The 57,142-nt window shown below is 51.2% G+C and carries 56 protein-coding genes and 1 pseudogene (1 of these 57 cut by a window edge); 25 read left to right on the forward strand and 32 right to left on the reverse strand.

All coding sequences use genetic code 11. The annotated features are described in order from the left end of the window. The 4 genes and pseudogenes from Q4544_RS13125 to Q4544_RS13140 all read right to left on the reverse strand — a co-directional run. Positions 1-1,016 (reverse strand): annotated as a pseudogene (locus Q4544_RS13125) (NAD-binding oxidoreductase); the annotation flags it as partial. A 17-nt stretch (positions 1,017-1,033) separates the two neighbouring features. Beyond that, positions 1,034-2,341 carry a TRAP transporter large permease gene (locus Q4544_RS13130; protein WP_303506953.1) on the reverse strand — a complete coding sequence of 436 codons (1,308 nt, stop codon included), beginning with the start codon at positions 2,339-2,341 and terminating at the stop codon, positions 1,034-1,036. A gap of 2 nt (positions 2,342-2,343) precedes the next feature. Beyond that, on the reverse strand, positions 2,344-2,850 hold the full coding sequence (locus tag Q4544_RS13135; protein ID WP_303506955.1) for a TRAP transporter small permease: 507 nt from the start codon (positions 2,848-2,850) through the stop codon (positions 2,344-2,346). 1 nt (position 2,851) lies between these two features. After that, positions 2,852-3,835, reverse strand: coding sequence for a TRAP transporter substrate-binding protein (locus Q4544_RS13140; RefSeq protein WP_303506957.1), 984 nt, complete (start codon positions 3,833-3,835; stop codon positions 2,852-2,854). A 231-nt stretch (positions 3,836-4,066) separates the two neighbouring features. On the opposite strand from Q4544_RS13140, the gene Q4544_RS13145 reads away from it, so the two are divergent. After that, positions 4,067-4,534, forward strand: a complete 468-nt coding sequence (locus Q4544_RS13145; protein ID WP_303506959.1) for a MarR family winged helix-turn-helix transcriptional regulator — start codon at positions 4,067-4,069, stop codon at positions 4,532-4,534. A 95-nt stretch (positions 4,535-4,629) separates the two neighbouring features. Here the strand turns inward: Q4544_RS13145 and Q4544_RS13150 are convergent, their stop codons facing one another. The 6 genes from Q4544_RS13150 to fliL form a co-directional block, all read right to left on the reverse strand. Beyond that, positions 4,630-6,042 carry an aldehyde dehydrogenase family protein gene (locus tag Q4544_RS13150; RefSeq protein WP_303506961.1) on the reverse strand — a complete coding sequence of 471 codons (1,413 nt, stop codon included), beginning with the start codon at positions 6,040-6,042 and terminating at the stop codon, positions 4,630-4,632. Positions 6,043-6,144: 102 nt separating this feature from the next. Then, the gene (locus Q4544_RS13155) at positions 6,145-7,125 is read right to left on the reverse strand and encodes a helix-turn-helix domain-containing protein (RefSeq protein ID WP_303506962.1); all 981 of its coding nucleotides are present in this window, start codon (positions 7,123-7,125) and stop codon (positions 6,145-6,147) included. A 139-nt stretch (positions 7,126-7,264) separates the two neighbouring features. Further along, on the reverse strand, positions 7,265-7,921 hold the full coding sequence (locus Q4544_RS13160) for a MotE family protein (RefSeq protein ID WP_303506964.1): 657 nt from the start codon (positions 7,919-7,921) through the stop codon (positions 7,265-7,267). Positions 7,922-7,924: 3 nt separating this feature from the next. Then, positions 7,925-8,278, reverse strand: a complete 354-nt coding sequence (locus Q4544_RS13165; RefSeq protein ID WP_303506967.1) for a flagellar motor switch protein — start codon at positions 8,276-8,278, stop codon at positions 7,925-7,927. Then, entirely contained in the window at positions 8,259-9,212 is a 954-nt protein-coding gene (locus Q4544_RS13170) for a flagellar motor switch protein FliM (RefSeq protein ID WP_303506969.1), read from the reverse strand. Before Q4544_RS13170 ends, Q4544_RS13165 begins: the two co-directional genes overlap by 20 nt. A 7-nt stretch (positions 9,213-9,219) precedes the next feature. Next, positions 9,220-9,846: a flagellar basal body-associated protein FliL gene (fliL, locus tag Q4544_RS13175; RefSeq protein WP_303506971.1), complete on the reverse strand. Its 627-nt coding sequence runs from the start codon at positions 9,844-9,846 to the stop codon at positions 9,220-9,222. A gap of 136 nt (positions 9,847-9,982) precedes the next feature. Between fliL and fliF the strand changes: the two genes are divergently transcribed. From fliF to Q4544_RS13200, 5 genes are all read left to right on the forward strand, one after another. After that, the gene (fliF, locus tag Q4544_RS13180; RefSeq protein WP_303506973.1) at positions 9,983-11,743 is read left to right on the forward strand and encodes a flagellar basal-body MS-ring/collar protein FliF; all 1,761 of its coding nucleotides are present in this window, start codon (positions 9,983-9,985) and stop codon (positions 11,741-11,743) included. After that, a complete protein-coding gene (locus Q4544_RS13185) occupies positions 11,740-12,417 on the forward strand; it encodes a FliH/SctL family protein (protein WP_303506974.1) in 678 nt (225 codons plus the stop codon). Before fliF ends, Q4544_RS13185 begins: the two co-directional genes overlap by 4 nt. Positions 12,418-12,420: 3 nt before the next feature. Continuing rightward, a complete protein-coding gene (gene fliN, locus Q4544_RS13190) occupies positions 12,421-12,798 on the forward strand; it encodes a flagellar motor switch protein FliN (protein ID WP_303506975.1) in 378 nt (125 codons plus the stop codon). 92 nt (positions 12,799-12,890) lie between these two features. Beyond that, positions 12,891-13,637, forward strand: coding sequence for a flagellar type III secretion system pore protein FliP (gene fliP / locus Q4544_RS13195; protein WP_303507132.1), 747 nt, complete (start codon positions 12,891-12,893; stop codon positions 13,635-13,637). A 117-nt stretch (positions 13,638-13,754) separates the two neighbouring features. Further along, a complete protein-coding gene (locus Q4544_RS13200; protein WP_303506977.1) occupies positions 13,755-14,777 on the forward strand; it encodes a flagellar motor switch protein FliG in 1,023 nt (340 codons plus the stop codon). On the opposite strand, the gene Q4544_RS13205 is transcribed toward Q4544_RS13200, so the two are convergent. Genes Q4544_RS13205 through Q4544_RS13215 form a run of 3 tightly spaced genes read right to left on the reverse strand, consistent with a single transcriptional unit; the run spans position 14,778 to position 16,426 of the window. After that, a complete protein-coding gene (locus Q4544_RS13205) occupies positions 14,778-15,602 on the reverse strand; it encodes a DUF1217 domain-containing protein (RefSeq protein ID WP_303506979.1) in 825 nt (274 codons plus the stop codon). Positions 15,603-15,604: 2 nt separating this feature from the next. After that, positions 15,605-16,024, reverse strand: a complete 420-nt coding sequence (locus tag Q4544_RS13210; protein WP_303506981.1) for a flagellar biosynthesis repressor FlbT — start codon at positions 16,022-16,024, stop codon at positions 15,605-15,607. A 3-nt stretch (positions 16,025-16,027) separates the two neighbouring features. Beyond that, a complete protein-coding gene (locus Q4544_RS13215; RefSeq protein WP_303506983.1) occupies positions 16,028-16,426 on the reverse strand; it encodes a flagellar biosynthesis regulator FlaF in 399 nt (132 codons plus the stop codon). A gap of 311 nt (positions 16,427-16,737) precedes the next feature. On the opposite strand from Q4544_RS13215, the gene Q4544_RS13220 reads away from it, so the two are divergent. Further along, positions 16,738-17,802: a PleD family two-component system response regulator gene (locus Q4544_RS13220; RefSeq protein WP_303506985.1), complete on the forward strand. Its 1,065-nt coding sequence runs from the start codon at positions 16,738-16,740 to the stop codon at positions 17,800-17,802. A gap of 104 nt (positions 17,803-17,906) precedes the next feature. Here the strand turns inward: Q4544_RS13220 and Q4544_RS13225 are convergent, their stop codons facing one another. The 4 genes from Q4544_RS13225 to Q4544_RS13240 all read right to left on the reverse strand — a co-directional run bounded on the left by Q4544_RS13225 (position 17,907) and on the right by Q4544_RS13240 (position 24,585). Continuing rightward, a complete protein-coding gene (locus Q4544_RS13225; protein WP_303506986.1) occupies positions 17,907-20,120 on the reverse strand; it encodes an NADP-dependent isocitrate dehydrogenase in 2,214 nt (737 codons plus the stop codon). Between the two features lie 241 nt (positions 20,121-20,361). Further along, positions 20,362-22,266 (reverse strand): elongation factor G, encoded by a 1,905-nt coding sequence (locus tag Q4544_RS13230; RefSeq protein WP_303506988.1) that lies wholly within the window; start codon positions 22,264-22,266, stop codon positions 20,362-20,364. Positions 22,267-22,441: 175 nt separating this feature from the next. Next, entirely contained in the window at positions 22,442-23,536 is a 1,095-nt protein-coding gene (locus tag Q4544_RS13235; protein ID WP_303506990.1) for a hypothetical protein, read from the reverse strand. Between the two features lie 47 nt (positions 23,537-23,583). Then, complete coding sequence (locus Q4544_RS13240) at positions 23,584-24,585, reverse strand: LacI family DNA-binding transcriptional regulator (protein ID WP_303506992.1); 1,002 nt, start codon at positions 24,583-24,585, stop codon at positions 23,584-23,586. 177 nt (positions 24,586-24,762) lie between these two features. Between Q4544_RS13240 and gap the strand changes: the two genes are divergently transcribed. Continuing rightward, positions 24,763-25,764 (forward strand): type I glyceraldehyde-3-phosphate dehydrogenase, encoded by a 1,002-nt coding sequence (gene gap, locus Q4544_RS13245; RefSeq protein ID WP_303506994.1) that lies wholly within the window; start codon positions 24,763-24,765, stop codon positions 25,762-25,764. Between the two features lie 126 nt (positions 25,765-25,890). Here the strand turns inward: gap and Q4544_RS13250 are convergent, their stop codons facing one another. Then, positions 25,891-26,070: a hypothetical protein gene (locus Q4544_RS13250; protein ID WP_303506996.1), complete on the reverse strand. Its 180-nt coding sequence runs from the start codon at positions 26,068-26,070 to the stop codon at positions 25,891-25,893. A 171-nt stretch (positions 26,071-26,241) separates the two neighbouring features. Between Q4544_RS13250 and Q4544_RS13255 the strand changes: the two genes are divergently transcribed. Continuing rightward, positions 26,242-26,751, forward strand: coding sequence for a hypothetical protein (locus tag Q4544_RS13255; protein WP_303506997.1), 510 nt, complete (start codon positions 26,242-26,244; stop codon positions 26,749-26,751). On the opposite strand, the gene Q4544_RS13260 is transcribed toward Q4544_RS13255, so the two are convergent. Continuing rightward, positions 26,748-27,383 (reverse strand): ChrR family anti-sigma-E factor, encoded by a 636-nt coding sequence (locus tag Q4544_RS13260; RefSeq protein WP_303506999.1) that lies wholly within the window; start codon positions 27,381-27,383, stop codon positions 26,748-26,750. The genes Q4544_RS13255 and Q4544_RS13260 overlap by 4 nt on opposite strands. Next, positions 27,380-28,030 carry a sigma-70 family RNA polymerase sigma factor gene (locus tag Q4544_RS13265; RefSeq protein ID WP_407063047.1) on the reverse strand — a complete coding sequence of 217 codons (651 nt, stop codon included), beginning with the start codon at positions 28,028-28,030 and terminating at the stop codon, positions 27,380-27,382. The genes Q4544_RS13260 and Q4544_RS13265 overlap by 4 nt, the downstream gene beginning before the upstream one ends. 93 nt (positions 28,031-28,123) lie before the next feature. On the opposite strand from Q4544_RS13265, the gene Q4544_RS13270 reads away from it, so the two are divergent. The 4 genes from Q4544_RS13270 to Q4544_RS13285 are packed head-to-tail and all read left to right on the forward strand — an operon-like array spanning position 28,124 to position 31,809. Then, positions 28,124-29,419 (forward strand): NAD(P)/FAD-dependent oxidoreductase, encoded by a 1,296-nt coding sequence (locus Q4544_RS13270; RefSeq protein WP_303507002.1) that lies wholly within the window; start codon positions 28,124-28,126, stop codon positions 29,417-29,419. Then, entirely contained in the window at positions 29,416-30,162 is a 747-nt protein-coding gene (locus tag Q4544_RS13275; protein ID WP_303507004.1) for a DUF1365 domain-containing protein, read from the forward strand. Before Q4544_RS13270 ends, Q4544_RS13275 begins: the two co-directional genes overlap by 4 nt. After that, entirely contained in the window at positions 30,159-31,316 is a 1,158-nt protein-coding gene (locus Q4544_RS13280; protein WP_303507006.1) for a cyclopropane-fatty-acyl-phospholipid synthase family protein, read from the forward strand. Before Q4544_RS13275 ends, Q4544_RS13280 begins: the two co-directional genes overlap by 4 nt. Beyond that, a complete protein-coding gene (locus tag Q4544_RS13285; protein ID WP_303507008.1) occupies positions 31,309-31,809 on the forward strand; it encodes a DUF3833 domain-containing protein in 501 nt (166 codons plus the stop codon). The genes Q4544_RS13280 and Q4544_RS13285 overlap by 8 nt, the downstream gene beginning before the upstream one ends. 140 nt (positions 31,810-31,949) lie before the next feature. Here Q4544_RS13285 and Q4544_RS13290 read toward each other — a convergent pair whose 3' ends face one another. Beyond that, positions 31,950-33,005, reverse strand: a complete 1,056-nt coding sequence (locus Q4544_RS13290; RefSeq protein ID WP_303507010.1) for a ParB N-terminal domain-containing protein — start codon at positions 33,003-33,005, stop codon at positions 31,950-31,952. Further along, positions 33,005-34,381 carry an AAA family ATPase gene (locus Q4544_RS13295; RefSeq protein ID WP_303507012.1) on the reverse strand — a complete coding sequence of 459 codons (1,377 nt, stop codon included), beginning with the start codon at positions 34,379-34,381 and terminating at the stop codon, positions 33,005-33,007. Before Q4544_RS13295 ends, Q4544_RS13290 begins: the two co-directional genes overlap by 1 nt. A gap of 581 nt (positions 34,382-34,962) precedes the next feature. Between Q4544_RS13295 and Q4544_RS13300 the strand changes: the two genes are divergently transcribed. From Q4544_RS13300 to Q4544_RS13320, 5 genes are all read left to right on the forward strand, one after another. Beyond that, positions 34,963-36,231, forward strand: a complete 1,269-nt coding sequence (locus Q4544_RS13300; RefSeq protein ID WP_303507014.1) for a replication initiation protein — start codon at positions 34,963-34,965, stop codon at positions 36,229-36,231. Positions 36,232-36,679: 448 nt separating this feature from the next. Further along, on the forward strand, positions 36,680-37,639 hold the full coding sequence (locus tag Q4544_RS13305) for a PleD family two-component system response regulator (protein ID WP_303507016.1): 960 nt from the start codon (positions 36,680-36,682) through the stop codon (positions 37,637-37,639). A 251-nt stretch (positions 37,640-37,890) separates the two neighbouring features. Next, a complete protein-coding gene (locus Q4544_RS13310) occupies positions 37,891-38,244 on the forward strand; it encodes an Hpt domain-containing protein (RefSeq protein ID WP_303507018.1) in 354 nt (117 codons plus the stop codon). Further along, on the forward strand, positions 38,234-41,548 hold the full coding sequence (locus Q4544_RS13315) for a PhnD/SsuA/transferrin family substrate-binding protein (protein ID WP_303507020.1): 3,315 nt from the start codon (positions 38,234-38,236) through the stop codon (positions 41,546-41,548). Before Q4544_RS13310 ends, Q4544_RS13315 begins: the two co-directional genes overlap by 11 nt. Positions 41,549-41,574: 26 nt before the next feature. Continuing rightward, positions 41,575-41,970, forward strand: a complete 396-nt coding sequence (locus Q4544_RS13320) for a response regulator (RefSeq protein WP_303507022.1) — start codon at positions 41,575-41,577, stop codon at positions 41,968-41,970. Here the strand turns inward: Q4544_RS13320 and Q4544_RS13325 are convergent. Continuing rightward, entirely contained in the window at positions 41,967-42,401 is a 435-nt protein-coding gene (locus Q4544_RS13325; protein WP_303507024.1) for a hypothetical protein, read from the reverse strand. The two genes, Q4544_RS13320 and Q4544_RS13325, sit on opposite strands and share 4 nt — an antisense overlap. After that, the gene (gene motA / locus Q4544_RS13330; protein ID WP_303507026.1) at positions 42,401-43,267 is read right to left on the reverse strand and encodes a flagellar motor stator protein MotA; all 867 of its coding nucleotides are present in this window, start codon (positions 43,265-43,267) and stop codon (positions 42,401-42,403) included. The genes Q4544_RS13325 and motA overlap by 1 nt, the downstream gene beginning before the upstream one ends. Before the next feature lie 226 nt (positions 43,268-43,493). Here motA and Q4544_RS13335 point away from each other — a divergent pair, with 226 nt between their 5' ends. Beyond that, the gene (locus Q4544_RS13335) at positions 43,494-44,675 is read left to right on the forward strand and encodes a hypothetical protein (protein WP_303507028.1); all 1,182 of its coding nucleotides are present in this window, start codon (positions 43,494-43,496) and stop codon (positions 44,673-44,675) included. 48 nt (positions 44,676-44,723) lie between these two features. On the opposite strand, the gene Q4544_RS13340 is transcribed toward Q4544_RS13335, so the two are convergent. The 3 genes from Q4544_RS13340 to Q4544_RS13350 form a co-directional block, all read right to left on the reverse strand. Continuing rightward, positions 44,724-46,022, reverse strand: a complete 1,299-nt coding sequence (locus Q4544_RS13340; protein ID WP_303507030.1) for a flagellar motor protein MotB — start codon at positions 46,020-46,022, stop codon at positions 44,724-44,726. Between the two features lie 149 nt (positions 46,023-46,171). Next, positions 46,172-46,654 (reverse strand): MucR family transcriptional regulator, encoded by a 483-nt coding sequence (locus Q4544_RS13345; RefSeq protein WP_303507033.1) that lies wholly within the window; start codon positions 46,652-46,654, stop codon positions 46,172-46,174. Between the two features lie 182 nt (positions 46,655-46,836). Further along, positions 46,837-47,109, reverse strand: coding sequence for a hypothetical protein (locus Q4544_RS13350; RefSeq protein WP_303507034.1), 273 nt, complete (start codon positions 47,107-47,109; stop codon positions 46,837-46,839). Positions 47,110-47,393: 284 nt separating this feature from the next. On the opposite strand from Q4544_RS13350, the gene Q4544_RS13355 reads away from it, so the two are divergent. The 5 genes from Q4544_RS13355 to Q4544_RS13375 all read left to right on the forward strand — a co-directional run bounded on the left by Q4544_RS13355 (position 47,394) and on the right by Q4544_RS13375 (position 51,812). Further along, positions 47,394-48,095 (forward strand): winged helix-turn-helix domain-containing protein, encoded by a 702-nt coding sequence (locus Q4544_RS13355; RefSeq protein WP_303507035.1) that lies wholly within the window; start codon positions 47,394-47,396, stop codon positions 48,093-48,095. 336 nt (positions 48,096-48,431) lie between these two features. Next, positions 48,432-48,899: a hypothetical protein gene (locus Q4544_RS13360; protein WP_303507038.1), complete on the forward strand. Its 468-nt coding sequence runs from the start codon at positions 48,432-48,434 to the stop codon at positions 48,897-48,899. Positions 48,900-49,022: 123 nt separating this feature from the next. Beyond that, on the forward strand, positions 49,023-49,706 hold the full coding sequence (locus tag Q4544_RS13365; RefSeq protein ID WP_303507040.1) for a sigma-70 family RNA polymerase sigma factor: 684 nt from the start codon (positions 49,023-49,025) through the stop codon (positions 49,704-49,706). Beyond that, positions 49,706-51,139, forward strand: coding sequence for a flagellar hook-length control protein FliK (locus tag Q4544_RS13370; protein WP_303507041.1), 1,434 nt, complete (start codon positions 49,706-49,708; stop codon positions 51,137-51,139). The genes Q4544_RS13365 and Q4544_RS13370 overlap by 1 nt, the downstream gene beginning before the upstream one ends. 10 nt (positions 51,140-51,149) lie before the next feature. After that, a complete protein-coding gene (locus Q4544_RS13375; protein WP_303507043.1) occupies positions 51,150-51,812 on the forward strand; it encodes a flagellar hook assembly protein FlgD in 663 nt (220 codons plus the stop codon). Here the strand turns inward: Q4544_RS13375 and Q4544_RS13380 are convergent. The 5 genes from Q4544_RS13380 to Q4544_RS13400 are packed head-to-tail and all read right to left on the reverse strand — an operon-like array spanning position 51,809 to position 55,328. Beyond that, positions 51,809-52,285 carry a flagellar biosynthesis protein FlgH gene (locus Q4544_RS13380; RefSeq protein WP_303507045.1) on the reverse strand — a complete coding sequence of 159 codons (477 nt, stop codon included), beginning with the start codon at positions 52,283-52,285 and terminating at the stop codon, positions 51,809-51,811. The two genes, Q4544_RS13375 and Q4544_RS13380, sit on opposite strands and share 4 nt — an antisense overlap. Before the next feature lie 9 nt (positions 52,286-52,294). Next, complete coding sequence (flgH, locus tag Q4544_RS13385) at positions 52,295-53,086, reverse strand: flagellar basal body L-ring protein FlgH (protein ID WP_303507047.1); 792 nt, start codon at positions 53,084-53,086, stop codon at positions 52,295-52,297. Beyond that, the gene (gene flgA, locus Q4544_RS13390) at positions 53,083-53,760 is read right to left on the reverse strand and encodes a flagellar basal body P-ring formation chaperone FlgA (RefSeq protein ID WP_303507049.1); all 678 of its coding nucleotides are present in this window, start codon (positions 53,758-53,760) and stop codon (positions 53,083-53,085) included. The genes flgH and flgA overlap by 4 nt, the downstream gene beginning before the upstream one ends. 6 nt (positions 53,761-53,766) lie before the next feature. After that, positions 53,767-54,552: a flagellar basal-body rod protein FlgG gene (flgG, locus tag Q4544_RS13395; RefSeq protein WP_303507051.1), complete on the reverse strand. Its 786-nt coding sequence runs from the start codon at positions 54,550-54,552 to the stop codon at positions 53,767-53,769. A gap of 35 nt (positions 54,553-54,587) precedes the next feature. Beyond that, positions 54,588-55,328, reverse strand: coding sequence for a flagellar hook-basal body complex protein (locus Q4544_RS13400; RefSeq protein WP_303507053.1), 741 nt, complete (start codon positions 55,326-55,328; stop codon positions 54,588-54,590). A gap of 146 nt (positions 55,329-55,474) precedes the next feature. On the opposite strand from Q4544_RS13400, the gene Q4544_RS13405 reads away from it, so the two are divergent. After that, a protein-coding gene (locus tag Q4544_RS13405) for a hypothetical protein (RefSeq protein ID WP_303507056.1) crosses the window boundary here: on the forward strand, positions 55,475-57,142 show its 5' portion. The gene runs 165 nt beyond the window's last position; the window shows 1,668 of its 1,833 coding nt (coding positions 1-1,668); it begins with the start codon at positions 55,475-55,477; the stop codon falls past the right edge of the window.

Consider the following 57,142-nt stretch of genomic DNA (forward strand, 5'->3'; position numbering starts at 1 on the left):
CCTTTCGCGCCCTCTTGAACGGGTTTACCCATGTCGCCGAACAAGGCGCGGCTAAACATGTCAGTCCTTTTCGGCACGCGAGGTACGCGTGCTTCGTCAATGTATGTCGTTGGATTATCAACGCGCTTCAGTTTTTCAAACGGATGCGCGCCATCTTTGAATTGTCGCTTGGCATACGCAGGCTCATTTTGTTGCTTCGGCAATTTTGCCAATGGCAAATCTGAAGCAAATTCAAAACTTGTTGTTACGGCTGCGACACCATAGCGCGATCCGATAAAAGGAGCTTCAAGCTCACTGCCTTTAACCATTGCAACGCCTGCAGCAACGGCCAACCGATTCAAATCAACATCACTAGAGCTCGCTGTATGCGCCCGTGCGTCATGACCCAACAAGCGAAGGTAGTTCGCAATAACAACTGCCGTTTCGGCGGCCAGCAACGAAGACCGATGCGCAGATGCATCTTTGATCCAGTCCGACCCAGGTTCATCTTTATTGGGCTCGCGGGGGTGCTCATACAAAAAGACAAGAGCGTGTGTATGATTGGAAATGGTTGTGGGTGGTGCTTCCATCGACTCCTTGAGATCGGCCATGATCAGGTCGATCCCAGAAGCAAATGTTTTAGTCTGCCTGGTGCGCAAATCCTCGGCCAGACGATCAATATCTGGATTGCGAATTGGCGTTGGCAAGATTGCATTTGTCGGCAATGCGCAGGCACCGACAATAGAAGCGTCCGCAAAGTACCCAAAGGCCTTTAGGTGATTGGCGCGTTCAACCAATTCAACTGGCGCATCAGCGACGGATTTATTGATCAAGCCATCGCGAATTGCATCCAACATCGCCTGATGGTCTCCCATCGCATTTACGATGGAATCCGGTTGGTTTGGTCGGTGATACGACAAAGGTTCAAAGCTCGGGACTTTATCAAAGTCCACCGTTGCTGCGCGCGACAGTGTTTCCAACGGCAACCGGCCCATGTGAACTGGACGCCTCTTGTTCGAGCGTAATGCGATACCCATTAGAGTGAGTTCCTTAGTTAACTGCCAAACATTGTGTTTGGTAAAAACAGTGCGACGGCAGGGAAGACAAGCAGAATGACAAGTGTCAGGAACATCGCGATCCAAAACGGCCAGATGCCTCTGAAAATTGTCCCGATTGGGACGTCAGGCGCAACACCTTTGACGATAAAGACATTCATTCCAACCGGAGGCGAAATCAATCCCATCTCTAAAGCAATCACAGCAAGGACACCAAAGAGGACCATGTCAACGCCAAGTGGCTCCAAAATTGGCTGAACCAGCGGAATAGTCAAAACCAACATGGCAAAGCCATCCAAGAACATTCCTAGCACGATGAAGAGCAATAGGAAGGCTATGACAACTTGTGAACCTGTTAAGCCAAGGTCAGCGACCCATGTCGACAAAGCATACGTTACACCGGTGAACCCAATGAACGTTTTGAAGACAAATGCGCCAAACAGGATCAGGTATACAGTACCTGTTGCCCGCAGAGTCTGACCAAACACGTCTTGCAGGTTATCTTTGGTTAGTTTGCGCCGATACAGCGTGACCATGAATGCTAAAAACGCGCCAATACCTGCAGCTTCTGTCGCCGAAAATACACCGGTGTAAATGCCACCAATCGTTAAAAAGATAATCCCAAGGATTGTGCTGGACTTCCAGAGCGCCAACCACTTTTCACGGGCTGTCATAACAGTATCATTCATAGGCGCTTTGGACGGATTAATGATGACCGAAATCCAAATCGCAGCGATGAACAATAGGGTTAGCAGTAGGCCTGGCAAAACGCCGGCCAAGAATAGTCGACCGATGCTTTCTTCTGTCAGAATTGCGTATACAACAAAGCCAGCGGATGGCGGGATCAGGATGCCTAATGTACCGCCCGCAGCGATAGCACCTGTCGCCAAACCATCATGGTATCCGAACCGCTTCATTTCTGGCAGCGACACGCGGCCCATCGTCATCGCAGAGGCTAAACTAGACCCTGATAAAGCTGAAAAGCCTGCGCACCCCACAACAGCGGCAGATGCAAGACCACCTCTAAAACGGCCTAGCCATGCATAGGCAGCGCCATAAATCTCTCGGCTCATACCAGAAACACCAGCGAGATTACCCATCAAAACAAACAATGGAATGATGGTCAGCGGGTACGATGTTGCTTCTGCAAAGATTTCGCCGGCAAGTTTAGGCAGAGCCGCATTAGAACGGATGAAATAAATACCCACTGTTCCGACAAGAAGCATGGCCAATCCAACGGGCATGCGCAGATAGAGCAAAATCAGAAGGACAGCGAAACCGATGATCGCGATTGTTGCCAAGTCCATGGTCAGTTCCTTACTGGTTGAAGCGCTGCGATGAACCGCAAGCTGTAGTACACGGCCATCAACGCGCAAGCGCCGGCCAGTATGTAATAAAACGGCTGATGCAGAATCCCGAGGTTCACAGTGATGTGCCCACAGTCAAACCCGCATCTGCCTTTCTTGATTAATGCACGCACGGCAACGACGAGGATGCCGACAGATAGCGCGTGAACGAGCACATCAGCGATGCGAAGCACGCGGTCACCGAAGTGGCGCTCAATCAATTCAATGGTGACGTGGGCTCCATAGATCCCACCATAGAAAATGGCGCAGGCCACAACCACCGAAGCCGTTAGGACAGACACATCCTGCAATCCGAAAAGTGCGTCATTCAGCACATAGCGCCAGAAAACGCCGACGACCGTCAAAAGCATCATAAAGGTTACGCCGAGGCTTCCTATGACACATGCGATTGTTCCAAGCTTACGGATGGTTGATCCTAGTGGAATCGAGGAAAGGTTGTGGCCTGACATATTAACCTCCCTGCAACATGGTGATGACATCACCTACAGTTTTGTCGCCGGCCGGGTTCTTTTTCAGGTCAACCATGACTTCATCGATAACCGCCTGAATTTTGGCACGCTCAGCGTCTGGAAGATCAATGATTTCGAGGCCTGAAGCGGCGGCTTTATCGATGCCTTTTTGGCCGATAGACGCATAGGTCTGTGCCGCTTGCATCGACAAGTTGGAGTCCGCAACCCGGTCAATCGCCGCGCGATCTTCTTCGCTAAGGCTGTCATATGCGTCTTGGTTCATCAAAACAGCAAAGGTCGCTGGGCCACCTGGGAACCAGGTCGTGATATAGTCACCCGGCTCGTCCAGTTTAAAGGATAGGATGCCCGATGGATCGATCATAACACCATCAACAATCCCGTTTGCGAGACTTTGGTTGACCTCTGTCACCGGGAGCGCGATTGCTGAAATCCCCAGCGCTTCGAGGAATGGAATAGCTGTTGGATCAGAAACTCGGATTTTCAGCCCTTGTGCGTCTTCAAGGCTACGCACCGCTTTACCACGCGTGATCAAGACGGGTGGCGAATTAGTCCAGAACCCGATCATTTTGCCTTTGTATTCCGCTTCGATCTCATCACGCGAAGCCCGAATGGCCTCGGTGCATGCTGCTGCGGATTCACAAACGCCTGGAAGGCTTAAAACAGCTGATTTCTGGAACAAGCGATGTGAGAAGCTTGGCAGCATAAAGACAATGTCCGCCACGCCATCAAGCATGATGGAGTATTGATTTGGTGGGCTCGCATTTAAGGCCCCACCTGGAAAGTGTTGAACGGTAACGTTACCACCTGTTTCTGCTTCAATCATCTCACCCATTGGCGTGAGGAACGCTTTGTTCATCGGGTGATTTGGCCCCATGAAGTATGCGAGTGATAGATTTTCAGCGTACGACGCGGATGCGACCAGCATGGCGACTGTCGTTGCAACGCCCTTTGCAAAAGTTTTCATTATTTTGTCTCCCTGTTTGTTGCTCAACTATGGCTAGCGTCTTCTCACTCACCACATGATTAACACTGCTAACTATTTCAATTGCAACTGATTGCGTCAAGAAATTATTTACAAGCGCAACTATAAGCATGTAATGTAAATTCAACTCACCCGTCTTGAGAAAGAAAATTCAATTTATTTCAATGACTTGAAAATAGATTAACGGAAGCAACAGAAACTGGAAAACAGACCATGGCTGAGCTGAAAGAGCCAAAAACCGAATATGATTTACGTTCTCGCTTGGGTTTTCGCCTGAGTCGCTTATCGAAAATCATCCAAGATAGGCTGGAGAAAAAGCTCGCCAAATACGGGCTTTCAAGGCTGCAATGGTGCGTGCTGTCTGGGATTGGGTTGGAAGACATTACAACTCCGTCAGAAATCGCAGATCACGTTGGAATTACGCGGCAAGCAATTTCCCGGTTGCTTTTACAAATGCGCAAAAAGGGATGGATTGAACAGGAGTTCGATCCCAAAGATGGCCGATCTCGGCGCCTCGTCATAACTGAAAGCGGCCGCGCCCTCCTAGAGGCGTGCCACCCAATTGTTAACGAAAATCAAACCTACTTCACCAACAAGCTCAATGCCGAAGAGCTGCGTATGCTCGATATAACATTGTCCAAGTTGGTAGAAGGCGAGTCGACGAGAGTAGATAGCTACTAGCGTCTACCTGTCTGCTGGAAACGTCCTTCCCAGTTCGTTTCAAAGAAAGAAGGGGCGCCAAATGAGCGCCCCTTCTTTCTTTTGCTGACAAACGTTTAGCTCATGATGACTTGAATATCAGTATAAGCCTTTAAGCCTTCGTCGCCGAATTCGACGCCAAGACCCGATTTTTTCACACCGCCAAACGGGGCATTCGGCTGCAAAGCACCATGTTTATTAACCCACGCGGTCCCGCATTCCAGCTGCCCAGCCAGTGCACGTGCCTTTTCAACATCGCTGGACCACACAGAGCCACCTAGACCATTGTCACTGTCATTAGCCATTGCAATGATGTCGTCCTGATCAGTGTATTTCACAACGCCAATCGCCGGACCGAACTGCTCTTCACTGACAAGGGAGTCGTCATTACTCAGACCAGTGATAATTGTTGGAGGAAAAAACAGGCCTTCACCCGGTTCGCCACCAAGTTTCACATCTCCGCGGGATTTTGCATCTGCGACCAAACGGGAAACTTTGTCGAACTGCATCTGGTTTTGAATTGGGCCAAGCACGCTACTTTCGGCTAATCCGTCACCAACTTTGATCGTTTTTGCAAAGGCCACCAAAGCGTCAACCACCTGATCATGCGCGTCTTCATGCACATAAAGCCGTTTAAGCGAACCACAAGTTTGGCCGTTATTGATAAAGATCCCCCAGAACAAACCAGGTGCAATCGCTTCGGCATCAACATCACCCAAAACAATACCAGCATCGTTCCCGCCTAATTCTAGCGTCAGACGTTTCATCGTAGATGCCGCGGACTCCATCACTTTTTCACCGGTGCCACAGGAACCTGTAAATACAATCTTACGAATACCTTCGTGCGCAGACATTGCACCGCCAATGTTCGAACCGCTGCTATCTGAACCTGTCACGCAGTTTACGACGCCTGCCGGAAGCACTTCGGACATCAACTCGATCATTCGCAATGTCGATAGTGGCGTATATGGCGAAGGCTTAATGACCACTGTGTTGCCAGAAAGAATGGCAGGAGCCACATGCCACATTGCGATCAAAAGCGGAAAGTTCCAGGGAGTAATAGACCCAACAACGCCGAGTGGCTTGCGATGCAATTCAACACGTCCTGCCTCATTGTCTTGGATCCCCTCAACAGGCAGCGACAGTTTGGAGGTAAAGCGTGCCCAAGCCACAACTTTCTCTACCTCCCAACGCGAGCCAATACCACCAAGCGGCTTACCCTGCTCTCGTGTCAAAATTTGCGCCAATTCCTCAGCATTCTCTTCAAGCTTATCAGCTATAGCAATGCACGCAGCTTGGCGGTCCTTTTCAGAGGTTACGCTCCAAGCTTTAAACGCCGAATTGGCAGCAGCAACGGCGGCATCCAAATCCTCTGTTGATGCGTCAGGTGCCTGGCCAACGACCGCACCTGTTGACGGGTTAACAACATCAAAAGTTGAATCAACGGCATAAGCCGCGTCACCGATGGTTAATGAAAATGCTTTCGACACGGTTTCTGTCCTCTCAGGAATATCACCGCAAAATGCGGCCTTACATATCCCGGAAAGCTATCTAGCAATTCGCGGTACGGTCTTGGCAAAGCGCGCGCCAATTCATTGCAAATCGCGCAAACTCTGATTCATTGCAGCCGTTGGAGAGAGATTAAACCGCGCTTTAAAGTGGCGGTGAAACGTACTCAAATCACTATATCCATTTGCAAAGGCAATCTGTGCAATTGTGTGGCCGTTCATTTCAGAAGCCATCAACATTGAATGAGCCGCCTCTAATCTGAACTTTTGAAGTGTCGCATGTGGACTTTCGCCATAGGTTGCAAATGCCGCCTGTAATCGCCGTGGTGACGTCCCGATTACTTCGGCAATTTTCTTTGTCGCCAGCTTTCGATCTCGGTAGTGTTGCCGAATAATGCCCATCGCCTGCGAAACCAAAGCTTGGTCGAGGTTTAAGCCACTGGGCGCTTGTGTCCTTCGCTCTGCAAGATGCGCGCCAAACAACGAATAAAACGCATCCCCAAAAGGCGAGTAGTCTGGATCATCAGCCTTTTCGATTTTACGTAGAATAGATCGCATAGCCAGCCCGGTTGAATCCGTTGCTGCGACCTTCAATCCACCGGCTAACATCGGGCCGAACCGTTGCGTCATGCTTTCACGTGGAAGGTGCAGAACGGAATGTTGCGCAGATTTTCCACCATTTTGAATGTCGCAAGGCCTGGCTGCATCTAACAGATATAAATCGCCAGCTACCAAGTTCGTCTCCGTACCGTTGTGTACGACACAGCTGTTACCGGATTTCTGCTCAATTAAAACGAACTGATCCAGACTATCACGCCGAATATCCTTGGGGCGCCGTTGAACCCCAAAAGAGTTATGGCCGATTTGTGCGAATCCAAACCCACCCGATTTACGCTTGCTGATCGCACCGGAAAACCGCGTCCCACTGTCAGCACGCCGCAAATAGAACTCACCACAAATACCCAGAATATCTTCCTGAAATCGGTCAAACATATGGTCCGCAGACACCCCTTGGGTATTGGTTGGTTTGGACGCTGATAAGGATATTGCTCGGGTTGCGTTCATCAAATTTCACAGGTTGCTAGGCACACACATGTAGCAGTTAGTAATATTGATTTCAAATGAAACTAATTTTACTCAAGTGAATTAGGCCACCGCATACGCGATGACCCCCGCAACAATCGGAAATTCTGCCGTCATTTTATTAGTTTAGGCGAATACCATTCAAATCTTGGTCGCCTGGTAACTGGCTGCGCTCAAGAATGATCTTGGAAACAGCGCGTGCGCGCACAGGACTCATCTTCGCCATGATCGGGGCGGCGGTTCGTGGATTCATAGTGCCCAAAACCATAATAGTAACCTCAATATCTAGGTCATCAATGATCCCGGCCGCCTCTGCAGGCTTCATGTTTTTATAGAAGCTGATCAAGCGTTCCAAATCGGCTGTTTGCTGTGCTTCGACTTTTCCCAAAAGAGTTTCGATAGAATCCTTAAGCTCTGTCAAAGCAGCCTTTTCAAGCCCAAGTTTCTCACGTGCCAATGCCAATTCGGATTCACGAACATCCAGCATCTTTCGTTGATCCGCGATCAAGTCGCGCTCCAAGGATAGTGACCGTAAAACTTCTTCTGGCGTTTCACACATCGCAGGCTCGCTACCCAATCCAGCAACCACTGGCGGTGGCAAATCTTCCTCTTCTTCAGGAACTTCTTCTTCGGCGCTCGCTGCAGCCAGAATAATGGCTGTGTCCGGCTGCGGCGCGTCAAATGCATTGGGCAAATCTGGGAAGGAAACGGCTGCCTTTGCAAAAGCAGTGATCACCAAACCACCAATAAGAACCTTGCCGAGAAGAAATTTTGCCATGAATCAGGCCCTTTTTTCCGAACGAGATGTTTCAAAGAAACGCCGCACCAGGTCTTGTTTGTTACGGACTACCTGAACGCCAGGGATCTTATGGCCAGATTGGCGGCGCGTACTGAACATCGGCTCATCATCATCCTCAACCCTTGGTTCGGGCTGTGGAGGATCTTGCAGGTTCAACTTCAACTGGTGCACAGACTCTTCGGATTTATCGACCGCAGAGGAAAACTGCTCGACCAACGGCTCTAGCTGCTGGAGTGCTGCCATTAAGACCTGCACTTTGCGTGAAACATACCAGCCGTAGCCAATGCTTCCTGCGAGTAAGAGAATAATTACAATATCAGTAAGGGTCGCGGCCATTTTCGGTCTCCTCTTCGGCTTCTATCTGCTCGGTAATACGAATGGCAGTATTGCCGTTGTTTCGTTTGCCCATGACGGCTTTGAACATATTTGTTTCAGCACAGACGACATTTGCCTCGTGCTCTTCATCAATCCAAAGATTGATGGTATCGCCGGGCTTCCAATTTATCACAGTTTGAATTGGGATTTCGACAGACGTCAGAACTGCTTCAAGTTCAACAGTTGAACGTTCTATTTGCCCGCTCAGCTGTTCTTTCCAAGGATTGCCATCCTCGGACGGCTCACCAAAGTGAATTTTGCCCAATTTCGGGCGGATAGGTTCCAGTGCATCATATGGGATGACGACATCAATTGAACCGGTACGCCCCCCCAAAACCACGGTTAACCGCATACGCACACATAAATTGGCTGGTTGTGTCACCGACGCGGAATCTGGGTCGGTTTCAACACGATCCAATTCTAAGTCCACGTCGCCAACCATGGCGAGACCACGCTGTAATTCCGTTGCTAGAACATCGCCAAGTCGATGACCAAAGCCCCGTTCAATAGCCGTGAATTCTTCGGACTGGCGCACCATCTCGCCCTTTGCGCTACCGCCGAGCATCAGCTCCATTGCGGTCAAAGCAAAAGTGGCATCCATCGCAATCAGGATTTCACCATCAAGGTTTTGTGCCGCAACTATCCCAAGCATCGCTGGCAGATTCAGCGACTCCGTCGCTTGGGCCATTGGTAGGTAGTCAAGCTGGTTTAGAGACGCTTCGCAAATCACACCAGTAAGCTCAGGCATGATGACAGAGATGGAATCAGCCAACCGTTCGCCAATAATGTCGAGCATAGGCAACCGCTCGAACGAGAAATCTGACATGCGGATGATTTCATCCACCAGATTACCGCTCTGCGCTTCGATCTCTTCTGGGGTCATTACCTTGTTCATGACGGTCCTATTGTACGATCAGATCGCTGATTAGAATTTCTTGTGGAAGGTCGTTGCCTGCAGCGGCGCGTGCTCGCTTCAACAACTCTGCCTTGACGTTCAAAATGCCCGCCATGCCGCGCACGTCAGCTTCAGTCAGACTGCGGGCATAGCCGTTAAACAAATCCCGCATGAACGGCTGGCGCTTTTCCATCATTTCCTTCGCGCCCTCGTCGGGGCGGTAAACCAGAACCACCTCTAGCTTTAGAAAGGCATTCGAAGGCACACCCTGCGCGTTATGGCTGACGATGTTGGTGAGGATCTCATCAAAATCCAACATCCCTTCGTCTTCAGGAGCGACTTCGGCGGTCTCTTCTTCTTTGGCATCCCCTTCGGCATAAGGGTCTGCCTCGCCCTCAGCAGTTTCTTCACCTTCTGCTGGGGCTTCCTCGGATTCTTCAACGTAGTCTGGCTCATATTGCTTGGCGTCATTTTTAAACGCCATTTGCGCAAGAAAGAATCCTCCGCCCAAGGAAATCACAGACAAAACAATCGCAGCCAGCAATAGCTTTTTGCTGGACTTAGGCTTCGCGCCCTCTTCGCCCTCAGCCTCTGCTGCGGGCTCTTGATCCTTGGCTTTAGGCTCTTTTGCCATTGATAAATCCATCTTTATTCAAGAACTATACTCCTATTTATTCATAATGATTGCAAGTATAGACATGGTTATTTACTTGCCGTGCAAAAATAGTTTAGTTTATTTTTAACCACCCAATGAATGCATCGGAGTCATCGTGCAAAATCTGATCAAAAACCTAATGGACCTTGGCCAGAAACGTCTCATGATTCTAGGCGGCGTTGCTGTTGGTTTGATGACGGCCTTGATTCTAGGCATTTCGGCAGTAGCCACCCCAGACTACGCGACGCTTTACAAAAACCTATCACCTGCCACCGCAACGTCGGTAGAGGCTACACTAGCCAACGCAGGTTTTGACGCACGCATGGGCGAGGACGGCACAACTGTCATGGTTCCCGCCAACAACCTAGCTCGTGCCCGCATGGTGCTGGCTGAAACTGGCCTTCCAATCGAAGGCGATCCGGGCTGGGAACTATTCGATGACGCATCGGGCCTAGCAATGAACACCTTTATGCAACGCGTGAACCGCCTGCGCGCGATGGAAGGTGAATTGGCTCGTTCGATCCAGACGCTGGAGGGCGTACAAAGCGCACGCGTTCACCTAGTCCTGCCAGAACGCGAAGCCTTTTCCCGCGAACGACCAAATCCGCGCGCATCTATCATCGTCCGCCCTGTTCCAGGACGAACCATCAACCGCAAACAAGCTTCTGCGATCCGGAATTTGGTTGCATCCTCCGTTGCCGAACTGGACTTAGGCCGCGTGACAGTTCTGTCAGCGAGCGGTGAAGTTATTTTAGCTGAATCTGGTGAAGGTGCGTCGCAAGTCACCATGCAATCCACAAAATCCAGCATCGAAGAGCGGCTGGCCCAAGAAGTGCAAAACATGCTGACCGCGCGCGTTGGTGCAGGTAACGCACGTGTTCGGGTAAACGTAGAACTGACAACCGCCCGCGAAGTGGTCGTTGAACAAAGCTTCAATCCAGATCAGCAAGTCGTCCGGTCCACCGAAAGCCGTAACGAAGAACAAGCCGGCACAGAAGGCGCTGGTGGCGTAGGCGTTGAAAACAACATTCCAGCTGCGCTGCAAGACGCAGGAGGCGGTGCCGCCTCTTCTACCCAATCGAAAACTGGCGAAACTGTTCAATACGAAATCGGCAACACACGCCGTGAAATTGTACGCGAAGCTGGCGAAATCCGGCGCCTCTCTGTCGCCGTGTTGGTCAATGGTATTTACAACGTCGACGAAGGCGAAGTCGTCTACACAGATCGCGATGCCGCAGAAATCGAGCGCCTCACCGAACTGGTGAAATCCTCGGTCGGCTTCACCTCGTCCCGTGGCGATGAAATCTCGGTCGATAGCTTACGCTTTATGGACTATTCGATGGAAGTCGGCGATCCAATCACCATGTCGATGGGTGATCAAATCACGCGCAACATTGTCTCTATCCTACGAGGCCTCTTGGGTCTGATGGTTGTCGCTCTGGTGATGATACTAGGCGTACGCCCTGCCCTGCGCACCCTTCTTGAGAAACCTCAAGCTGCGCTTCCAGCCGCAGATGAATCGGTTTCCCTGATTGGACCAGATGGCGAAGTGTTAAGCGAAACAGCGGAAGGTGAGCCTGCACCTTTGCCAGTAAACGCCTTGCCGGACGGCTCACAACCGAAACCCGCATCAGATAACGGCACCGCATATGGTGGACGGCCAGAACCCCTATCCTTTGATCCCAAAGGCCCGGGTGTAACCAGCCTATTTGATTTAGACGAAGACGATGGCCCACATGAATACATCGAAACACTTGGTGTACGCGGCAACTTGATCAAAGCACGTGTTGAAGCGATCCAAAATATGGCGGAAGAAAAACCAGAAGATGTCTTACGCGTTCTTCGCACCTGGTTGCACTCGGAGGCTGAAGCATGATGGCCCTGAACCTTCGTGACTTCGACGCGGAATGTGATCGGTTTGGCGATGTACACTCCAGCAATTCGCAATCTGCACCACAGGATGTCCCGGTATTTTCCTTTACAGAAGAAGAGCTTGGCAAACTCTTGGCCGATGCAAGGGCGCAAGGCGCAGAGCAGGGCCACGCAGCAGGTCTAACAGCGGGCCGCCTGGAAGCACAGGGCGAGCATCAGGTTTTAGCAACTGCTGCCCTAAATGATTTACGTGACCAAATGTCCGTCTTTATTACCCAGGATGCGCAGCGACGACTTGAGCTGGAAAGTGACCTTGTCGACATGGTTTTGGATATTTGCGAACGAGTTGTTCCAGACCTCCTTAAGAGCTTTTCAACCGAGCAAGTCCAAGCACGCCTAAAAGACGCAATACATATCGGTAAAGGGCAAACCACGCTGTGCATGCGGCTTTCGCCCGCAACCGAGGCAGCTTTGTCCAGCGACCTTATTGCACTCGCGAACGAAGACTCCACGACAAATCTAAACATCGCCGCTGATCCCGATTTGAAAGATGGCGAAGCCCGCATGTCTTGGGACAACGGGTTTATGAAATACAGCCTAAACAATGTCTGCTCAGAAGTTCTGGATGCCCTGCGCCACGCTTCTGAAGAATTGAATCAACACTCTCAAAAGGTCTAACGCATGTCAGAAGACACTCCGACCCCAGACGCCGCCCCAGAAGGTCAAGATGCGCCACAAGAAACCGAGGCGCTTCAAAATGGCATTGATCCTGCGACTCTTGAAGCCATGGCGCAGGGTGGCGACGGTCGAAACATCGACGCACTATACAATGTGAAACTCGACGTTCGCGTGGTCCTTGGCCGTAGCCGGATGTCGATTGCCGATTTGCTAGAACTAACACGCGGCTCAGTCATCGAACTCGACAGAAAGGTCGGCGACCCCATCGACATCATGATCAATGACCGTATGGTGGCCCGCGGCGATTTGGTCAAAGTGAACGGTGATTTCATCGGTGTTGCGTTGCGAGAGATCGTCAAGGATTTCATCCCCGGTAATTGATCGGACTTTCTGTGGCACGCATTCTTGCAGGCAAATATCTATTAACGATTGGTCTAGGGCTGCTTCTGGCCCTTGCCTTCGTCGCGCCCGCTATGGCCCAAGATGCTGATATTGGCAGCCTGATACGCGATCTTTCTACCACGCTCAGCAATACGGATGCAGGTACGGACGACGCGGCCAGCTTATCGGGCCGGATCATCCAGCTTTTTGCGATTGTTACGATCCTGTCCATCGCACCGGGTCTTCTGGTCGTTATGACCAGTTTTACCCGATTTGTGATTGTCTTTTCGATGCTTCGATCCGCGCTTGGTTTAAACCAAACGCCCCCAAACATGGTTCTAAACGCTATGGCGTTGTTCATGACCTATTTTGTGATGGAACCTGTTTTTGATGACGCCTACCAAAGCGGCCTACGTCCTTTGATCCAAAATTCGATCACCGAAGAACAAGCCGTAATGGCAATTTCCGAACCGTTCAAATCGTTCATGTTTGCGAATACGCGCGAAAAGGACATGTCGCTGTTCCGCGACATTGCAGGGAAATCGGACCCAGATGTCGCGGTGACATCGGTCGATGACGTTGAGTGGCGCATCCTGGTACCCAGCTTTATGATCTCCGAATTGCGCCGGGCATTCACCATTGGCTTCTTGCTGTACCTTCCGTTTATCGCGATTGACCTGATCGTCGCATCCGTCCTGATGAGCGCGGGTATGATGATGTTGCCCCCTGTGATCGTCTCACTTCCGTTTAAGGTCATATTCTTTGTTTTGATTGATGGTTGGTACATGCTCGCGGGGTCTCTGATGGAATCCTACCTACCCTACGCAGGCGGCGGATAAACTCGCCTAAAAGACGATTGTCTTTACCCCAATTTAAAGGTTATTGTTGATCAACAAGAATAGATCGGGCTATTCATGGATAACAATCCTTAAAACCCGAATAAACGGGACGGGCCTATGAACCAGTTTGCCAGCTTTCGACGCGCCAAACGCCTGACCGGGCCAGAGAAATCAGCGATTCTGTTTCTGTGCCTAGGTGAAGACCGTGGCGGCGCCCTTATGCAGCAATTGGACACAGCCGAAATTTCGAAAATTACACGTGCGATTTCAGCGATGGGCGAAGTTCAAGCAGAAGTCGTCGAAGAAGTCATGCGTGAGTTTGGCCAAAAAGTTTCTAGTTACGGCGGGATCACGGGTTCCGTCGAAGCGGCGCGAGGCTTACTCAAAGGTTTTCTTCCCGAAGACCGTGTTGCCGAAATCCTAAACGAAATCGAAGGCAGCGGGACTGGTGATCTGTGGAAAGACCTCTCACTCCTCGACGAAAAGATGCTGGCGGATTACTTACGCAAAGAACACAATCAAACGGTTGCCGTCATTCTTTCGCGTATCACACCTGACGCTGTCGCAAAGGTATTGCCTTTGCTGGGGCATGATCGCTCTGTTGATCTGGTTGAACGTATGGTTGGCATGGAAGAACTTCCTTCTGAAGCCATCCACGCAATCGAAGACAGCCTGCGCCGCGAAGTCCTCGCCAAGGCGGGTCACGATGCTGAAGCTGAAGCCGAAAAGAAGCTAGTCAAAGTGTTCAACAAATTGGACGCCAAACTGTTCGAAGGCCTTTCGCGCGATCTAGAGCAAAAGATCCCCGAAAAGCTGCGGGCCATCAAACAAAAGATGTTTGTTTTCGACGATCTTGTGAACCTAAAAGCCAACGCCTTAGCACGTGTTATGCGTGAAGTGTCTGGAAACAGCCTGCCTTTGGCGCTGCGCGGTGCTGAAAAAGAAGTGCGTGAGCACTTCCTAAGCTCCATGCCTGCTCGTTCGCGTGACATGCTAATTGACGAAATGAAAGCAATGGGCCCTGTCAAATCCCGCGAAGTCAAAGAAGCGCAATCTGAAATGGTCGAGATTGCTCTTCAATTGGCAGAAAGCGGTGACATCGAGCTGCCCGAAACTGACGAAGAAGACATGATCGAGTGATCAACGATACAGCGAAGCACTCGCGTATTGGATGCTAGGTATATCAATTGTAATCGGAATAAATTGGCCACTAGCAGAAGAGCTTAGCAACTGAACGGCGATGCTGTTCGTTTGAAATTGCGGCGGATTCAAAACATCAGAAATCGCAAGATAACGTGTTTCCAAACGCGATACTTCTTCCGGATCTGATAACTTTGAAAGGTCGAATTTTTCAGAGAAAATCTCGACCTGCTTATCGACATCCAGCGTCGCCATTTGAGATGGCAATGCCAAGGCTGTTCTGAAAAACTCTGCGATCTCTCTGTCTTTTAAGACGTCAAACCAGCTGTCAATTTCACCGACTTTATCGCGCAATTCCAACACCGTACCAACAGTCGGATTTTGCACATTATTCTCTAGACGGAATACCGTATCAAAATAGCGATCAACAATCTGATCTTGCCAAGCCGTGTCTGCAAAGTCAGGTGTCTGCACTCCTGCCCCGGTCGTAAAGCCCATTGCCTCATGAATCTCGTCGAAATTGGCGTTTACCAACCGGTTCAACAATGACTCATCATCGTCAGGATTACTTTCCAAGATTTTGCGCATCATGCCTTTGCCAAAAATTTGGTCTTCTAAGTCAAAGGCACGCATAACAAAGGAATAAACCTCAAAGTCCTTAACGAACTCTTCAGGAGTAGAGATATTGCTTATGCGCTCCCGAAAGGATTCAGCCGCACGTTGATGCTGCGCTTCATTGCGCAACGTCTCCATTTGACGATCCTTGGTACGATCAATCAAATTCAACGAAAGCTGGCTACCCAATCCGGAAATACTTAAAACCATGGCTACTCTGCCGCCGTAGCGGCCTCCTTGCCTTTAAGCATGTCCAATAAACGGGCTTCGTATTTTATCAACGGCCGCAGCGCGCGCATTGCTTTGTAAAAATCTGCACAAGAAACATGGCTGGCTGCTTCAAAAATATGCCCACCGATTTCTTCGTGAAAGATCGGGACCAACGCCGCCAGATCTTTTTGAATAACTGGAACCAGGTCGTCGCGCACTTTTGGGTTCAGCAAAGCCGTTTGGATAAAGTAGTACACCGTCTTAACTGGCGAACCTGCTTCATCTTCGTCCAATAGATCAACACCGCGAACAATATCCGCATGATTTTCAATCGTCAGCAATTGCCGACGATCGGCGTTGCGAATGACGCAGCCGTTAATAACAATCTTTTCGTTCGGTTTAAGCGTTAGACGAAGTGCCAAATTTTACTCCATCACATGCATTGGATTGCCTTCAAGCCCGCGAATAATACTGCGGTTAACATCCAACAGGGGTTTAATTTTCTTTTCACCCTTCATGACGCCTTGAGTATGAGTTTCAACCCAAAGGGCTAAAGAGATCAAGCCCGCCCGCAAATCGGGGCTCAAAGCGTTTCCGCTTTCGGCCAGATCATTACGCATCGTCATCCAGATACGTTCATTATACCACAGACTGTCGCGTAATCCATTCGCCAGCATAGCCAATTTTTCACCGGGCTTTTGGGCCTGATCAAAGTCTAGTTGCCGGGATTCCAATTCAGCCGTCACACTTGATAGGACGCGCCGCTCGATTTGTCGCGGCGTCTCGGTGTCCGAGATCGTCCGCTTATACGCGGTAATGCTCATTCAGTTTCTTCCGAATTATTTTTTCTGCCTCAAGGACTAAGGTACGCAACTCAAGTTAAAAGCGGATTAATCCTTTGCGGCATTTTCGTGGTTTTTTACAGTTTGTTAGGATTTGTTTCCAAATCGCTACCAATCTGTTGCTCAACTCAAGGGGTATCCGCCCAAATTTGACCACAAATGGCCACCATTCTGCCAACATGCCTAGCTAATTAGGTTTTTCTGGTGCCTTGATACGAACAGGGTTCCCTAGGGTGCAGAAGCAGCCCGACATGCCTCCCGTTTCGGTTGAAGCAAAGATAGTGGAATAGGCGATGCGCATACTTGCTGTCGACGATGATGAAAACATCCGCGAGCTCCTGTCTGCATCCATAGCAGCAGAAACCAGCCATAAGATATATACTGTACCAAGCGCCCACAAAGCGTTGGCCGCAACGCGCTGGGATCAGCAAAAGTTTGATTGTTTTTTGCTGGATATTCAGATGCCTGGCATGGATGGGATCGAATTGTGCCGCCGCTTACGCGAGCAAGAGGCCTATCGAGACACACCTATTCTTATGCTGACAGCGATGGCTCAAAAGAAATTCGTCGACCGCGCATTTCAAGCTGGAGCAACGGACTACATCTCAAAGCCGTTTGAGTTTCTAGAACTCTTTAGCCGCCTGAAAAACGCTGAACGATTGATAGAGGAACAAACCCGTGCGAACCGTCGCCGCGCCGAGGTAACCACCCTTAAAAACGACCTCGCACGCAGCTTTGAGCACAACCTCAGCGAGCCAGTAGAGATACTAGGCGTCGAGCGTATGGTTGGCTATGTCTCCTTTGAAAACTACCTGCTTCAGCTGTCCCGAATGCGCATGATGCTAACCAGCGTTCTTGCGATCAAAATTCTAAACGTTGAGAAAGTTTTTAGAAACACATCCCGCCTCGACTTCCGGAACTTGCTGACAGACATCAGTAAGCTTGCCGTCGATATTTATGGCGAAGAAAGCGATCTTGTGACCTATCGCGGCAATGGCGTCTTTGCCATCGCGACCAGCAGCCGGAAACCATTTTCACAATTTGAACTTGAAAAGATGATCAATCGGCGCATCCGTGACTTGCCCTCCGCTCGTGCAGCTGGCGCAACGATTCAGGTCTGTGCTGGCGAACCGGTATCGCTCATATCTTTGACGCGCGCCGGCAGCTTAACAAGCCTGCAAAATGCTGTCGCTCGGGCAGAAGCACGATCCGATAGTTACCACAACATTCTGCAAATGTCAGCTCGTGTCGCCAGACATGGCGGCATCAGTACGGCTGAAAACGAAGACGACCGCAAAATTTACGAGGCTCTTTTGAAGCAAGAAATGCAGGATCGAAAGGTCGCAGCGAATTCCTAACTCCCTACCACTCAGTAATAACTAAACTCACTTTTTCCACACTCACAAAACAAGAAAGCGCCCGGGTTTCCCCGGGCGCTTTTACATTTAGAATATGATTTAACTTAACCGATGATCGCGTTCAGTGTTGCACTTGGGCGCATCACAGCTGCGGTCTTAGCAGGGTCCGTTTTGAAGTAACCGCCCAGATCAACAGCCGCACCTTGAACTGCTGCCAGCTCAGCAAGGATTTTCTCCTCACCCGCAGCCAACTGATCTGCAATCTCGCCAAAGTGGTTTGCCAGCTCCACGTCGTCTGTCTGTGCAGCCAATGCTTCTGCCCAATAACGCGCGAACCAGTAGTGGCTTGCCCGGTTATCAGGCTCACCCACTTTACGAGAAGGCGAACGGTTGTTGTCCAAGATACCTTGCGTCGCCGCTTCAGCAGCAACACCCAAAACGCCAGCTTTTTTGTTGCCTTGCGTATCCGCTAGGAAATTAAAGCTTTCACCAAGGGCACAGAACTCACCCATAGAGTCCCAACGCAGGTGGTTTTCTTCGACTAGCTGCTGAACGTGCTTAGGTGCAGAACCGCCAGCGCCAGTTTCAAACAAACCGCCACCTTTCATCAACTTCACAATCGAAAGCATTTTAGCAGAGGTGCCCAGCTCCAGAATTGGGAACAAGTCAGTCAGGTAATCCCGCAAAACATTGCCAGAAATCGCGATGCTGTCGTTGCCAGCTGTGATGGTTTTCAGCGTTTGCGCTGTCGCTTCACGCGGCGCCATGATCTGGAATTTATCGGCAACACCGGCCGCTTCCAGCGCTGGCTTCACCAGCGAGATCAACTGCGCATCATGCGCGCGGTTTGCATCCAACCAAAAGATTGACTCTGAACCGGTCAAACGCTGACGATCCATCGCCAATTCAATCCAGTTTTCAATCGGCGCTTTTTTAGCAGTGCACGCACGCCAGATGTCATCTGCTTCTACATCATGAGAATGCAGTGTTTCACCGTTTGCCAAAACAACACGGATCACACCATCTGCAGGTGCCTGGAATGTTGTTGGGTGCGAACCGTACTCTTCAGCCTTTTGTGCCATCAAGCCGACGTTGGCTACGGCACCGGCAGTCGCTGGGTTCAGCGCGCCGTTGGCTTTAAAGAAGTTCACAGACTCATCGTAGATTGTGGAATAGCAACGGTCAGGAATTACACAGTTTGTGTCACCCTTTTTACCGGCCGCGTCCCAACCTTTACCACCTGCACGGATCACAGCTGGCATAGACGCATCAATGATAACGTCGGATGGCACGTGCAAGTTGGTGATGCCCTTATCGGAATCAACCATATACATCGCTGGACGTTCCGTTGTGACAGCTTCGATGGCTGCCATGATGTCCGCATTGTCTTTTACGCGCTCTAGCAGGTCACCCATGCCAGAGTTTACGTTCACGCCCAAATCATCCAGCTCTTTGCCGAACTTTTCGAACACTGGCGCAAGCCATGCTTTAACCGCGAAACCAAAGATGATTGGGTCGGACACCTTCATCATGGTGGCTTTCATGTGCAACGAGAACATGGTGCCATCAGCTTTGGTATCTTCGATCGCATCAGCCAAGAATGCAGACAGTGCCTTTACAGACATGAAAGTCGCGTCCGCAACGGTGCCTTCTTCCAACGGCCAAGCATCTTTCAGCACAGTTACTGCACCGTCTTTTGCAACGAATTCAATCTTAGCGTCACCAGCTTGTGCAGCCGTGATGATCGCAGATTTCTCGTTTGCATAGAAATCATTGTCCGGCATGCTCGACACTTTGGTCTTGCTGTCAGACGCCCAAGCACCCATCGAATGCGGGTTATTCTGAGCAAAATTCTTAACCGCCTTTGCAGCGCGACGATCAGAGTTACCTTCGCGCAAAACCGGGTTCACGGCGGAACCTTTAATGCTGTCATACCGCGCGCGGATCGCTTTTTCTTCATCGGTTGCAGGATTGGAAGGATAATCCGGCAGCGCATAGCCTTTGGCCTGCAGCTCTTCAACTGCGGCAACCAACTGTGGAACAGACGCAGAAATGTTTGGCAACTTGATTACGTTGGCATCTGGTGTTTTCACCAAAACGCCCAGATCCGCCAAGTCATCTGACTGGCGCTGCTCTTCGGTCAGGCTTTCCGGGAATGTAGAAATGATGCGGCCAGCCAAGGAAATATCCTTAGTGCCAACATTCAGTTCAGCCGCACCAGCAAAGGCGCGTACGATTGGCAGCAAGGACGCAGAAGCCAGCTCAGGCGCTTCGTCTACAATTGTATACAATACGTCTGGTTTCGATGTGTCGGTCATTGGATTTTTACCTTTCACCGTTCATAGAAGGGGTTTTTGCGTCATTCAGCGCCATTGCCAAACGCGCGGGTTCACAGATCTCACTAAGTCCAAAAGCTGGCATCAAGCTGACAGATAGACTCATTCGAGGCCCTTTTAGAACAGGTTGACCCGACGATCAATCGGATAGGTCCATTTGCCGCGAAACGTAATGCCGCAGCGTACTTCGCCGATGTTTTAGGTAACGAGGACAAACCAAGAGTTAAGCGAAGGCCAAGCCTTTCTCATAGACCTCAGTATAATGATGAAACTTTGCATCAAACCACGCTGTACCACGTGTGGCCGAGGCAAGCGTGTTTCCAAGGGCATCATAGGATGCCGTCGGCAACATCGCTTCAAACACATCCCAACCAGCGGCAAATTCATGCCCTTCAAACCCTAGGATTTGCCCTTTCAACCCGCTGACGACAGGCACCAACCCACCCGAATAAACAGAAGGCACATGAATTCGGACTTTCATAATCGGCTGCAAGATCACGGTCCCTGCCAAGGCAACCGCCTCTCGTACGGCAGTCCGCCCCGCCATACGAAATGCAAAATCAGAGCTATCAACAGAATGGTGTTTTCCATCAACCAAAGTCACACCAACATCCACCACCGAATACCCATTGGGACCTTGCTCCAAAGCGTCAATCGCGCCCGCCTGAACAGACGGGATGTAGTTTTTCGGAACGGCTCCACCTTTGACAATATCGTCAAACAGAAACCCTTCCCCGCGATCTCGAGGACGAATGTCAATTTGCACATCGGCAAATTGCCCTGCCCCACCCGACTGCTTTCGGTGCCGATGGATATGTCGCACGGGCTTCACAATTGTCTCACGCAGGGCCGGCGGTACAACAGCCTCTTCCACGTTGATCCCAAAGCGTTCGCGTAACAGTCCCAAGATGCGTTTAAAGTGTTGCGGCCCTTGCGCTTCTAAAATTGCATGCCCGGAAAACGGATCAACACCAATCCGCAATGCCGGATCAATCTCGCGTAAGCGCTCCAAAGCGCCGGACAAACGCGCCTCATCCCTCTCATGCGATGGCGTCACAATGCGCCGGTAATTCGGCGTATGAGAGAGAGCCCAACCTGGCAAACTCAAAACAGCTTCGCTGGAAAAAGATTTTCCAAGAGACAGATGATCTGATTTCACCGCTATCCCAAGCCCTCCCTCTGGTACGCTGTCTTGACCTGACACAATATCAGTCAATCCACCCAAAACAGCGCTCGCCACGGGGTTTCCACCCCCAAGTGTTCCCTGCAACGCACGGACCACTATCATTTTACCTAGATGTTTCACTTGATCGGCCATCACGCCTGTGGCGATTGCCTTGCCGCCTTTGGACAAACGCGCACGTGCGCGCGCCACATCCGGTGCTTCGTGCCGCAACGACTTCATCAACCGAACCAGCCCGTTCTTGTGCTCTGCAGATCCCAACAACATCGGCACCAAATCATGATGCTGCACCGTTTGGGTCGCGACATTATATATGTCATCCGTTAGCGGTTTTCGGTCCTCGATCAATTGCTCTAACAGACTGTCATCGAAATCTGCCAACGTTTCTAACAACGCATTCCGCGCATCAGCCTCCCGGTCCAGCATGGTCAAAGGAATTTCAATCAAAGCCGAAGGCGCACCCTCATTATACTTCCAAGCACGCTCAGAAATCAGATCAACAGTGCCAACGATCTCACCCCTTTCACGCAACGGAATCTGACGAAGCAAAATGTGATGGCTACAATACGTCTGCAGTGCCGCGGCGATCTCGCTTATTCGGCTCATCGCCGAATCCACCCTGTTTACGAAGATGATGCTGGGGACATCTGATTCTTCGAGAAGGCGCATATAGGGTGCGGCGAGATCAGCCGCGTCTGCATCTGCCGACACGCAGAGGACCGCAGCATCGCTGGCGGCCACCGTGGGACCTGCGTGTGACAGATTCTCGGTGCCGCCATCCATGTCGATGACAGCCCAATCCTCATTCATGAACGAAAAAGGCAGGATCGTTCCAACGCCCTTTACAGTCACAGCTTTGCCGGGCTTACCGTCGATCGAAGCGACAGCAGCAGCAAGAGTCGTTTTGCCCGATTGTGACGGACCAATTATGGTGAAAACACGCACACCTTTCCCTCCCCGGCTATATCGTCGCCCGAAAGGATCGCAGCCATCGCGCCACGTCACTCACCTGTGAAAGTTCTGCCTCGGCAGTCTGCGCTCAACCCTTGCGTCGTTGCGAAAGAGGAGTCGCGTTTGTTGATTGTTGGTCAGGAATCTCAATCCGTCAAGCCTGCTGCACTCAAAGCCGTGCCGCCCAAAAGCGATACCGCTGTTGGCCCGTGACCTCTTTCAACAACCCACGATCCTGCAAAAGGTTCAGACTCCGGCGTGCTGACATGTTCGAGCTTTGCGCCATTCGCGCCGCCAATTCTGCCGAAAAAACCGGAAATCTCAACGCGGTATCAATCACACTGCGCGGTGTCTTACCGCTCAAATCACTGGTCACGCCTTGCGCTTTTTTCCGCCAGTTGACCAGGCGATCCATTTCCAACATGGCGGCCAATGCCCCCTGTTCCACGGTCGCATAAAATCGCCCCAAGGCCTCTGCCGGATCTTTGGCATGGGCGTAAATTTGCGGCATACCTTCAGGCAACGGCAGAAACGGTGCGCTGTCACCAGCCCCCAATAAACCCGCTGCTATCATCGGTTCAAGCGCCGCATCAATCGGTGTAATCTCTAACCGCCGCCATAAAAACAATCCGCACGCAGCGCGTGTCAGACGATGCAAATCACCGGCCTCTTGTATTTTTCGCCGCCACTCTTCACCCATTTCGTCCAATTCAGCGCCCATCGGCTGATCATCACCCAACAGTTCGCTCGCATCCCTTTGCTTTCGTCGCCCCAAAAACGCATGCAATCCTTCGTCTAAAACCCCGCCATGCCGCAGAGCAATCAACCGCCGCACTGCCCAAGAAGCACGCTCAAGATCGCGCGTCTGATCTTGTGAACTGGCCCGCAACGCGCGGAACAACGCGATATGTTCTGGATTCAACCAAACACCTTCAGCGCGCAACACCGCAGAAACCGTTTGCAGTGCAATCCGTTCCATTACATCCGGGGGCAAAGCGGCCATTCGCGCCCCAAACCGTGCAACAGCTTCAGCAGCAGATACCAACGCACGATATTGCGCCCGTTCGGCAATGTCCCAATTCAAAGCGCCCTGTAAATGGCTGCGATTGGCAAACAGCAAAGGGCTATCGCCGGGGGCAAAATCTTCGGGAGGGCCAGGTAAAAACCATAGCTCTTCTTCGGGTGTCTGCGGCGCATCATAAACAGATGGTGGCAGCACTCCGTCTTCGTAATCATCCAAGGGTTTCTCGGGGTCCGACGTCATGACCCAATCAGCCTACGCCGATTCCCGCGAAACGCGAAATCGAATATCTACAAAGATTTGCCCAGCGTCACACGCGATTGCATCTTCTCAAACACCCAACCGTCGTTTTGCGCCGCTTCACCTTGCAAGATGATCTCTGCAGCCCGCGTTCCAATTTCGCGCCGACACGCATCCGTTGTTGCCAGCTCCAGCGGCAGCCCCTCAAGAATCTGCAAGTTGTTAAAACCAGCCAATGCCACATCACCTGGAATAGAGAGGCCCTCGGCGAGGCAATGCATATAGCCTCCAACCGACATCACATCGCTAGAATAATAGATGCAATCCAAATGCGGCGTCCGCGCAAGCAACTTGGCCGTTAATGCGCGCCCATTCTGGATAGACGAGTCCCCTGCGTACAAGGTCTCATCCACCATGGTTACACCCTGCTCTGCCAACCCTACTTTAAATCCTTCAAGCCGTTTAAGCGCACGAAAGTCTTGCGGCATCTTGGTTCCGATAAAGCCGATCCGCTTATATCCCTGCGCCAATATCTGGTGCGCCATGTCTCGGCCCGCATCTAAATGCGAAATACCGACACAATGGCATACGGGATCACCGTCAGTATCCATGACCTCAACAACCGGACAATGCGCATTGCGCAGCATATTGCGTGTGGTTTCCGTGTGTTCCAAACCGGCGACAACCAAACCAGATGGCCGCCAACTTAGCATTTCACGGATAACACTTTCTTCTTCGTCAAGATCGTAACCCGATACTCCGACAACCGGCTTCAATGGGCTTTCTTTCAGAACCGCTGAAATCCCCGAAAGCACTTCAGGGAAAACGTAGCTATTCAACGATGGTACAACCACGGCCACCAAGTTCACCGATTGCGACGACAGACTGCCAGCAATGCGATTCGGTACATAACCCATCTCGCGCGCAGCTTCTTCTACTTTGCGCCGGGTCTTTTCCGAAACATCCGGCGCTCCGCGCAATGCACGGCTGGCCGTCATTTCACTGACACCCACAATTTCCGCAACATCTTTTAAGTTCAGCCGTTTGGTCATGCGCGCATCGTCATTGACCCGCAATCAAACTTCAACCCGCATTCCTAAGAACCGCCAAAAAACTTTACCTTCGCAAATCGGCTTGATTTTCGATATCGTTAGCGATAACGGTTTGCGCAACGTTATCGCTAACAGCCTTTGGCATCAGCGAAGTATTTACTAGATCGGAGATCCAGGATGACCCTGAACATCGCAATCAACGGTTTTGGCCGTATCGGGCGCAACGTATTGCGCGCAATCATCGAAAATGATGTGACCGACGTGAACGTCGTCGCAATCAACGATTTGGCTCCGGCAGAAACACTGGCACATTTGCTAGCCTTTGATTCCGTGCATGGCCGCCTAAAAGCAGACGTCGTTGTCGACGGTGACCGCATCAAAGTTGGTAACCAAGACATCAAACTGACAGCGATCCGCAATCCAGAAGAACTTCCTTGGGAAGGCGTCGACATCGCGTACGAATGCACCGGCATTTTCACAACGCATGAGACAGCCTCCAAGCATCTGAAAAACGGCTCCAAACGTGTTTTGATCTCTGCACCCGGTAAAGAAGTTGATCGCACGGTTGTTTTCGGTGTGAACCATCAAGAGCTAACAGCGAACGACATCATCGTTTCCAACGCATCTTGCACCACGAACTGCTTGGCACCTGTCGCCCAAGTGCTGGACACAGCATTTGGCATCAAAACGGGCTATATGACCACGATCCACGCCTACACTGGCGATCAGCCTACACACGATGCTGCACACAAAGACCTGTATCGCGCGCGGGCAGCCGCGGTTTCCATGATCCCAACATCGACTGGCGCGGCTCGTGCGATTTCCGAAGTTCTGCCACACCTAAAAGGCCGTTTGGAAGGCTCCGCAATCCGCGTTCCAACAGCAAACGTCTCTTTGGTTGATCTGACTTTCGTTCCGGAAAAAGAAACATCTGTCGAAGCGGTCAACGCAGCGATCAAAGAAGCATCCGAAGGCGCGCTGAAAGGTGTTCTCGCGTACGAAGATCGCCCACTGGTTTCCATCGACTTCAACCACGACCCACACTCCTCTACCTTCGCGGCACCACAGACATCTGTGACATCCGAAGGCCTGGTACGTGTGGTCAGCTGGTACGATAACGAATGGGGCTTCTCTAACCGCATGATCGACACAGGCCGCGCAATGGCTGCGTTCTTATAATTAGTCGTTAGAAATACTGTTCAAAAGCCCGCAGCAAGCGCTGCGGGTTTTTTTGTGGCCAAACACAGACTGGGGCTTTGCCCCAGACCCCAAGGTATTTGGATCAAGCAAAAACGGCAGGCAGACTTAGTCTTTCTTGTTCCGCGCCGCTTTTTCTTCTTTGGTCAGCTTCATATTCCAAGTGTTTTTACTAATGCCCATATCGGCAGGCATTGGCTTGGTCTTTCCCTTTTTCACAATTCCACCTTTGTTCAGGAACTCTTGGATCAGGGCATCATCGGTTGTTTCTTTAGGCACTTGCTTCATCGAAAGTCTCTTTCAGATAGGTCGAGCCGTCACACGCACTCTTACGTGCTAATCTGATCTTACTGGAATGACACGGAAAGAACACCGAAAGCTTTTAGGCATGTGACGTTTTGTGCGTTGACCTCAGATCGCACATGCCACAAACATACGTTACCGTATGGAGTTAAGATAATGTTCAACGTTGCCCCCTGCCCCATTCCCAACACCACATTTTTAGAAGATCTAACGCATCGCGAGGGCAATTATACAGATTGTTTTGTTACGGCTATTTCAGAGGACGTTTCGATCAGCGAATTTATTAGTGCATTCTTTGGCTCTCCAGTCCTACGACTTGAGCGGCGCTTATTGGCTCTGATATCAGCAAGATCCACCGCAGCAGATGTTGCCGCCGTCGCCAATGGCACCGCCAACAAAATCGCGCTTTGGACCGTTGATCAGCGTGACGAAACCCAGATCATTTTAAAGGCTGCAAGCGGAGGCATCCGAACTTGGATGATGGTATCCAGAACATCCGAAGAGACCACACGCCTCTATTTCGGGTCTGCCTTAGTTCCCGAAGCATCCGAAAATGGAGAGATTAAACTCCGCTTCTCAACCCGCGCTCTCATGGGATTCCACAAACTCTATTCCCGTATCGTGCTCTGGTCTGCCAAAACACAATTACACAGAATGCGGCGCTAGATGCGGAACAGCGGCTGAAACAGCCGTGGCATCCAAGAGTTGAATCGCAAAGGCGCACTGGTGGCGGCAAGACAAATACAAACCTCGCCATGTTCTGCCATTGGTGCGTGATCCACATCATCGTCCGCGATCTCTAGATCGCCCACCCCAAAGCGCCCACTCTCGTCACTGAACGCACCTTGCAATACCAAGGTCAGCTCTAGCCCATCATGACTATGATCTGGCACCGCTTGCCCCCCGGGAATGTACAACAACCGAACGGATCCTTTTCCGGACGACTGCAAAATCTGCTGCCGCACACCAAAGCCCAAGGATTTCCACTGTGGCGGTTTGCCCTTCAACGCAGCCATCACGGGGCCGGGAAACACTCCAGACCGCGCATAGACCGGCGCTTCTTTTACCTCGGTATCCAATCCGGAAAGCACGCGATCTTTCAAATCGCCAGACACCGCCTGCCCGCCTGTGCCCTCTAATAAAACACCGCCCGCGCATTCATGCGCAGCCATACGCGCCCGGCATTCGTCACACATCGAAATATGTGTCGCCACCACCAGCGCATAGGGTTCGGCCAGATTGCCTGCCGCATAGGCCACCATCAGCGGCTCTGATATATGATGCGAAATCGCCGTCATGCGTTTCTCAATTCCTTAAGCTCATGGCGAAGCTTTTCCAGCCCCAACCGTATACGTGATTTGATGGTTCCCAGCGGCAAGCCCGTCTCTGCTTGAATCTCGCTATGGGACAACTCACCCAAATACGCCTTTTCAACCATTTCGCGCTGTCCCGGCTTCAATCCTGCCAAGGCCGCACGCAACGTTTCTGTTTCTTGTTCAAGCGCCACAATTTGGCTGGCGTCTTCCGTCAGATCAGCCTCTTGCGTTAGCTCTTCGGGCATCACCCGATTTTCGCGACGCAACACATCAATCTGACGATTCCGCGCGATCTGATAAATCCAACTGCTGACTTGGGCGCGATGCGGATCAAACTGCGCGGCCTTTCGCCAAACCGTTAGCATCACCTCTTGAACGATGTCCTCGGCCTGCGCGCTCGGCACACCAGTCCGCATCACAAATCCCTTTAATCGCGGCGCGTAAAAATCAAACAACTGACCAAAGGCCACGCGATCACGCTTGGCCTGCACGGCCATCATCCAACGCGTTTGGTCCGAATAGTCCAGCTGGTCTTTTTCTTCCACACGATCCCATTTTCTACAGGCCGCAGATCCCACCACAGCGGTGGTCTGGCGCGTCTCACGAAGGGGTTGTTCTAAGTTCAGCATACTATGTCTACGCAGCCCGCCAAGCTTTGGATCATTTTTTTGATCCGATTTCGGATTTTTGCCGTAAAATCAATAAAGACAGCAGGAGAACACATGTCCTTTGACGCCCCACCCGCCCCCTCCAAACGCATTGCGATTATTGGCGGCGGTATATCCGGGATGGCCACGGCCTATCTTTTGGCAGGCCAGCATAATGTCACTCTATTCGAAGCGGCCCCTCAACTTGGTGGCCACGCCCGTACAGTGATGGCAGGCAAACATGGTAATCAACCGGTCGATACCGGGTTTATCGTGTTTAACTATGTGAATTACCCTCACCTCACCCGCATGTTCCGAGACCTAGATGTACCGGTTGTCAAAAGCGACATGAGCTTTGGGGCCACCATCGACAACGGCGCAGTCGAATACGGCCTGCGTGATTTCGCAGCTTTGATCGGACAAAAGCGCAACCTGTTGCGCCCCTCTTTCTTTCGCATGGTTAATGACATCATGCGGTTTAACAAAGGGGCCGAAAGCCGTGCAGATTCTGACGCGACAACAATTGGCGAGCTGGTCACTGACATGCAGCTCGGTGAATGGTTTCGACGCTACTACCTGATGCCAATCTGCGGCGCGATCTGGTCCACCCCACCCGAAGAGATCAACAGCTTCCCTGCTCGATCACTCGTTCGCTTCTTTCGCAACCACGCCTTGCTTAGCGCAACCGGCCAACATCAATGGTGGACCGTCAAAGGTGGCAGCATCGAATATGTCCGCCGACTAACCCAACGCCTGACCATCCAAGGCGTTACATTGCGCACAGGCACGCCCGTGTCAGCCGTTCATCGCACCGCAAATGGCGTCGCGATCCAAGCACCCAATTGCGCGACAGAGCATTTTGACGAGGTCGTCTTTGCCAGCCACTCTGATGACAGCCTGCGCATGATCAGCAATCCAACCGCACAAGAAACCGCGGCATTATCCGCCCTGCGGTATCAAGACAACCACATGGTTCTACACGCCGACCCAACGCAAATGCCCCAGCGACGCGCGTGCTGGTCCAGCTGGGTCTACAAAGCAGATGCCATTGATGACCGATCCGAAATCGGCGTGACCTATTGGATGAACCGGCTCCAAAACATCCGCGAAGACGATCCGCTATTTGTCACCCTAAATCCCGCAAAACCCCCTAAACAGAGTCTAATTTACGACGAAAAAACCTTTCGCCATCCGGTCTTTGATCGCCCTGCCCTACGCGCCCAATCTGCAATTGCCTCCATCCAAGGGCACAATAACACGTGGTTCGCCGGCGCCTATCTGCGCCATGGGTTCCACGAAGACGGCTTTGCCAGCGCCGTCCGTGTCGCCAAGGCCTTAAATGAAACCCCGTATCAGATTGCCGCCGCATGACCCGCCCACAACACATCCCTGCGTGCACGACGCATACGCGTGGCGGCGACCTAAAGCGTAGCTTTACCTATTCCGTGGACTATGTCCTGATCGACCCTAAATCGATAGAAAACCCACTCTTGTTCTCCCGCAACCGCTTCAACTTGACCTCGGTCCACGACAAGCACCACGGCGGCCCCAGAGGCGATGGGCGCGGCGTAGATTGGGCACAGGATGTTTTCACACAGGCAGGCCTGCCAAACGCTGAAATACTGCTCCTGACGCAACCACGCTTCCTTGGCTATATCTTCAACCCCATCAGCTTCTGGTTGGCATTCGAGGGCGCTCACCTCAAAGCCGCCATTGCAGAGGTTAACAATACCTTCGGCGACCGCCACAGCTATCTATGCCACCGGCCAAATTTCGAGCCTATTACACCAGGAAACACGATTTCTGCCCAAAAACAAATGCACGTATCTCCCTTTCAAGAGATAAATGGAATTTACTTGTTTAATTTCAATATCTTAAATGAAAAACTGCACATCAAAATCCAGATGGAAAATGGAACAGAGACGCTCTTTGCAAATCTCACCGGTCCACGCCTCCCGCTTACAAACCGCGCCATTTTATGGGCAGCCTTACGCCGCCCATTTGGTCCATTACGCACAATCGTACTAATCTATTGGCAGGCCTTGCGCCTCAAACTCCACGGCGCACGCTACCGCACACGCCCGACCCCGCCAGAAAAGGAGATCTCAGGATGACTGTTCTAACCAATGCGGTGAAATCCGAATTCCTAGAATGCTGTAACCAAATCACCATTGGCCGCCTGCATCTCCGCACACCTGATGGGGAAACCTACGATTTCGGATCTTCTGGCCCACAAGCGGATATGCATATCAGCGACTGGTCCGTCGTCACAGCCATGGCCGCGCGCGGCGATGTAGGTATGGGGGAAACCTATGTAGCGGGACTTTGGGAAACCTCATCTATCGAAAACCTTATCACAGTCGCGCTGCGAAACCTCAACACCTTCACCAACTTCGCAAACCCGAGCCGGTTGAACCAACTCAAGTTCCTGATCATAGATCGCATACTGCGCATCAATTCAGTCCGTGGCGCATCTAAGAACATCCAATCGCATTACGACGTTGGAAACGAATTTTACCAGCTATGGCTCGACCCATCGATGACCTATTCTTCCGCGCTTTTCGCTGGAACAGAGACTGATTTAGAGCGCGGCCAGCTCAAGAAATATGATCGTGTCCTCAATCGGCTGTCTTCAGGTGAACGCGTGCTAGAGGTCGGTTGCGGTTGGGGTGGCTTCGCCGAACGCGCAGCAGATCAAGGCCGCCACGTGACCGGCCTCACCATCTCTCCCAGCCAAAAAGGTTACGCCGAGGCCCGCCTCGACGATCGTGCTGACATCCAACTCTTAGATTACCGCAAATCAACCGGGCTGTTTGATAACATCGTCTCAATCGAAATGATCGAAGCCGTCGGCGAACGTTACTGGCCCAGCTATTTCTCCACACTCAAATCGCGACTAGCCGAAGGCGGCCGCGCTGTTGTACAGGCGATCACCGTCCAAGATTCCTACTTCGATCTTTATCGCAAAGGATCGGACTATATCCGCCAATACACCTTTCCTGGTGGCATGTTATTGTCAGATGCCGTGATTTCAGACCAAGCACGACAAGCAGGCCTAACCGTCAAAGACAACTTCGCCTTTGGCCAAGATTACGCCCAAACCTGCCGCATCTGGGCCGAACGAATTCGCAGCGAAACCGCCAAAATCCACGAGCTCGGCTACGGCCAAGCCTTCTTGCGCAATTGGCTATTCTACCTAGAAATCTGCGCCGCATCTTTTGCGGTTGGTCATACAGACGTTGTCCAAGTGGAACTCGCACATGCTTAAACGTATTGGGTTCAAAGGACAAAACCCTAGCGAATACGCAGGAACCGAACCGCCGCTAAACATTTGCGAACACCTGTCTGGCGAGATGATTTCCGAAGGCATCATTTTTGGCCCTATGGGCCGAATAGTGTCTAGATTTGTCGCTGACATGGACGGTTCTTGGGACGGTGGGCAAGGCATTCTGAAAGAAGACTTTGCCTTTGCCAGCGGCGGCATTCAGCAGCGCGAGTGGCACCTGACACTTGGCAAAGATGGTCAGTTTTCGGGCACCGCAGATGACATCATTGGAAAGATGCATGGCCTATCCGTTGGCGCGACAACACGGATGACTTATCGCCTAAAGCTCGCGCCAGATGCTGGTGGGCATGTTCTGAATGTCGTGGATTGGATGTACTTGATGGAAAACGGGACGATCCTAAATCGTTCTCAGATGCGTAAGTTTGGGATCAAAGTGGCAGAGCTTGTCGCCACCATCCGCCCTAAACACGGCTAATCAGGAAATGTCGCGCGGACTGCTCTTCTGTTTTTACAACAAATACTTGGAATTCTAACGCACATTATTGTGCAATAATTTTCCCTGGTAAGGGCTCACAAAGCAAAGGGAGGTTTCGCGGCGAAACCTCCCTTTGTGTTTTAAGACAGGATTTTCTGAATTTGCTCCAGAATAATCTTAGCCGTTTCGGTGTCGACCTCGCGGCCCTTCAGATCAATCTTAAACCCCTGCGGCGACATCTGTGCCTGAAGCAGGCCACCACCGTTAAGTTTAATCACCGGAGTCTTCGTCACCTCGGCTGGACGTCCACCGCGCGCCGGATCCTTCTCCGTTAGCTCACGCGAATTCAGCACAGCTTCCAATGCTTTGACCTCTTGTGCCGCAACGCGAAAATCTTGACCGCTGATTGCTGCCCGAAGCTCGCTCTGCGCGCCGTCACGCAAAGCAGTTGCCAAACGAAGACCCAAGCGTTCGGTCATATCAATCGGATGTTGGAGCAAGTCGCCCAGCCCCTCGTGCACCGCAGCGAAACTGCGCACTTTGGATCGTTTGGATTTAGACCCATGTTCAAACAAGCAATTCACGGCGTCATCAACAGATTCAAACACGCCGTTTTGTGTGGCCAGAACCGTGATCCGTCCACGCTCGTAATGGCTTAGGTTCGCGCGAACTTCGTTTTCTTCGACCATATTCTGATAGGCCGCAGCGCTATCTTTTGGCTTACGAATAAACGCCGGTATCGTCGCGAAACTCGGATCTTTGATGGCCAACATTCGAAATGCCAGCAAACGCCGGTGCCCAGCAATAAGACCATATCCGTCATCAATTTTCATGACCTCAATTGGCGTCCGTAACCCGTGTGCTTGGATAGATGCCAAAAGTTCGGCGCGGGATTCCGGGCTATCTAGTATTCGATCACGACGCAGATAGTCGTTCTGAATCTCATCCGTTGGAATGGCATAGGCCACCCGCCCTGCACCGTCCGCCTCGCGCCATTTTTCCGCGTCTGCAGAATCTTTGGCCGCTTCGACACGGTCAGCAACATTGCTCATGCCCGAAAGGGCAGCCGCCTCGCCCGCGACCTGGGCGATGGGCGGTGTCATAGATTGACCTAACGGAGGTTTCGCGGCGAAACCTTCGTCTAGTTTTTCAAGTTCACTTTGATCAGGGGCGACCAGACGTCTGCGTCGTGCCATCACTCATCCTCCATTTGCGTATCGCGCCACCAACTGCCGATCAGAAGCTCTTTGAATTCCGCATAGGTGCGGTCAAAGGTTTCACGGCCCCGAACGTAGGTGTCGCGGTTAAAGTCCCGATAATCCGCTTCGTAGATGCCATTCACCTGCTCACCAGCTTGGCCGACAAGTGCGGTGTAATCCTGCCGATATGCATTCATGAAATCGCCAAAGTAGGCCTGAATCACATTTGCCATATCGGTTTGTTGGCTGGCATCAAAACGGGTGACGATCGCCCTGACTACATCCCATTCAAACTTAAGCTCTGGTAAACCGGCCGCCCGTGCGGCCGCGTTTTCACCGTCTTCGATGCTGGCGAATGTAGAGTAGAGCATGTCAAAGAAACGACCCGTGGAGTCAAATTCCAAGAACGAGGCACCTAGCGGAACCAACAGAATGTCAGCGGCGGCTAAACCGTTAATGGTTAGGTAACCAAGGGCAGGGGGGGTATCGAGGAAGACGATGTCGTAGTCATCCAAAACGCCCTCGTCGTTCAGGAAGTTTGTTAGACCATCCCAAAGCGGCCAATTGCGTAGACCCATGCGCCAAACGGGAATTTGGAATTCCGCCCAATACAAATTGAGCTGCGCACCGATTAGATCAATGTTGGGCCAGTGGGTTTTCTGAATGACGTCTTTGGAGGTGACGTTCAGCGATTCCTTTAGCGTTTCGTCCAACGGGATTTCCGCCTGACCACCAGCAGCGCGAACTTCGTTTTCGGCAACGACGGCTTTGGCGTAATCCTTGGCAATCAAGGGAAAGACCGTGGACCATTCATCAGGAACTTTGCCGCCCAGAATGGAGGTCATGGAGCCTTGGGAATCCAGATCAATCACCAGCACTTTGTAACCGTCCAAAGCCGCAGACATAGCAAGGTGAGCGGCGGTTGAGGTTTTACCAACACCGCCTTTGAAATTCGCGACAGCGACGACTTTGGCTGGGACGTCTTTGGGACGGTAGGGCAGGTATTCCTTTGTGCTGACACCTTCGTTGGCGAAATGGTTTCGCAGCGAAAGCACCTCTTCGAGGGTGAACCACTTCGATCCACCGGATCCTTCGCCCTGAGGTAATTCAGGGTGGGCTTTTAGTACGCGCCGTAAATGTGCGGGGGCGACGGGGATCAGGTATTTGGTGATCTCCCATGTCGAGAACTTGCGGAGTCGCTTTTCACCATCTGGAGCGTAACCCCTACGAGCCATGTCTTCGCGGCCTTTTCCGCAGAATGCGGCGGCTTTCGCGAATCGTGTGGTGTCGATAGGGTCGGGGAGCTTCTTGGCTGCTGCCTCTGGATCTAGGTTCAGATAGGGGGGCAGGGGAGGTGTGGGAGCTTTGCTCACTTTCGTTGCCTCATGTTATGTACGCCTGTTTTGAGGATATGCCTTAGAGTAGCGCACATATTGTTAATGAACCAGCATCGCGTCAGCATAGTTCGGTAAATTCTGGGATTTAGCTGGAGGTTTCGCGGCGAAACCTATGTTGATAATCAAAATAGCACCCAACAAAGAGTTTAATTCCTTTTAGGACTTTAAAGAATTTGCGGCTGAGAATTGATTTGTTATCAATAGGTTAGATGTGTTTGGGAACCTGAAATCAGGACGAAGGGTATCCGATTCCGGGATGTAAGGAACCTAAATACGGGATCAATGGTACCCAAATGCAGGATAAGGGGACCCGATTCGCGGGAGTGCTAAATATGGGGGTATTTGGCCGACCTGAGGGTACATATGCCCCGATTTTCGACCTGAAAGCGGCTGTAGCGACTCGGTGAGTCTACGAATTGTTAAGTGATTCGAGACAATCCATTAGAGAAGAGTCAATGGGTACCCGTTTGCGGGATGGATAAAAGAACCTAGGAATTTCTTGAGCGTGGGTACCTTTTGTGCAAGAGATATGAGTCACGAACGAGCGGCACAGAATCATGGCAACGACCGAAATAGATATGGATAGTTTGACTGGTGCGCTACGGCGCGAGACGGTCAAAAAGAACGTGGCTGCGATCCATATCAGCGGCAAGCTATCGCTTTTGCAACGCAAGCTTTCCAATGTGCTGCTGCTGAATGCTTATGACTCTTTAACCTCGGCGCAAAGCCATTCTATTGACGCGCGCACCTTGGCGATGATGGTCGGCTACAACTCCAATGACTTTGATACGCTGCGCGGTAGCTTGCGAGCCTTGGCTGAGACCGTCGCTGAGTGGGATATGTTGGATGAGGATGGTAAACAGGAATGGGGCGTCAGTTCTTTGTTGTCATTTGCCAAGCTAAAGAATGGCGTCTGTGAATATGCTTATTCGCCGGCATTGGCGCAGAAATTGCATGACCCGAAAATCTATGCGCTGATCAATGTGCATATTCAGCGCAATTTTAGCTCTGGTCATGGGCTGGCGTTGTATGAAAATTGCTATCGCTTTGTGCGGACCGGTAGCACCGGTTGGTTGAGCCTGGACACCTTTCGCAAGCTGATGGGAGTTGAGGGGTCGAGCTATTATGAGAGTTTCAAACATCTGAATGCCAAGATCATCAAACCAGCGGTGGCCGAAGTGAATAAAAGCTCGGATATCGAGATCACGCCTGAGTTCCAGAAAAAGGGCAGGGCGGTCACGGATATTCGGTTTTTGATCAAAGAGAACCCGCAGCTTGCGATGTTCCAGATTGATGACAGTGACGGCACGCGAAACCTGCCCGTCTATAAAGCGCTGCTTGCGCAGGGGGTTTCGGACCGGTTAGCGCGTCAATGGATTGCGGAACATGGGCCGGAATATGTGAGCGAAAAGCTGTCTTATATGTCGGGGCAAGATAGCGTTAAGTCAAAGATCGGGTATTTGACGGCGGCCATTCGGGATGATTACCGGCCTACCGCCGAAGAACCGGTCGCGCCTGTTTCTGATGAGGCACGACGGCTTGCCGAAGAACGCGCGCGTAAAAAGGCCGCTGAAGAGGCGGATGTGGGCGCGCGTCGTGCAGCGAAGGCCGAGCGCGGGCGCAAGTTTGCGATTGTTGCGGATATGGTGAGCAGCCGAAATCCGACGCAGCGGGATGCAGACAAGCGGTTGTTTATGGCGAGCTTGCCGGACGATCTGGCCCGTGAAGAGTTTCGTGCGCATGGTTGGAACTCTGCCCTAAACGCCAGTGCGATCTTTGCATTTTGGGAAGAGCTGGTTCCTGGACTGTTTGAAATGGATGCCTAAGCCGGCAATTTCTACTGTTTCCAATATTGGGACGATGCGTGGCTGAACTGGCGACAACATATCTGTGAGACTGAGTCGGCGGAGATAAAAGCAATCAAAGGGTGTATGATTGTAACGAGCGATTATTGTAGGTTTTGCACAGCCTACTCAACCTTAGATTTTATTAAATTAAACTTTTGAGTAAAATCTGATGCGATCTTAAGTTGTTGATTTTATTAAATTTAACATTTTTCAAAAGTGTTTTCGGTTAATGCTGGGTTAACGTTTGCATTATTTGCTTCACTCAATCCAAAAGATCGCCCAATTTGCGCCACAATTGTCCTAATAATCTGAACAATACCAACTGAGCATATTCCCTTTCGGGCCAAATCTATTAACCGAGCTGGAACTAAATGGGTGCAGAAGCGCCTTTAAGCCACCCCCGGGTGGTAAGCGACTGGAGAAGAAGATGAAGATCCTTGCCGTCGACGATGACGAACTAATCCGCGAAATTCTGTCCGCGACCCTTGAGGCGCATGGGTATACAGATGTGACCCTTGCCGAGAGCGGTGAAGACGCATTGCAGAAGATCGCCGCGTCCCCGACGCCGTTTGACGGGTTTATGTTCGACATTCAGATGCCAGGTATGGACGGGACCGAGCTGTGCCAGCACGTGCGTCAGATGGAGCATTATAAGAACTCGCCTGTCATTATGATTACGGCGATGAACAACAAAGAATATGTCGACCGTGCCTTTATGGCGGGTGCGACGGACTATGTGACCAAACCTTTTGATACGACTGAATTGATGACCCGGATCCGTCTGGCTGATCGTCTTCAGGCGGAAGCACGCAAAGCTGCGGCGGCTCAGGCTGCAGCTCCGGCGGCGGCAGCAGCGCCTAAGCCTGCGTTTAAAGAACCGGTCACGGTGAAAGATGTACGTGGCGTTGTTAAGAGCGCTGCTTTGGATAACTACGTGATGCTGATGCTAGAGCAGAAGCAATTCGCAATGGGTGCCTTTGCGATCCGTATTCCGGAATTGGCGGCGGTTCATGCCGGTTCTGACATTGAAGAGTTCACATATGTCGTCACAGATGTGGCCGAGGTGATTTCGGATGTGTTGGTCGGCGCGCAGGCGTTCTTGTCTTATATCGGTGGCGGGATTTTCGTTTGCGTTGGAGCAAAGAACAAGTTGCCGTCAGCGGACAGCATGCAGGACGAATTCGTCATGATGCTGAACGATCCTGACTTGGTTTACTGTGAAGAAGTCGCGACGGGCTTCTCCGCACAGATCGGCGATATTGCGGCACCTAAGCTGTTTGAGAAACGTGGCGATTTACGCTTCTTGGATCGGGCGGTTGAGAAGCTGAACGAAGTTGGTGGTGGTGCTGCACGATCAAGCGGCGGCCGCGCAGCATTCGCAGCGTAATGATTTGCTGAACGCAATTGGGGCGCCATGGCGCCTCTTTTGTATTCCTGATCAGCGCCTTAGTCCTCGTGTCCTAAGCGCACCAGTGTTGGGAAATCGGCTGTAAACCATGGATTTTGTTAACCATTCTTTAAACTCTTCGGCTGTTTTTGCCACATTGTTGCCTCGTTTCGTGGTAACTGTGAAATGGCAAGAAACAATCAGCGCCTGAAGAGCGTTGAGGAATAAGACGTTTGGGTGAGCAGAAAATGATGCAGGGAATGGACGCAGATAAAGCGGCCGTGCTTCAAGCCGGACTTGCGCGGATTCGCGAGCGATTTATCGCTTCGTTGGATGATCGTATTGAAAGCTTTTGTGCCCTCTCGGAACGTCTTGAAGATCCAGCGACGGAAGAATCCGCCTGCATGGAAATTCGCGCACAAGCACATAAATTACACGGTATCTGTGGCAGCGTTGGGCAACCGCGCATGGGCGCCCTCGCGGCGCAGCTGGAACAGCATATTGATACTGTGATTGCTGGGCCGCGCCCCCTCAACACCGACTTTGTCGACGACCTTCTCAATGCGCTTCTCGATGAGATGGAGCAGAATGTGGATGGCGGATAACGTAACCATATGGCGTGGGCTTAAAGCCCTAAGTCGCTGGTTCGGATTTTGGGTAATGCTGGCTGCATTGACCGTAACGCTTGTTGTTCGAGCGACGGCGGCGAATGCACAGCAATCAGAATTTGGCCCCAATACAGAAGTCTTTACTGTTGGCGTTCTAAGCACAGAAGGCGCAACCCGAGCGCTTGAGGCGTGGCGGCCGACGATTGATTTCTTAAACCGTGAATCCGAGTTTCTGGATACGCCGTATCGCTTTGTCGTGCGGCCCCATTCTATTGAAACACTGTCGCAAGGCGTTACCGAGGGTACGCTTGATTTTGCTCTTACCAACCCCGCCCACTTTGTGGCGGCTGAAGTGGAAAGCGGTATGCGGGCCGTGCTTTCACAGGCTCGCATGTGGGAAGGACGTACATATAGTCAAACCGGTGCTGTGGTGTTTGCCCGCGCAGATAGCGGCTTTACGCGGTTAGGCCAGCTGGAAGGTGCCAGTGTTATGGCGGTTGCCGAAAATGATTTTTCGGGTTGGTGGTTGGCAGAGCAAGAATTCCGCCGCCGTCGATTAGAGCCGAGCTCCCTGTTGGGTGAATTGGTCTTTTCTGGCGGAAACCAACGCGAGGTTATTTATGCGGTTCAGGCAGGGTTGGTGGATGCTGGTGTTATTCGGGCTGGTGTGCTGGAAGCCTTGGCGGAAGAAGGTACCGTTAACCTAGAAGATTTCACACCGCTTTCGCCAATTGACTACCCAGAGTATCCGTTTTGGGCGACGACGCCTTTGTATCCAGAGTGGGTTTTGGCGGCGACGCCAGAAGTGCCCGAAGGTGCCTTGGCCTTGGTCATCAATTCGTTTTTGAATGTTCAGGCTGATAGTGAGGAATCCCGCAGCGCGGGTAATGTTGTTTGGCAGGCTCCGCAAAACTATCAGGCCGTCCATGATCTGTTGATTTCCCTGCGCGTACGACCCTATGAGAACTATCTAGTTCAGGCGGCAAGCAGGATTTATCGAGCCTATCGTTGGACAATTCTGGGCGTTGTTACCGCAATTATTCTGTCGCTGTTGTTCCTGACGCTTCAGTTGCGTCGCAATATCATGTTGGCAGAACAGCAAAAGGAAGTGTTGGAATCCGAAATCCGGTCCAAGATTTTCTATCGGAGTGCGGTCGAGGAACATACGGTGTTCTGTATGCTGAAGCTGGATGGTCGTATTTCGCATGTGAATGACAGTTTCTGCGAAACCACCGCTCGGGATCGGTCGAGCCTGTTGGGTACTCCGTTGTCTGATTTACTAGGTGAACGCGAGCAGGAAATTCTGAACGACGACATCATGAAGGCGATGGAAGTTGGTGCGCCTTGGGATGGGCCGCTTAAGATTATGCGCGAAGATGGTACGGTAGCTTGGGCACAATGTACGGTTATTCCGGTCAGTGGTGCAGGCGATGAGCTGTCTGAAATCGCAGTAGTCGCGACGGATATGACCCAAACGCGCAAAGGTATCTCTGACGAAAGTTTCCACGATAGCCTTGAGCTGATTGATGATCAGGTTGTGGTGTTGCGTCCGGGTACGTTGGACCTGCTGTATTGCAACAAGACCGCGCGTAAGCGGTTGATCGAAGATCGCGTTGGTGGCAGCTGGAAAGACAAGCGTGCAAAAGACATCCTGACGCAAAGCGATGTTCACGCGCTGGAACTGCGGTGCCAAGCATTGGAAGAGGGTCCGCAGCGGCGGATCACTTGGGAAGTGACGGCGACGAACGGCACGCCTTATGAAATTAGCCTGGAATATGTACAGCCGGAAAATGATGAGCCGCGGTTCATTGCGATCTACCGTGACATCACGCAGCGCAAGGTGGCTGAAAAGGCGAAGAACGAATTCGTGGCAACCGTTAGCCACGAATTGCGGACTCCGCTGACATCTATGAAAGGTGCCTTGGGTCTGGCCTTGTCAGGTGCCATTGGCGAAATGCCAGAGCAGATGAACAAGATGGTCAGCATGGCCAGCAACAACTGCGACCGCCTGGTGACGTTGATCAATGACATCTTGGATATGGAAAAGATTGAAGCCGGTAAAATGGACTTCAAAATGGAACCGGTCGACATGGCCGAAATCGTCGACAAGGCGATGGAATCCAACAAGTTCTATGCCGAGAAATTCAAATCCACGATGCGGATGAATTTGGTCGAAGATGAGGATGGCTTTAACACCATGGGTGACAAGAGCCGCCTGACGCAGGTTATGGATAACCTGATGTCGAACGCGGCGAAGTTCTCTGGTGGTAAAGAAATCATCGTGACGTTAAAGATCCATCGTGACCGCGTCCGCTTTAGTATTCGCGACTTTGGTTGCGGTATTCCAAAGAGCGCGCATGCAACGATTTACGACAAGTTCACGCAAGCCGACATGGGTGACACGCGTACACAGCAGGGTACCGGCCTTGGTTTGTCGATCGTGAAAATGATTGTTGAAAGCCACAAGGGCGCAATTTTCTTTGCTAGCGAAGAAGACATCGGAACTGAGTTCTACGTTGATTTGCCACGTATGATTGGTGATAAGGTTATCCCGCTAGAACCACTTGGTGATGAAGACGAGATTTCGTTCAGCAACGCTGGCTTGACGGAGGATCAACAAGCAGTTGCTGTGACACAGGGCGCTGGTGACGGATCAGATATTCAGGTTCTTTTGGCTCAGTTGAAATCTGGCGGTTTCGATGCCGAGATTGAAACCGGCTCTGTGACTGTAAGTCAGGTCGTCAGCGGCAAAGGCGTTGTTGGGCAATCGACCGTCTTTAACTGGTTGACCGATGAAGGGCGCACATTGGTGTCCGAACTTTTTGAACGCGACAAGCTGCAGAATTTGAACGTGACGGTGCTGCAGGCGAAATCAGCAGACGGTAACATGTCGGATTCACTGGTACTAAATGGCCTTAAGGCGAATATGTACTCAAATTGGCTATCCAACATTCCGTCAATGGCAGAAGGCGCAGCCTTTAAGCTGATGGGTGTTGGTCGCGAAGATTTGCCGTCTTTGGATGGTGATGATGCTTCGATTGCGGTGGCGCAAGATGTGTCGCAGGCTTTGGTTTTGGCAGACAATGATCAATACGATGCCGTTATGCACTTTGATAAGATCGATCTGGCGCATTGCCTGACGATTATTCCTGTTTCAGGTGGACGGTTGCCGCGCACTGTTCCGGTCATTTTGATCGTGACACAGATTGAGGCACCAGAGGCAGAACGCGGTGTGGTTTCGAAATTTGCGCGTCCGTCGGGCGCAGGACGCGGTAAATCCCGGCGCCGGGCGCGCGGGTGATAGAATACGAGATGAGAGGTTAGGAAATGGGTGAATTGAATAAAATTCTGCACATCGAGGACGAAGACGATATTCGCGAAATCGCCAATATGGCGCTTGAGCTGATTGGTGGCTTTGAGGTTGCGCAGGCTGGTTTGGGTACAATTGCCTTGGAGATTGTCGAAGGCTTTGCGCCTGACCTGTTGCTGTGTGATGTTCAGATGCCAGGTTTAACTGGGCCAGAAACCATTGAGGCGATCCGTAAGTTGCCAGGTTTTGAAACGATCCCGGCGATCTACATGACGGCCAAAGTGGGCGAGTCTGAAAAGGACAGTCTGTTGGGGCAATATGAGCTTGGGTTTATCGCCAAGCCATTTGATCCGACAACCTTGGCCATGCAAATTCGCGAGATGTGGGATCAGGGATTAGCGAACGCCGCTTAGGGTTTCGCCATCTGTCGCATGTAGCGATTACGAGCGATTTCTTCGAGCGTAGCAGATTCTGCTGTGTCTTCTTCTTTACGTTTTTCGCTAAGGTTTTTATCCAGCACAGCCTCGTTAGACCGTGCCTCTGTATAAGTTTCAAAAAGCCGCCCCTCAATTAGGGCGGCTTTTTTGTCGAGTGTATCCATCTCTTTCAGCAAAAACGCCTTGCGTGTGTCGATGGCTTTCAAGAAGCCTGCAAGAAAAGGCGCGGCTTCGGGCGAGGGGATGTGCGCCTCTGTCTCGAGCTGATTTTGTAGCTTGTCTAACTCGGTTTGGAGCTGCGCTTGATGGGCCCGGATGTGGCCCATCTCTGCGGCATGGCCGTCAAGCTCATGTTCTTTGATGCGTTGTAAAACGGCTAATGCTTCGATGCGTCGGGCGCGGTCCATTATGCTGGGGTCAGTTCCTGACGCGCCTCTTCCATCTCGTAGAAGGATGGCTGCAAGGATGTAGGAATGTTACCGCGGCCAATTTCAACGCAGATGGTTGGAGAGTGTTCTTGCAAAATCGCAATAAAGATGTCGCGGATTACGTTATAGAAGGCGCCGTCTTGGTCCTCGATCACCCCCAAGCGGCCAGATAGCGGAGCCACAAAACAGTAAGCCAAGAAAACCCCAAGGAACGTACCAACAAGCGCACCACCAATCATTTCACCTAGAACGGCCGGTGGTTTGTCGATCGAACCCATCGTTTTAATAACACCCAAAACCGCCGCAACAATCCCAATCGCCGGGAGGCCGTCAGCAACAACTTGAAGTGCGTGGGCAGGGACCATCACCTCGTGGTGGTGCTTTTTGAGCTTTTTGTTGATCACATCCTCGGTTTGGAATGGGTCATCAAATTGTAGCGCCAACATACGGAAGCTGTCAGTGATCAGGTCAATCGCGTGATGGTCATGTTGGATTTTGGGAAACTGCGAAAAAATCGAACTGTCGTGTGGATTTTCGATGTGCTCGTCCAGCGCCAGAATACCGTCACGTTGGTAGATCTTGGTAAGTCCGTACATCAAGTTCAGTAGGTCGATGTAGTCAGCTTGTTTCCATTTTGGCCCCTTAAGCGCTTTGATCAAACCTTTGATCGTTGCACCAAAGTCCGCAAACGAGTTGGCTGCAATAAAGGCCCCTAAGGAGGCGCCGCCGATCATCATGCCCTCGAACGGGAGGGCGTGAAGAATGGGGCCCATTTCCCCGCCTGATAGCAAAAAGCCACCAAACACGAGAGCCATGACAAGAATAAATCCGATGATAATGTTCATGTAGTTTCGCTATCCTAAGCGCCTTCTGGCGATTGCATTGCTCGTATGCCCCATTTTTGCCATAAATTATAAGGTTTGAGCAAGAATTAATGAGTGAATTGGTAGAATAGATTGTTAAACACGGCTCAATTTAAAGAATAGCTATGGATAATTGACATTAATTGGCGTAATTATAATAAAAATAAAGAATAGTTTAACGTCTGCGACGCGACACCTGGGGAAACGCATGTTCGGTAATGAACAAATCATGGCAGTCTTGCTTGAAGCGGATGATCTTCGTTTGGTTCATCGCAGTTGGCCCCTGAATATGCGCTTGGCTGTTTGTTTGATGCCAAGCGGCGAATGCCAGTTGATGTTATTTCGTGAAGAAGAGGCGGCGACATTCCCTAAGCGCCTTCGCAAACATCTTGGATTGCGGTCGGAAGAGCTAAGCATTTACCCGCCTGTTGCTGGGTTTCCGTCACGTGCAGTGAAGTATTCAGATGAACGTAGCCTTGCGGCTTTGTTGGCTGATACGCCAGGTTTGCTTGAAGACGCACACGATTATTCGGTTAACTTTTCATATGCTGTGGAAGAGGGGCTTGATCCCGTTGCCTTTCTTGGCGTTGAAGTTGTCGCGGAAGATGTCGAGATCGAAACTCCATTCTTTGGGGCGTCAAAGGCACAAGCGTCGGCGGATGTTTTGCAGTTTTCTTCAAGGCGTCAGCAGGCGGTTGAGGAAGAAAAATCAATTCGAAACTTACGCTTTGATTTGGCGCGTGAAGCAGCCCGAGATATCGAAGGCGCGAGTAAGCCCGAGCCAGTCATGATGAATGAACAGCCAGCCGATCTAGGCGCAGAGTTTTTGTCCGCTGATCAACTGGCGTCTATTGAAACCCCTCCGGGCGCATATCGTTTGTCGCAACAGGGTGAATGGATAGAGATTTCGCGTGGGGAAGGGGCCGCTGTGCCGGTTACTGATCCTTCGTTGTTGTTCCTTCGGGATGATCGTGCTTTGCTCGCGATCCGTTCCGATGCAGTTACATCAAACCTGCCTGCAAATATTCGGATTTCGGTGGAGTGCCTGCCGGCTGTCTTGCGACGTGTTCTGACAGAGGCGATTGGCGAGGTTCACGTTTCTGCTGAAAATGGGTTCTTTTATGTAGCTCTGCCGCCGCGTTCGGGTGATGCGCAGAGTGTTGAAATGTCTGATCTACATGCCAGCTTGGCGCAGGATGAAACGCGTAAGCGCTGGCCAAACCTGCGCCGGAATCGCGGGTTTCGACTGTTTGCGTTGACGACAATCACAACGCTGGCGATTTTTGTGGTTCTAAGTGCGCAACCTGATGACATGACACGCCAGAATTCGGGTAAAACACCAATTGATTGGAGCCAGTTCCGCTTGTCGATGAATGATGGGCTTGGATAGAAAAATCGCCCGCTGAATGGCGGACGATTTTTTAGCTTTCAATTTGGCCTACCGCAATGCGCTACGTAAGTTTTCAAAGACCGTTTCGTTCAACAAAGAGACTTGGCTTTCTTGTTCGATGATCTCAGAAACGCTTGGTTCCATAACTGTGGCTTGTTTGGTTGGCTCAGCTACTGTCGGAGCAGGGGCCATTTCAGGTTTTGCCATTGGTTCTTTGGCGGCCATTTTAGGTGCCGCGTCCGCGGTCACTGGTTTTTGGTAAGCCAGTAAAACCTCGATACGGCGGTTAGAAGGATCTTTCGGCGCATCAGCCTTTAGCAGTTGTTTGTCAGCCATGCCGGACACACGCGTAATCCGCTCATGTGTAACACCGCTTTGGATAAGCACTCGGCGCATCGCGTTGGCACGATCAGAGGAAAGATCCCAGTTGTCATAGCCCGCGGACTTCGAAAATGGGACAGCATCGGTATGACCGGAAATAACCATCTTATTTGGCAGTTTGGTCAGCGAGTCACCCAAAAGTGTCATCAGTTTTACAGTCGCCGCATTCATTTGTGCGCTACCGCTAGAGAACATAGGCTTGCCCTTTTGGTCGACGATCTGGATCATCAAGCCTTCAGGTGTTTTTTGAAACATCAAGTTCTCTTGCAGTGGTGCTAGGTCTGGGCTGGCTTGCATGGCTTGCAAGATCTTGGACTTCATTTCCTCAAAGCGCTCTTCATCCGCGGTATGGTCCGGATTGGTCGCTTGGGTATCGCCTGCAGCATTTTTCTCTGCTTGATCAAGGGTAGTGATGGATTCGGCGCCAGCCATAGATGCGGCTTGCATTGCATCTAAGCTTTCGGTCGCTTCCTGCGCTTTGCCCGCCGACGCTTGTTCATTCGTTACAGCGGTTTCGTTTGGATTCGCTTCATATACCGGACTTGCGGCGCCACCAGCTGGATTCTCGTGGTGACCTTCTTGGGAACCGCGCACTTTTTCGGCAGGATCAGCCGTTGGAGTGGTGTCCATGACTTCCCATTTGGCAGGAGATGGATCGTCTTTTTCGCCAAACTCGGCGCCACGTGCCACGGTTGAACCGTTTGACGCTGTTAATGTGCCAGGTGGGCCCAATGTCGCGCCATCTAGAACACCACTGCCGCCGGGGAGGGTGGCATTTGTGAAGTATTCTGCGATTCCTCGTAGTTTTTGTTCGTCACTTGACGATAAAATCCACATTAATAGGAAAAACGCCATCATCGCGGTCATGAAATCAGCGTAAGCCACCTTCCAAGCACCACCGTGGTGCCCGTGGCCTTCGACCACTTCGATTTTGCGAATGATGTTTACCGTTGCATCGCTTGCCATTTGTCTCTGCCTCGTGAGTGCCGGTTTGCCCGGCTATTCTCAACACGCGCTTCTGCGCACTATTGGTCAGGTAGAGGTATCGCAACCAACCGTGCCCCGAGAAGGGCGCGATTAAGACAAGATTAAGGCAGTTGAAAAAACGCGTGCTCTTATGGAGCGCTTGCGCCTTCTTCCAAGTTGGAGTCGCGGTTGTATTTACCAAGACCAACTTGTTTTGCATAAGCCGCTTTGCGCTCTGAGTAGTTCGGTGCAACCAATGGCATGGATTCAGGTAGGGAGAATAACTGACGGTATTCCTCTTCGGTTAAACCATGTTCGGCATTGAGGTGGCGCTTTAGCATTGTAAAGCCGCGGCCGCAGCATAGACAGAAAACTTTGTCATTGGTCACGGCTTTGTCCAGCGGGATAGCTGGTGTAGCTGCCGACTTGACTGTTTCGATGATGGGTACGGGTTCTGTGGCGATCGCAGGGGTGGTGACTTCTGGTTTGCCAAATACGGGCATCAATTGTGTTGCAAGTGATACGATATCATCAACCGACACATTGCGGCGCTGCGCAAACGCGGCAACGACCGTCGCGACGGCGTCTTTTGAATGGTCCTTGGCGGTGTCCATGTCGTTTTTTGTGGTCATGGTTTAATCCCTGTCTCGCGGCAGATCATATATCTTAACTTTTGAAGATGTCAAGAATAGCCGCGTTTGTCCTTGCCGTTTCGGCGGAAAAAACCCAAATAAAACTTGGGGTTGAGCGCTCTGCGGTAGTGCCTCGGCGTCTAGTTGCAGTTCGCGTGTAATTCCGATTTTGCCTTGGTGGCTTAGTGCAAAGTGCGAAGGTAGTGTTCGCTGTCTCTGAAGTTGGCCTGCTGAATTGGCTTGTGACCAATCAAGGTCGCGACATTCATTGCGCTTGAAGGCGTTTGCATTGCGCAAGAAGTGTCGAGGTCAATATCCTTCAAGACATGGTTTGCCGACTTAAGGACTTCGATGAAAAAGGGGTCGGTGTCCAACGAGGACAGTAGGTGCCGAATATGCGCAGCCGCAGAAAATGCGACACGAATATGGGCATCCTTGGCGAGGGGTCCTGCCATAGCTCTACTCCATTCTGAGTGATATTCGGTGCATTCTGCTACCTGACACTGAGAATATTATTACTTGGGTTAAAATATTGCCAAAATTCGGTGGCAAAAGAAAAGAAATGGTTAAATTTGAGTATTACATGCGTTAATCTAAGGCCTGGTTCATAGCTGTTCTTGTGATAACCGTCAGGCTTCTGCTTGAATAGTCATGAATTCAGTAGTTGCCTTTTAATAGTTTTTTAATCTTGGGCAAGATGATTCGGATGGCGTTGAAGTGAGCAGAGGCGATAGCAAATATGATTTCGAAAGCGCCATATGCGGTGATCGTTGATTCAGATCCTGGCACCGCGCTATCCTTGCGTCATCTTTTTCGTGTTATTTGCGGGCTGTCGGCGGAAGTCTTTGCTTCTGATGACGCTGCATTGTCTATAATTCAATCGGGTGATGCACCAAAGGTTGTTGTTGTCGGGCGGCTTAGAGCGCGCTCTGAATTTTTGAAAACGCTAGTGGAAATTGACTCCGGGTCGTTCGTGATCGCAATCGACCGCCAAGAACAAACAAATGAAGCCGAAGATGCTTTTCTTGCGGGTGCTCACGATGTTGTTCGTTACCCGATCTCTTTGCGCGCATTCGCGTTAAGATTGAGGGCGCGCGTAGGAATGCTGGATACGCCAGAGGGTTTGGAAATATTGCGGGACACGTCGTCTTGGAATTCCGGTGCTTATATTGCGAGTCAGGCTGCATTGACTTCGGCGGAAGCGCAAATCGCGCACATACTCATCAGTCAGAATGGTGAAGTCGTTTCGCGGGATGTGCTGAGTTATGCCATTGACCATAGGCCTTGGGACTATGGGGACCGAAAATTTGATGTGCATGTTGCGAAAATCCGCAAGAAGTTAACGGCTGTCTTTGGAGAGCATGTCTCGGTAAAGACAGTTCGGGCAGAAGGCTATGTTTTGTCTTTTGATGAAGATGGAATTGCGCGGTTATTTAACTGACCCTTGGGTGACAATTCGGCCCCTCAGCTCTCCGTCAAGTAGAGAATTGTAAATTTCCACAGGTCTTTTCGCGGTTGAGTTCACGGTTGTGTGACCTACTACTGCTTGTGGATAACTTCACCTGCGTGCCCAGATGTTGGTTTACCCGTTGGTTTTAAGGGAAAATGGCGAGTGTATTTTTAAAAGTACAACTTAGACCTGCTTAAAATGTCAATTTGACACTTCTTCTCGACTATGAGGAGAGTTAACTCATCTTTACAAAGAGGTAATTCTCCTTTGGCGGGAAAGGATCTAGTCTACTCTAACAAACATATATATGGCCTGGGGGAATATATAGTGGGACAGTTGGATATTGTTGAACAGATTTGGGGTGGGGACATCTCAGAAGCACAAGTGTCGGCGGTTACGCCGTTAGAAGGTTTGTTGGCTTCGGTCGTGAATGTGCCTGTAGTGACGTTGACCTCTCGACTGGAAGGTAGCCGCCCATATGCGCTACTTGAGAGTTCAGAAGTTTTGCCGGGTGTATCGCTGGGTGACATTTTGTCCGAAGAGTTGTCTTTGGAGGTGCCATTCGGTGCGCTTATTCTTGTTCAGCCAAAGGACTTTTCAGACGTTAAGGATTATTCAGGACAAAAGCTTGGCGAAATGTTGGGCATGATCATTCTGGATATGGCGAAAGATGCCTCTTCATCTGTTGAATTGAATGTTGCGGAAGTGACATCGGACAAAGAAGGTGTCGATCTTTCGGGTTCTTTATCAGCAATTAGCGAAAGCCAAGCGTTGGCGGCCTCTCGACTTCAGTGAGCTATGAGGTGGAGCTGCCACGCGGAGTTGATTTAATCTTTCGTTAATCATATTTGTCTTTGCTGATCCTTGCGGTTGTGATTTTGTTGTTCTTGACGAAACAAAGATTTCGCGAGGCAGGACATGACTATTTCATACTCAGCGGCGCTAAAGGCGCCGATTTTAGAACGTGAACAGGAGCGCTCATTGATCGAACAGTGGCAGCAAAAGAGGGACGGAACCTCTTTGCAGGTTTTGATCGCTTCTCATGCTCGACAAGTTCACGCATGCGCGCGACGCATGAATTCAAACTTTGAACATCAAGAAGACTTAGTGGCTGAAGGATTGATTGGCCTTATTACAGCAGCAGATCGCTTTGAGTTGTCGCGTGATGTTCGATTTTCCACATATGCGCAGTGGTGGGTTATGAATAGTGTCCGCACAGCAAATGCACGGCTAAGAAATGTGGTCGCGATGCCGCCGAGCATAAAATACTCTGATGCACCGGTAGCAAATACAGCGATCTCCGAAGACGATTTGGATGAATTTCTTACGTCCGAAGATCCGACGCCCGAAGAACAAGCGATTGCAAAATCGGATTCCGATGAAATGCGCCGCCAAATGGTCGCGGCATTGCAAGAATTGAATGATATTGAGCGCGAAATTGTTATTTCGCGAAACCTGCGCACGGTTCCGGAAACCATCGAAGCGTTAGCTGAAAGATTGGGATTGGGACGTGATCGGATGCGCCAGATCGAGCGGCGTGCATTGTCGCGCTTAAAGTTCGCGCTGTTGTCGCGCGGCGTTTCAAGCGCTCGGGCAATCTAATGGATATTACTGCCAATCCACTTCTATCCTTGCTCGGCGCAGCCCCTGCCACGGACACTACCGCTGCACCAATTGCATCGCCAGGGGGAAGTGCCGCAATGGGATTTGCCATGTTGGTTACGAACCAAGCTCAGAGCAATGATGGCCTATCTGTGGATGTGGCTAAGCCGGGGCAGTTGCTAACAGGTAAGTTACCTGAATTACTTGGAAAATTAGAGAGAATTATCGAGAAAGTAACCACGCTTCTTTCTGATGAAAGCGATGCGACGGTAACGATTGATGATATTGCACCAGCTTTGGTTGAGCTTACTGACGTTATTGGTGAACTGAGCGAAGCTACGAACGGAGCCTTCTTAGGAGGTCTTACAGAGTCTGTTCCGAATGCAATGGCCCAGCAGATATCGGGTAATATAGAGTCTGTTGCAGCCAAGATTGTTGATTTTTCAGCATCGAATATTTTGCAGATCACAGATGTCGAACCGCTGTCTCCCGAGAATTTGGCCCATGCCGTGATTGAGATCGCCACCGCGATACAGAGTGAAATCAATACGGTTGTGAAGGCGCTGCCAGAAACTGTCGCGAATATTGCGACGAAATTTATGGCCGCCGGAAATTCGGTTGTGTCCACACAGAAACCGGCAAATTCACCGCAAAAGCCCGCTACCGGCGAAATATTGGGTGCCGTGCCTGAGTTTTCCACGGTTCCGGTGCTTGAACAGTCAGGTGCCGGACCTGTTGTGAAGCCAATGAGCTCGCAGGGTCAGGAGCTTATTTTGCCTCAATGGGCTACACAGGCTATCGGACAGGCCACACCAAAGCTGAGTGAGGCGGCGCAATCCGTCTTTTCGGCGATCGGGAATGCGTTGGAGAACGGTGCAGCACCAAAAGTGCCGGTTGAGACGTCTTTGGGTCAAATCTTAGAGCTGCCGAGAGAATTGTTGCCCATTATTCCGCAAGATATTGCTGCTACAGCGCGTGACGCAATTCAATCGGTTGAAGCCACACAGTCGACGTCAGCGGCGCGCGCGGCTGAAAGTCAAACGCCGCGATTTTCTCAGGCTGTTGTTAGCCAAGTGCGTGCTGCCGATTTTCAAGAAGGCACGACTAAGGTTGAGCTAACGCCCCGTGGTCTGGGTAGTGTTGAAATTGAAATGAAGACGAATTCCGATGGATCGCTTTCAGTTGTTGTCCGGGCTGAGAATGCGCACGTTCTTAGCAGTCTTCGTGAAGAGCGAGACTTATTGGCCCTAGCTGTATCTGATGCGGGGCAGGGTACGTTTGAATTTCAGGAATTCAACAAAGATGAACAATCGCAAGATCAGGGCGGCCAAGGATTTAGTGGCGGGACTGGCAGTGAATCTATTGCAGATAGTGCAGATGTAGCGAGTGACACCGCAAAAATTGGCGGTGGTCAACTTGATCTGATGACTTAGGGGAACAACGATGGCTTTGGCTCCAATATCCAATACAGCAGCTGCACAATCTGGCAGTGGTTCGTCGTTGTCCCAATTGGGCGAGGACTATACTCGATTTTTGACGTTGCTGACCGCACAGGTACAACATCAAGATCCACTTGCACCAATGGACGCGACACAGTTTGTGTCGCAATTGGCGCAATTGAGCCAGGTTGAGCAGGCGGTAAAGTCTAACTCAAACCTAGAGTCCTTGGGTGCGCAAATGGGCTCGCTGTTGTCAGTGTCTGGCGCGGCAATGCTGGGTCGTGAAATTACGGTTTCCTCAGATAATCTGACGCTCGATAACGGTGAAGTGGACAGCTATTACTCGGTGAACGAAGGTACGGCGACATTGTCGGCGCAGATCCGTGATCCTGATGGGAATTTGGTTAGAACAATTAGCGGGCTTTCGACAGACCATACAGAGCTGCAACATTTGGAATGGGATGGGCTGACGGATGCTGGAAACCCAGTTCTGGACGGTAAGTATACCGTCGCCTTAGTTGCTAAAGATGCGAATGACAGCCCTGTTCCTGCTTATACGTATCGTAAGGCAGAGGTACAGGAAGTGCTTTTCACTGAAGGGCAGAATTACTTTAAGCTAAATGGGGACGAGACTGTGGCTGCAGAAGCCGTCTTGGCTGCAAGTTAGGGTAATTCTCGTAGCGAGCGAGCGTAGTTGAATTCATTAATGCGGGCTGTGCGAATGGATAAAAAGCTTTGATGGAGCTTGCGTACAATATCTTCGGCTAACTTTGTTTGGTCGATATGCTCTTCTTCCCCTTTTTCGAGCCAGAGCGTTGTTTCGGCCATATCTGAGATGATTGTTACGGTTGCGTCACGCAAGCGATTGCGTCCCTCCGCACCGTTTAAGCGCTCAAAGTTTGCGGCGCCTGCTATGTAGACATCCACGTCCATTAATAGGTGCAAAATGCTTCGCGGTTGCAGAACCTGAACCGTGAATTTTCCAAGCGGCATTTTGTAGAGAATTTCTTCTTTAACCACATGCGCCGCAACTGGGGCAGGTTCGGCAGGAGTCGGTTCAGGTGCCATCATGCCGCCAAGAAAATAGCCAGTCGGACCCAAAATGATGGGCCCGAGCAGTATGATGAGCAGTTTTTTCATGTCACCTGATCAATAGGGGAGAATGACATCAAGGAAGTCTTCGCCATACCGAGGCTGCTGCACGACGGTTAGCTGACCACGGCCGCCATAGGCGATGCGCGCTTCTGCTATTTTGTCGTAGGGAACGGTGTTTGCGGTATTGATGTCTTCGGGGCGAATGATGCCTGCGACGCGTAATTCACGCAGTTCCTGGTTCACCTTAACTTCTTGGCGTCCAGCGATGACAAAATTGCCATTTGGCAATTCTTTGATAATCAATGCTGCGACCCGCAAGTTGATAGATTCATTTCGCTTGATTGTACCAGCGCCTGACGAGCTGGAGGTATTGCCAAGATCAACAATGCTGCCGCCCGTTGGCAGGTCTGCGGCGCTGATACCTGGAAGCACCTTGTCGATTTTGCCTCCGTAGCCAAAGAAACCAGGATCATCCAAATTCTGTGAGCTGGAACGTGAGCGGTCAGATTGATTTTTGAGCTGGGCGTCATCTTTGATGTTAATAACGACCGTTAGAATGTCGCCAACGGCTTGCGCGCGCTGGTCATCAAAGAAGCTGCTTGTTCCTTTGCTCCAAAGGCTGGACGCTTCGGCGCGTTTGGGGCGGCGATTTGGTTCGCTTGGCGGCAGTGGTACGCTCACGCGGTTCACTTCTGGCACCAGCTGTGGGTCCATTTCAGAAAACTGCGGATTGCGATGTTCTTTGTATTTTTGTGTACAGCCCGCGACGGCGACGCATGCCATCAAAGCGATTGTTCCAACGGTCCGCATCTTTGCGCGGTTTGAGTGATCTGCCTGCCGGGTCAAAATAAAGCCTCCACCATGCCATCAGCCCGCGCGATGGCAAGAATTGTTTTATTACTTGCAAGGTTTATGACCCTAACTTCCTGACCCAGGTGGGCATCGCCGATGGCCTTGCCGTGTGCAGTCAATTGAAGGGGTCCGTATTGTAATTCAATCATCACGCGTTCCCCGCGTGATACGATAATCGGGGGGATCACAGATTGCCTGTGCACGGGGCGACCAGCGGATAGCATGCGCCGTACCTGCATGCCGTTTAAGTCGGCAACATCCGTGATTGCAAAGGAATGGACCCGTGCCCAAGGCATTTCGATCATTTCAATATCTTCAGGGCGGATGATTTCTTCGGGTTGAATACGTCGGTTCACGACGGGGACAGGCACATTCAAAATTGCCAATCCATGTACGCGACGGATTTCACCCAATGCAGTGACCACGTTTGCGATGAACTGCCCAGTGTCCTTATCGACCCAGAATTCTTGAAGGTACTCGGCCTCTGCTGGCGCGCCTTGAGCCATTCGAATGGAAAAGGCGCCATTGTTCGGCATGGCTGGCCCATACTCTTGCTCTGTACGCTCTGCGATCAGCTGTTTGACTTCGGCTGCGCCTGCCAATTCTGGCGACCCTAAAAGAGTGCTGCAGATGGCGGCTAAAGCAATGGATTTAAGATGTTTTCGCATCACGGGTTACTTAATCTGATTTGCGGTTTGCAGCATCTGATCCGCAGTTTCGATAGATTTCGAGTTCATCTCATAGGCTCGTTGGGCCTGAATAAGGTCAGTGATTTGCTGGATGATATTCACGTTGGAATTTTCCAAGCTGCCCTGACGGATCAAGCCGACACCCGGGTCGCCCGGTGTAACTGTTGTGGCTTCGCCTGATGCGGTGGTTTCTTCTAACAAGTTATTCCCAATTGGCTTCATGCCTGCATCGTTCAAGAACGTTGCCATTGTCAGCTGGCCTAACTCGGTTGGCTCGTTTTCATTGTCTACAAAGGCTGAAACAACGCCTTGTGCGCTGACTGTTAGCTGTCTGGTGCCATCAGGAACGGTGATCCCGGGGTCAACTTCGTAGCCATCCAATGTCACAATCTGGCCTTCGGCTGACAGGTTGAAATTGCCAGCGCGTGTATAGGCAAGCGTGCCGTCTGGGCGGTTCACAACGAAATACCCGCGCCCTTCGATCGCCAAATCGGTTTGGTTTTCCGTTTGAATCAAGCCCCCCTGGGTGTTCAGGCGGGTTACACCAGCCCCCTGAACGCCCAGTCCCACGTTTAGGCCAACCGGGCGGGAGGTACCCTCGGCCGACGTGAGTGCGCCTTCTTGAATCATGGATTGATAGATTAAATCTTGGAATGCGGCGCGGCCGCTTTTAAAACCTGTTGTATTCGCGTTGGCGATGTTGTTGGCGATGACGTCAACATTCGTTTGTTGCGCCAACATGCCAGTTGCTGCGATGCCTAGTGCCTTCATTGCCTCATCCTTATTTCTCTGTCTGCTCGGACAGGTCAGACCACACGACCAAGTCGTTGAATCGCTTGTTTCGTAAGGTTGTTTTCGTCATCCATGAGTTTAACCGCACGTTCGTAGGCGCGTTGAATGTCCATTAGGTGGATCATTTCGACCACCGGCTTTACGTTGCTTTGTTCTACATATCCTTGGGAGATCGTACTGGTCTCGGTCTGTTCTGGATTGGCGCCAGCCGGTGGCAAGAATAACCCATTGCCCAATGCATTCATGGAAGAGGGATCGCCAATTTCAAACAGGCCAATTCGACCGATCTGGCCGCCATCTTGGTCCGTGATCGTACCGTCGATTGCGATGGTAACGGATTGCCCAGCTTCTTGAGGAACAGTGATCGGTGAACCGCTGATGTCCACAACGGGTGAGCCACTTACAGTTGTTAGCCGACCTTCGTTATCGATTGTGAGCCGACCATCACGTCCGTAGGCGACATCGCCACCGGGGGTTTCATACCCAAGCCAGGCGGAGCCATTCACTGCCACATCCAATGGGTTTCCTGTGGGAACCATCGCACCTTGCGAAGTGTCCACGTAGATTCCGTTGTCTTTGACGTAATTGACGGCCTGCGTTTTGTCGCCTGAGTTTTTGGGGTCAACAGCTTCTAACAATGGATGGCTGGTTTTGAAGCCTGCGGTGGAAGCATTCGCCATATTGTGAGCGGCCAAATCAAGGCTGCGCTCTAGCGCGGTGGCTAAAGAAAGGGATACGTAATTTGTTGTTCCCATGTTCAGAGCCTCACATATTCCGGTGTGTTACAAGAACAAAGCGGATGGATATTAGGAATACCTTGGTTGTTGCTTGTTGAACTATCCATCAATATAAAGATTAAAACAAGGTTTAATTGTGACTTACCAAGGATAGTTTTGGCCACATGAATAGAGTTGCGTTCGCGATTGTTCTATCACTGACCGGCCCTGTGTCTGGGACTGCGCTGTTCGCTGCCTCTTCTGCTGAAGAGGCAGCGCCAGAGGCGCCGGTTGTCGCGACACCTAAACCAGAGCAGATTCTCGCGCCGCGCACAGGTGTGCGTCAGCTGTTTGATCTAGATCTGCGTCGATGGCCTGAGGAACGTTTTTACGAGAACTTAACGGCACACATTGATGCGCTTTCACAGTCGCATGGTATCGAAAGTGTATCGGTGTTGATGGACACAGCAGAGCTCTATCTTGGTCAAATGATGGTCTATGAGGCTGGATCCGTTCTTGACAGTATCGAGGCGGTAGGTCCCGACCAAGAACGCCGGTTAAGTGCGTTATTACATGCGCGTAGCTTACTAGAAGGCGCTGCCGTTGAAGACTTCGACAATTCGCCATTGGCTGAACCGGGCCGGGCGGATCGGGCATTTTGGGCTGCGCTTCAAGCGATTGCTTCCGCGGATGCGCAAATGCTCACCGTTAATCTGGAGCTAGGCTTGCTGGGGTTGATGCACCAAACACGGCCTGTTGCACGCACTATCTTACCTGTTTTAACCGAAGCGATGATCGAAACTGGCGAGCATCAGATGGCAGCGCAGGCATTGCGCCTGATGGAGGATTTCCCCGATATTTCAGAAAGCTCGACAGGCGCATATTTGCGTGGTCGAGCGCAAGAGGTTCAGGGAAACGAGTCGTCAGCCCTTGCTGCCTATTTCACAGCGTCTAAAGGATGGGATCGTTATGCGGCCCGATCCCGCCTTGCGCTAGCGAAGATGGCGTTAGAAGATGGCGGGCGCGGCGCAATTTTAGCGGCTAAAGATGTTTTGGAGTTCGGCGCGGATTCTTGGAAAGGCGACTATTTAGAGGTCGCAACTTTGCAGGCTTTAGCTAAAGTTTATCAGGCCAATCGTGACAGCATTGAAGCGCTAAAAATTCACGGCCGTGTCATGTTGCGCTTTCCGGGTAGCGAGGCGGCTGCGGCGGCCGAGGCGCAGGCTTCCGTTGATCTGGAGGCCGTATATAACAGTGGCGCTTCGGGTGAGATTGCATTGTCTCAGTGGCTTTCGACGCATTACAGGCTAGTGCCAGCCTTTCGTTATTACGAACAGTTTCCGGAATTTGTAGAGCGAATGGGCGACTTTCTGTTGAAGGAAGGCGGGACGACACTGGCGACCCAAGAATATCAACGGGCGTTGGATTTGCGAAGGGATTTGTCCATTCACTATCCTGGTAAGCGAGATGAAGAGCGCGAGTTCCTTTTGCGGTACAAGTTGGCGCAAGCGTTCGAGGCGGGTGGGCAATTGATGGCGGCTAAAGATGTCTTAATGTCGTTGAGCGTGCCAGAAGAACAGATGAAACGGGACAAGGTTAATTTGTTGCGAGCTGACATTCTTGCGCAGCTCGGTGACCACGATGGATTGCTGCGGACGCATGTCAAAATGCCAACCGCGAATAACTTACGGAATGTGGCGCGTGCGCTATGGGACAAGCAAGATTGGTCAGAGGCGGTGATCTTTTTTGATAGGTTGTGGTCCGAGCATCCGGGTAATTTTAACGTTGACGATGCAACCTATCTATTAATTGCAGCACATCGCTCTGGGGATACTGAAACAGCAGAACGGGTT

The organism is Cognatishimia sp. 1_MG-2023 (genome assembly GCF_030548175.1).
Taxonomy (GTDB): Bacteria; Pseudomonadota; Alphaproteobacteria; order Rhodobacterales; family Rhodobacteraceae; genus Cognatishimia.

Excerpts from the sequence above, each read along its gene's own strand:
- Q4544_RS13130 (WP_303506953.1), bottom strand. The coding sequence starts at position 2,341 with ATGGACTTGGCAACAATCGCGATCATCGGTTTCGCTGTCCTTCTGATT.
- Q4544_RS13135 (WP_303506955.1), bottom strand. The coding sequence starts at position 2,850 with ATGTCAGGCCACAACCTTTCCTCGATTCCACTAGGATCAACCATCCGT.
- Q4544_RS13140 (WP_303506957.1), bottom strand. The coding sequence starts at position 3,835 with ATGAAAACTTTTGCAAAGGGCGTTGCAACGACAGTCGCCATGCTGGTC.
- Q4544_RS13145 (WP_303506959.1), top strand. The coding sequence starts at position 4,067 with ATGGCTGAGCTGAAAGAGCCAAAAACCGAATATGATTTACGTTCTCGC.
- Q4544_RS13155 (WP_303506962.1), bottom strand. The coding sequence starts at position 7,125 with ATGAACGCAACCCGAGCAATATCCTTATCAGCGTCCAAACCAACCAAT.
- Q4544_RS13160 (WP_303506964.1), bottom strand. The coding sequence starts at position 7,921 with ATGGCAAAATTTCTTCTCGGCAAGGTTCTTATTGGTGGTTTGGTGATC.
- Q4544_RS13165 (WP_303506967.1), bottom strand. The coding sequence starts at position 8,278 with ATGGCCGCGACCCTTACTGATATTGTAATTATTCTCTTACTCGCAGGA.
- Q4544_RS13170 (WP_303506969.1), bottom strand. The coding sequence starts at position 9,212 with ATGAACAAGGTAATGACCCCAGAAGAGATCGAAGCGCAGAGCGGTAAT.
- fliL (WP_303506971.1), bottom strand. The coding sequence starts at position 9,846 with ATGGCAAAAGAGCCTAAAGCCAAGGATCAAGAGCCCGCAGCAGAGGCT.
- Q4544_RS13185 (WP_303506974.1), top strand. The coding sequence starts at position 11,740 with ATGATGGCCCTGAACCTTCGTGACTTCGACGCGGAATGTGATCGGTTT.
- fliN (WP_303506975.1), top strand. The coding sequence starts at position 12,421 with ATGTCAGAAGACACTCCGACCCCAGACGCCGCCCCAGAAGGTCAAGAT.
- fliP (WP_303507132.1), top strand. The coding sequence starts at position 12,891 with ATGGCCCAAGATGCTGATATTGGCAGCCTGATACGCGATCTTTCTACC.
- Q4544_RS13200 (WP_303506977.1), top strand. The coding sequence starts at position 13,755 with ATGAACCAGTTTGCCAGCTTTCGACGCGCCAAACGCCTGACCGGGCCA.
- Q4544_RS13205 (WP_303506979.1), bottom strand. The coding sequence starts at position 15,602 with ATGGTTTTAAGTATTTCCGGATTGGGTAGCCAGCTTTCGTTGAATTTG.
- Q4544_RS13215 (WP_303506983.1), bottom strand. The coding sequence starts at position 16,426 with ATGAGCATTACCGCGTATAAGCGGACGATCTCGGACACCGAGACGCCG.
- Q4544_RS13220 (WP_303506985.1), top strand. The coding sequence starts at position 16,738 with ATGCGCATACTTGCTGTCGACGATGATGAAAACATCCGCGAGCTCCTG.
- Q4544_RS13225 (WP_303506986.1), bottom strand. The coding sequence starts at position 20,120 with ATGACCGACACATCGAAACCAGACGTATTGTATACAATTGTAGACGAA.
- Q4544_RS13235 (WP_303506990.1), bottom strand. The coding sequence starts at position 23,536 with ATGACGTCGGACCCCGAGAAACCCTTGGATGATTACGAAGACGGAGTG.
- Q4544_RS13240 (WP_303506992.1), bottom strand. The coding sequence starts at position 24,585 with ATGACCAAACGGCTGAACTTAAAAGATGTTGCGGAAATTGTGGGTGTC.
- gap (WP_303506994.1), top strand. The coding sequence starts at position 24,763 with ATGACCCTGAACATCGCAATCAACGGTTTTGGCCGTATCGGGCGCAAC.
- Q4544_RS13250 (WP_303506996.1), bottom strand. The coding sequence starts at position 26,070 with ATGAAGCAAGTGCCTAAAGAAACAACCGATGATGCCCTGATCCAAGAG.
- Q4544_RS13255 (WP_303506997.1), top strand. The coding sequence starts at position 26,242 with ATGTTCAACGTTGCCCCCTGCCCCATTCCCAACACCACATTTTTAGAA.
- Q4544_RS13260 (WP_303506999.1), bottom strand. The coding sequence starts at position 27,383 with ATGACGGCGATTTCGCATCATATATCAGAGCCGCTGATGGTGGCCTAT.
- Q4544_RS13265 (WP_407063047.1), bottom strand. The coding sequence starts at position 28,030 with ATGCTGAACTTAGAACAACCCCTTCGTGAGACGCGCCAGACCACCGCT.
- Q4544_RS13270 (WP_303507002.1), top strand. The coding sequence starts at position 28,124 with ATGTCCTTTGACGCCCCACCCGCCCCCTCCAAACGCATTGCGATTATT.
- Q4544_RS13275 (WP_303507004.1), top strand. The coding sequence starts at position 29,416 with ATGACCCGCCCACAACACATCCCTGCGTGCACGACGCATACGCGTGGC.
- Q4544_RS13280 (WP_303507006.1), top strand. The coding sequence starts at position 30,159 with ATGACTGTTCTAACCAATGCGGTGAAATCCGAATTCCTAGAATGCTGT.
- Q4544_RS13285 (WP_303507008.1), top strand. The coding sequence starts at position 31,309 with ATGCTTAAACGTATTGGGTTCAAAGGACAAAACCCTAGCGAATACGCA.
- Q4544_RS13290 (WP_303507010.1), bottom strand. The coding sequence starts at position 33,005 with ATGGCACGACGCAGACGTCTGGTCGCCCCTGATCAAAGTGAACTTGAA.
- Q4544_RS13300 (WP_303507014.1), top strand. The coding sequence starts at position 34,963 with ATGGCAACGACCGAAATAGATATGGATAGTTTGACTGGTGCGCTACGG.
- Q4544_RS13305 (WP_303507016.1), top strand. The coding sequence starts at position 36,680 with ATGAAGATCCTTGCCGTCGACGATGACGAACTAATCCGCGAAATTCTG.
- Q4544_RS13310 (WP_303507018.1), top strand. The coding sequence starts at position 37,891 with ATGCAGGGAATGGACGCAGATAAAGCGGCCGTGCTTCAAGCCGGACTT.
- Q4544_RS13315 (WP_303507020.1), top strand. The coding sequence starts at position 38,234 with ATGGCGGATAACGTAACCATATGGCGTGGGCTTAAAGCCCTAAGTCGC.
- Q4544_RS13320 (WP_303507022.1), top strand. The coding sequence starts at position 41,575 with ATGGGTGAATTGAATAAAATTCTGCACATCGAGGACGAAGACGATATT.
- Q4544_RS13325 (WP_303507024.1), bottom strand. The coding sequence starts at position 42,401 with ATGGACCGCGCCCGACGCATCGAAGCATTAGCCGTTTTACAACGCATC.
- motA (WP_303507026.1), bottom strand. The coding sequence starts at position 43,267 with ATGAACATTATCATCGGATTTATTCTTGTCATGGCTCTCGTGTTTGGT.
- Q4544_RS13335 (WP_303507028.1), top strand. The coding sequence starts at position 43,494 with ATGTTCGGTAATGAACAAATCATGGCAGTCTTGCTTGAAGCGGATGAT.
- Q4544_RS13340 (WP_303507030.1), bottom strand. The coding sequence starts at position 46,022 with ATGGCAAGCGATGCAACGGTAAACATCATTCGCAAAATCGAAGTGGTC.
- Q4544_RS13345 (WP_303507033.1), bottom strand. The coding sequence starts at position 46,654 with ATGACCACAAAAAACGACATGGACACCGCCAAGGACCATTCAAAAGAC.
- Q4544_RS13350 (WP_303507034.1), bottom strand. The coding sequence starts at position 47,109 with ATGGCAGGACCCCTCGCCAAGGATGCCCATATTCGTGTCGCATTTTCT.
- Q4544_RS13355 (WP_303507035.1), top strand. The coding sequence starts at position 47,394 with ATGATTTCGAAAGCGCCATATGCGGTGATCGTTGATTCAGATCCTGGC.
- Q4544_RS13365 (WP_303507040.1), top strand. The coding sequence starts at position 49,023 with ATGACTATTTCATACTCAGCGGCGCTAAAGGCGCCGATTTTAGAACGT.
- Q4544_RS13370 (WP_303507041.1), top strand. The coding sequence starts at position 49,706 with ATGGATATTACTGCCAATCCACTTCTATCCTTGCTCGGCGCAGCCCCT.
- Q4544_RS13375 (WP_303507043.1), top strand. The coding sequence starts at position 51,150 with ATGGCTTTGGCTCCAATATCCAATACAGCAGCTGCACAATCTGGCAGT.
- Q4544_RS13380 (WP_303507045.1), bottom strand. The coding sequence starts at position 52,285 with ATGAAAAAACTGCTCATCATACTGCTCGGGCCCATCATTTTGGGTCCG.
- flgA (WP_303507049.1), bottom strand. The coding sequence starts at position 53,760 with ATGCGAAAACATCTTAAATCCATTGCTTTAGCCGCCATCTGCAGCACT.
- flgG (WP_303507051.1), bottom strand. The coding sequence starts at position 54,552 with ATGAAGGCACTAGGCATCGCAGCAACTGGCATGTTGGCGCAACAAACG.
- Q4544_RS13400 (WP_303507053.1), bottom strand. The coding sequence starts at position 55,328 with ATGGGAACAACAAATTACGTATCCCTTTCTTTAGCCACCGCGCTAGAG.